Annotated in this window: 55 protein-coding genes and 1 tRNA gene (1 of these 56 cut by a window edge); 24 read left to right on the forward strand and 32 right to left on the reverse strand. The window is 61.3% G+C overall.

Translation table 11 applies throughout. The annotated features are described in order from the left end of the window. The coding region (locus WA237_RS12890) for a DUF7933 domain-containing protein (RefSeq protein ID WP_336098119.1) at nt 1-1,335 on the reverse strand (1,335 nt) is incomplete at its 3' end. A 717-nt stretch (nt 1,336-2,052) separates the two neighbouring features. On the opposite strand from WA237_RS12890, the gene WA237_RS12895 reads away from it, so the two are divergent. Both WA237_RS12895 and WA237_RS12900 read left to right on the forward strand, forming a co-directional pair. Next, the gene (locus tag WA237_RS12895) at nt 2,053-2,745 is read left to right on the forward strand and encodes an Abi-alpha family protein (protein WP_336098120.1); all 693 of its coding nucleotides are present in this window, start codon (nt 2,053-2,055) and stop codon (nt 2,743-2,745) included. 391 nt (nt 2,746-3,136) lie between these two features. Next, nucleotides 3,137-3,547: a GFA family protein gene (locus WA237_RS12900; RefSeq protein ID WP_336098121.1), complete on the forward strand. Its 411-nt coding sequence runs from the start codon at nt 3,137-3,139 to the stop codon at nt 3,545-3,547. 354 nt (nt 3,548-3,901) lie between these two features. On the opposite strand, the gene WA237_RS12905 is transcribed toward WA237_RS12900, so the two are convergent. From WA237_RS12905 to WA237_RS12915, 3 genes are all read right to left on the reverse strand, one after another. Next, the gene (locus WA237_RS12905) at nt 3,902-4,426 is read right to left on the reverse strand and encodes an AAA family ATPase (protein ID WP_336098122.1); all 525 of its coding nucleotides are present in this window, start codon (nt 4,424-4,426) and stop codon (nt 3,902-3,904) included. A 381-nt stretch (nt 4,427-4,807) separates the two neighbouring features. Further along, nucleotides 4,808-5,254, reverse strand: coding sequence for a GNAT family N-acetyltransferase (locus WA237_RS12910; protein ID WP_336098124.1), 447 nt, complete (start codon nt 5,252-5,254; stop codon nt 4,808-4,810). 14 nt (nt 5,255-5,268) lie between these two features. Further along, the gene (locus WA237_RS12915; protein ID WP_093926257.1) at nt 5,269-5,526 is read right to left on the reverse strand and encodes a YjhX family toxin; all 258 of its coding nucleotides are present in this window, start codon (nt 5,524-5,526) and stop codon (nt 5,269-5,271) included. Between the two features lie 411 nt (nt 5,527-5,937). On the opposite strand from WA237_RS12915, the gene WA237_RS12920 reads away from it, so the two are divergent. From WA237_RS12920 to WA237_RS12930, 3 genes are all read left to right on the forward strand, one after another. Beyond that, entirely contained in the window at nt 5,938-6,432 is a 495-nt protein-coding gene (locus WA237_RS12920) for a GNAT family N-acetyltransferase (RefSeq protein WP_336098128.1), read from the forward strand. A gap of 519 nt (nt 6,433-6,951) precedes the next feature. Next, nucleotides 6,952-7,983, forward strand: a complete 1,032-nt coding sequence (locus tag WA237_RS12925) for a helix-turn-helix domain-containing protein (protein WP_336098129.1) — start codon at nt 6,952-6,954, stop codon at nt 7,981-7,983. A 179-nt stretch (nt 7,984-8,162) separates the two neighbouring features. Continuing rightward, entirely contained in the window at nt 8,163-9,359 is a 1,197-nt protein-coding gene (locus tag WA237_RS12930; protein WP_336098130.1) for an acyl-CoA dehydrogenase family protein, read from the forward strand. Between the two features lie 345 nt (nt 9,360-9,704). Here the strand turns inward: WA237_RS12930 and sigJ are convergent, their stop codons facing one another. Continuing rightward, nucleotides 9,705-10,589 carry an RNA polymerase sigma factor SigJ gene (sigJ, locus tag WA237_RS12935; protein ID WP_336098131.1) on the reverse strand — a complete coding sequence of 295 codons (885 nt, stop codon included), beginning with the start codon at nt 10,587-10,589 and terminating at the stop codon, nt 9,705-9,707. Next, nucleotides 10,576-11,040 carry a carboxymuconolactone decarboxylase family protein gene (locus WA237_RS12940; RefSeq protein WP_336098132.1) on the reverse strand — a complete coding sequence of 155 codons (465 nt, stop codon included), beginning with the start codon at nt 11,038-11,040 and terminating at the stop codon, nt 10,576-10,578. Before WA237_RS12940 ends, sigJ begins: the two co-directional genes overlap by 14 nt. Nucleotides 11,041-11,335: 295 nt before the next feature. Here WA237_RS12940 and WA237_RS12945 point away from each other — a divergent pair, with 295 nt between their 5' ends. Then, nucleotides 11,336-12,328 (forward strand): hypothetical protein, encoded by a 993-nt coding sequence (locus WA237_RS12945; RefSeq protein WP_336098134.1) that lies wholly within the window; start codon nt 11,336-11,338, stop codon nt 12,326-12,328. Nucleotides 12,329-13,217: 889 nt separating this feature from the next. Here WA237_RS12945 and WA237_RS12950 read toward each other — a convergent pair. The 6 genes from WA237_RS12950 to WA237_RS12975 all read right to left on the reverse strand — a co-directional run bounded on the left by WA237_RS12950 (nt 13,218) and on the right by WA237_RS12975 (nt 18,887). Then, on the reverse strand, nt 13,218-14,351 hold the full coding sequence (locus WA237_RS12950) for an NAD(P)/FAD-dependent oxidoreductase (RefSeq protein ID WP_336098135.1): 1,134 nt from the start codon (nt 14,349-14,351) through the stop codon (nt 13,218-13,220). Next, nucleotides 14,344-15,834, reverse strand: coding sequence for a M81 family metallopeptidase (locus tag WA237_RS12955; protein ID WP_336098137.1), 1,491 nt, complete (start codon nt 15,832-15,834; stop codon nt 14,344-14,346). Before WA237_RS12955 ends, WA237_RS12950 begins: the two co-directional genes overlap by 8 nt. Before the next feature lie 45 nt (nt 15,835-15,879). Beyond that, nucleotides 15,880-16,635: an amino acid ABC transporter ATP-binding protein gene (locus WA237_RS12960; protein WP_336098139.1), complete on the reverse strand. Its 756-nt coding sequence runs from the start codon at nt 16,633-16,635 to the stop codon at nt 15,880-15,882. Continuing rightward, nucleotides 16,623-17,297, reverse strand: a complete 675-nt coding sequence (locus WA237_RS12965; RefSeq protein WP_336098140.1) for an ABC transporter permease — start codon at nt 17,295-17,297, stop codon at nt 16,623-16,625. The genes WA237_RS12960 and WA237_RS12965 overlap by 13 nt, the downstream gene beginning before the upstream one ends. Beyond that, nucleotides 17,290-18,015, reverse strand: a complete 726-nt coding sequence (locus WA237_RS12970; protein ID WP_336098141.1) for an ABC transporter permease — start codon at nt 18,013-18,015, stop codon at nt 17,290-17,292. The genes WA237_RS12965 and WA237_RS12970 overlap by 8 nt, the downstream gene beginning before the upstream one ends. A gap of 77 nt (nt 18,016-18,092) precedes the next feature. Further along, nucleotides 18,093-18,887 (reverse strand): transporter substrate-binding domain-containing protein, encoded by a 795-nt coding sequence (locus WA237_RS12975; RefSeq protein ID WP_336098142.1) that lies wholly within the window; start codon nt 18,885-18,887, stop codon nt 18,093-18,095. Nucleotides 18,888-19,070: 183 nt separating this feature from the next. Between WA237_RS12975 and WA237_RS12980 the strand changes: the two genes are divergently transcribed. After that, nucleotides 19,071-20,045 (forward strand): LysR family transcriptional regulator, encoded by a 975-nt coding sequence (locus tag WA237_RS12980; RefSeq protein ID WP_336098144.1) that lies wholly within the window; start codon nt 19,071-19,073, stop codon nt 20,043-20,045. A gap of 459 nt (nt 20,046-20,504) precedes the next feature. On the opposite strand, the gene rnk is transcribed toward WA237_RS12980, so the two are convergent. The 3 genes from rnk to WA237_RS12995 form a co-directional block, all read right to left on the reverse strand. After that, the gene (rnk, locus tag WA237_RS12985) at nt 20,505-20,912 is read right to left on the reverse strand and encodes a nucleoside diphosphate kinase regulator (RefSeq protein WP_336098145.1); all 408 of its coding nucleotides are present in this window, start codon (nt 20,910-20,912) and stop codon (nt 20,505-20,507) included. A 56-nt stretch (nt 20,913-20,968) separates the two neighbouring features. Continuing rightward, the gene (locus WA237_RS12990; RefSeq protein WP_336098147.1) at nt 20,969-21,418 is read right to left on the reverse strand and encodes a hypothetical protein; all 450 of its coding nucleotides are present in this window, start codon (nt 21,416-21,418) and stop codon (nt 20,969-20,971) included. A gap of 561 nt (nt 21,419-21,979) precedes the next feature. Then, a tRNA-Ile gene (locus WA237_RS12995) sits at nt 21,980-22,056 on the reverse strand. Between the two features lie 147 nt (nt 22,057-22,203). Between WA237_RS12995 and purM the strand changes: the two genes are divergently transcribed. The 4 genes from purM (at nt 22,204) to WA237_RS13015 (ending at nt 25,717) form a co-directional block, all read left to right on the forward strand. Further along, the gene (gene purM / locus WA237_RS13000; protein WP_009814687.1) at nt 22,204-23,250 is read left to right on the forward strand and encodes a phosphoribosylformylglycinamidine cyclo-ligase; all 1,047 of its coding nucleotides are present in this window, start codon (nt 22,204-22,206) and stop codon (nt 23,248-23,250) included. Next, nucleotides 23,247-23,840, forward strand: coding sequence for a phosphoribosylglycinamide formyltransferase (gene purN / locus WA237_RS13005; protein ID WP_336098149.1), 594 nt, complete (start codon nt 23,247-23,249; stop codon nt 23,838-23,840). The genes purM and purN overlap by 4 nt, the downstream gene beginning before the upstream one ends. 105 nt (nt 23,841-23,945) lie before the next feature. Beyond that, a complete protein-coding gene (gene rnd, locus WA237_RS13010) occupies nt 23,946-25,103 on the forward strand; it encodes a ribonuclease D (RefSeq protein WP_286905902.1) in 1,158 nt (385 codons plus the stop codon). A gap of 164 nt (nt 25,104-25,267) precedes the next feature. Then, complete coding sequence (locus WA237_RS13015) at nt 25,268-25,717, forward strand: DUF3592 domain-containing protein (RefSeq protein WP_336098152.1); 450 nt, start codon at nt 25,268-25,270, stop codon at nt 25,715-25,717. A 270-nt stretch (nt 25,718-25,987) separates the two neighbouring features. Here the strand turns inward: WA237_RS13015 and WA237_RS13020 are convergent, their stop codons facing one another. Beyond that, the gene (locus WA237_RS13020) at nt 25,988-27,241 is read right to left on the reverse strand and encodes a DUF2254 domain-containing protein (protein ID WP_336098153.1); all 1,254 of its coding nucleotides are present in this window, start codon (nt 27,239-27,241) and stop codon (nt 25,988-25,990) included. A gap of 98 nt (nt 27,242-27,339) precedes the next feature. After that, a complete protein-coding gene (locus WA237_RS13025; protein ID WP_336098154.1) occupies nt 27,340-27,867 on the reverse strand; it encodes a hypothetical protein in 528 nt (175 codons plus the stop codon). A gap of 134 nt (nt 27,868-28,001) precedes the next feature. Here WA237_RS13025 and WA237_RS13030 point away from each other — a divergent pair, with 134 nt between their 5' ends. Next, entirely contained in the window at nt 28,002-28,418 is a 417-nt protein-coding gene (locus WA237_RS13030; RefSeq protein WP_009814693.1) for a SufE family protein, read from the forward strand. Between the two features lie 20 nt (nt 28,419-28,438). Here the strand turns inward: WA237_RS13030 and queF are convergent, their stop codons facing one another. The 6 genes from queF to WA237_RS13060 form a co-directional block, all read right to left on the reverse strand. Then, nucleotides 28,439-28,903 (reverse strand): preQ(1) synthase, encoded by a 465-nt coding sequence (gene queF / locus WA237_RS13035; RefSeq protein ID WP_009814694.1) that lies wholly within the window; start codon nt 28,901-28,903, stop codon nt 28,439-28,441. A 159-nt stretch (nt 28,904-29,062) separates the two neighbouring features. Then, nucleotides 29,063-29,773, reverse strand: coding sequence for a 7-carboxy-7-deazaguanine synthase QueE (queE, locus tag WA237_RS13040; RefSeq protein WP_336098155.1), 711 nt, complete (start codon nt 29,771-29,773; stop codon nt 29,063-29,065). After that, a complete protein-coding gene (locus WA237_RS13045) occupies nt 29,770-30,123 on the reverse strand; it encodes a 6-pyruvoyl trahydropterin synthase family protein (RefSeq protein WP_216016433.1) in 354 nt (117 codons plus the stop codon). Before WA237_RS13045 ends, queE begins: the two co-directional genes overlap by 4 nt. Then, nucleotides 30,123-30,824, reverse strand: coding sequence for a 7-cyano-7-deazaguanine synthase QueC (gene queC / locus WA237_RS13050; RefSeq protein WP_336098157.1), 702 nt, complete (start codon nt 30,822-30,824; stop codon nt 30,123-30,125). The genes WA237_RS13045 and queC overlap by 1 nt, the downstream gene beginning before the upstream one ends. A gap of 258 nt (nt 30,825-31,082) precedes the next feature. Then, a complete protein-coding gene (locus WA237_RS13055) occupies nt 31,083-31,718 on the reverse strand; it encodes a DUF1638 domain-containing protein (RefSeq protein WP_336098158.1) in 636 nt (211 codons plus the stop codon). Nucleotides 31,719-31,807: 89 nt separating this feature from the next. Then, complete coding sequence (locus WA237_RS13060) at nt 31,808-32,512, reverse strand: corrinoid protein (RefSeq protein WP_009814699.1); 705 nt, start codon at nt 32,510-32,512, stop codon at nt 31,808-31,810. Nucleotides 32,513-32,720: 208 nt separating this feature from the next. Between WA237_RS13060 and WA237_RS13065 the strand changes: the two genes are divergently transcribed. After that, nucleotides 32,721-33,818, forward strand: a complete 1,098-nt coding sequence (locus tag WA237_RS13065; RefSeq protein ID WP_336098160.1) for a PA0069 family radical SAM protein — start codon at nt 32,721-32,723, stop codon at nt 33,816-33,818. Here the strand turns inward: WA237_RS13065 and bmt are convergent. The 3 genes from bmt to WA237_RS13080 all read right to left on the reverse strand — a co-directional run bounded on the left by bmt (nt 33,815) and on the right by WA237_RS13080 (nt 37,322). Continuing rightward, on the reverse strand, nt 33,815-34,828 hold the full coding sequence (gene bmt, locus WA237_RS13070; RefSeq protein WP_336098161.1) for a betaine--homocysteine S-methyltransferase: 1,014 nt from the start codon (nt 34,826-34,828) through the stop codon (nt 33,815-33,817). The genes WA237_RS13065 and bmt overlap by 4 nt on opposite strands. 39 nt (nt 34,829-34,867) lie before the next feature. Continuing rightward, on the reverse strand, nt 34,868-36,826 hold the full coding sequence (locus tag WA237_RS13075; RefSeq protein WP_336098163.1) for a phosphatidylglycerol lysyltransferase domain-containing protein: 1,959 nt from the start codon (nt 36,824-36,826) through the stop codon (nt 34,868-34,870). Between the two features lie 178 nt (nt 36,827-37,004). Next, on the reverse strand, nt 37,005-37,322 hold the full coding sequence (locus WA237_RS13080; RefSeq protein ID WP_009814704.1) for a DUF1476 domain-containing protein: 318 nt from the start codon (nt 37,320-37,322) through the stop codon (nt 37,005-37,007). 195 nt (nt 37,323-37,517) lie between these two features. Here WA237_RS13080 and purC point away from each other — a divergent pair, with 195 nt between their 5' ends. The 5 genes from purC to WA237_RS13105 all read left to right on the forward strand — a co-directional run bounded on the left by purC (nt 37,518) and on the right by WA237_RS13105 (nt 42,443). After that, a complete protein-coding gene (gene purC, locus WA237_RS13085) occupies nt 37,518-38,279 on the forward strand; it encodes a phosphoribosylaminoimidazolesuccinocarboxamide synthase (RefSeq protein WP_009814705.1) in 762 nt (253 codons plus the stop codon). A gap of 85 nt (nt 38,280-38,364) precedes the next feature. Continuing rightward, a complete protein-coding gene (gene purS, locus WA237_RS13090) occupies nt 38,365-38,595 on the forward strand; it encodes a phosphoribosylformylglycinamidine synthase subunit PurS (RefSeq protein WP_009814706.1) in 231 nt (76 codons plus the stop codon). Continuing rightward, nucleotides 38,595-39,263, forward strand: coding sequence for a phosphoribosylformylglycinamidine synthase subunit PurQ (gene purQ / locus WA237_RS13095; protein WP_009814707.1), 669 nt, complete (start codon nt 38,595-38,597; stop codon nt 39,261-39,263). Before purS ends, purQ begins: the two co-directional genes overlap by 1 nt. A gap of 77 nt (nt 39,264-39,340) precedes the next feature. Continuing rightward, a complete protein-coding gene (locus WA237_RS13100) occupies nt 39,341-41,101 on the forward strand; it encodes a sensor histidine kinase (protein ID WP_040618084.1) in 1,761 nt (586 codons plus the stop codon). Nucleotides 41,102-41,108: 7 nt separating this feature from the next. After that, nucleotides 41,109-42,443 (forward strand): sigma-54-dependent transcriptional regulator, encoded by a 1,335-nt coding sequence (locus WA237_RS13105; RefSeq protein ID WP_040618085.1) that lies wholly within the window; start codon nt 41,109-41,111, stop codon nt 42,441-42,443. 47 nt (nt 42,444-42,490) lie between these two features. On the opposite strand, the gene WA237_RS13110 is transcribed toward WA237_RS13105, so the two are convergent. The 5 genes from WA237_RS13110 to moaA form a co-directional block, all read right to left on the reverse strand. After that, nucleotides 42,491-43,420, reverse strand: coding sequence for a PHP domain-containing protein (locus tag WA237_RS13110; protein WP_336098170.1), 930 nt, complete (start codon nt 43,418-43,420; stop codon nt 42,491-42,493). A gap of 15 nt (nt 43,421-43,435) precedes the next feature. Continuing rightward, nucleotides 43,436-45,094, reverse strand: coding sequence for an amidohydrolase (locus tag WA237_RS13115; protein ID WP_336098172.1), 1,659 nt, complete (start codon nt 45,092-45,094; stop codon nt 43,436-43,438). 77 nt (nt 45,095-45,171) lie between these two features. Further along, on the reverse strand, nt 45,172-46,209 hold the full coding sequence (locus tag WA237_RS13120; protein WP_336098173.1) for a glycosyltransferase family 4 protein: 1,038 nt from the start codon (nt 46,207-46,209) through the stop codon (nt 45,172-45,174). After that, a complete protein-coding gene (locus WA237_RS13125) occupies nt 46,206-47,498 on the reverse strand; it encodes a 3-deoxy-D-manno-octulosonic acid transferase (RefSeq protein WP_336098174.1) in 1,293 nt (430 codons plus the stop codon). Before WA237_RS13125 ends, WA237_RS13120 begins: the two co-directional genes overlap by 4 nt. Beyond that, entirely contained in the window at nt 47,498-48,505 is a 1,008-nt protein-coding gene (gene moaA / locus WA237_RS13130) for a GTP 3',8-cyclase MoaA (RefSeq protein WP_336098175.1), read from the reverse strand. The genes WA237_RS13125 and moaA overlap by 1 nt, the downstream gene beginning before the upstream one ends. An 85-nt stretch (nt 48,506-48,590) precedes the next feature. On the opposite strand from moaA, the gene WA237_RS13135 reads away from it, so the two are divergent. Beyond that, complete coding sequence (locus WA237_RS13135) at nt 48,591-49,115, forward strand: hypothetical protein (RefSeq protein ID WP_336098176.1); 525 nt, start codon at nt 48,591-48,593, stop codon at nt 49,113-49,115. Between the two features lie 303 nt (nt 49,116-49,418). On the opposite strand, the gene WA237_RS13140 is transcribed toward WA237_RS13135, so the two are convergent. Continuing rightward, entirely contained in the window at nt 49,419-51,017 is a 1,599-nt protein-coding gene (locus WA237_RS13140; RefSeq protein WP_009814716.1) for a phosphoenolpyruvate carboxykinase, read from the reverse strand. Between the two features lie 358 nt (nt 51,018-51,375). Here WA237_RS13140 and WA237_RS13145 point away from each other — a divergent pair, with 358 nt between their 5' ends. The 5 genes in view from WA237_RS13145 to WA237_RS13165 are tightly spaced (at most 26 nt apart) and all read left to right on the forward strand, a layout consistent with a single transcriptional unit that may run on beyond the window. Then, nucleotides 51,376-52,080, forward strand: coding sequence for a response regulator transcription factor (locus WA237_RS13145; RefSeq protein WP_009814717.1), 705 nt, complete (start codon nt 51,376-51,378; stop codon nt 52,078-52,080). A 26-nt stretch (nt 52,081-52,106) separates the two neighbouring features. Further along, nucleotides 52,107-53,795, forward strand: coding sequence for a sensor histidine kinase (locus tag WA237_RS13150; protein ID WP_336098179.1), 1,689 nt, complete (start codon nt 52,107-52,109; stop codon nt 53,793-53,795). A gap of 6 nt (nt 53,796-53,801) precedes the next feature. Beyond that, nucleotides 53,802-54,266 carry an HPr kinase/phosphorylase gene (locus WA237_RS13155; protein ID WP_336098181.1) on the forward strand — a complete coding sequence of 155 codons (465 nt, stop codon included), beginning with the start codon at nt 53,802-53,804 and terminating at the stop codon, nt 54,264-54,266. After that, nucleotides 54,259-55,224: an RNase adapter RapZ gene (gene rapZ / locus WA237_RS13160; RefSeq protein WP_050754188.1), complete on the forward strand. Its 966-nt coding sequence runs from the start codon at nt 54,259-54,261 to the stop codon at nt 55,222-55,224. Before WA237_RS13155 ends, rapZ begins: the two co-directional genes overlap by 8 nt. Then, nucleotides 55,221-55,543, forward strand: the 5' portion of a protein-coding gene (locus tag WA237_RS13165) for a PTS sugar transporter subunit IIA (protein ID WP_009814721.1). Its footprint extends 79 nt past the window's final position; 323 of the gene's 402 nt are visible here — the first part of the coding sequence; its start codon is at nt 55,221-55,223; the stop codon falls past the right edge of the window. Before rapZ ends, WA237_RS13165 begins: the two co-directional genes overlap by 4 nt.

Raw genomic sequence — 55,543 nt, forward strand, 5'->3', positions numbered from 1 at the left:
TGTCGCGGTATAGCTGGTGCCGGATCCCGAAAGGGTTGCGGTGGCATTGGTCAGGGTGAGGTCACCCGCCACGAAATCCGTGCTTGGTTCCGAGAGGGTGATCGAGGCCGTGTAAGTGCCAGCGCTCGGGCCCGATAGCGCGCCGATCGTGATCGTCGGCGGTGTTCCATCAAAGACAGCTGTCACCTCATTGGAGGCGGTGTTGTCGTTGCCTGCAGCATCGGTAAAGCTGCCCGCTCCGACCGACAGCGCGATCTGGCCATCAGCCACAGGCGTTAATGTCGCGGTATAGCTGGTGCCGGATCCCGAAAGGGTTGCGGTGGCATTGGTCAGGGTGAGGTCACCCGCCACGAAATTCGTGCTTGGTTCCGAGAGGGTGATCGAGGCCGTGTAAGTGCCAGCGCTCGGGCCCGATAGCGCGCCGATTGTGATCGTCGGCGGGACGGCCGTGACGTTAATCGTGGTACTTGCTGTCCCGGAGTTTCCAAGACTAGACGTCAAATCACCAGAGGTGTTGTTATAGGAGCCGCCAGCAGAGGACGTTATATCTGCGGAAACAGTGCAGCTCGAACCGGCTCCAACTGCACCACCCGTATAGGTGATTGTGCCCGAGCCACTTGTGGCTGTGAGCGTCCCCCCTGTACAAGTCGTTGTTGCGTTGGCGGGTGTAGCCACAGTGACATTTGCAGGTAGGTTGTTTGTGAAGTTCAGGCCTGTAGCAGCATTGGAATTGGCCGTGCTGTCGATGGTAAAGGTCAAGGTGGAGGTGCCGCCTTCGGCAATGGTACCGGGTGCAAAAGCCGCTGTGAAACTCGGCGGGGTGTCAGCGCTAGCTATGTTGGAGCAATCACTGTCCAAGGCAGCTGCGTCGAAAGAGCCAGCGCCAAGCTGACGGCCGTTGGCAGCGTAAGTTGCGCCGATCGCCTGGTCGGTCGCGTTGGTATCGATATCATAGACATAAAAGGTAAAGTTTCCGAGTGCGGTAGGCTGCGTCTGAACCGTGCCGAAAAAATCATTTGCCAGAAAGCTATTTGCGGGCGCGTTGAACGTTGCACTTCCGAGTATCACACCGGCTGAGTCTGTTAGGTAGAATGCGATCCAGTCGACAGGACTGCCCATGAAATCCCCATCAGAGGAACCCGTGGGGCCTAAGGCGTTCGCAAGGAACATGGTCGAAGACCCACCCGCGCCGCAAGTTCCGTCCGATTGAAGCCGGAAGTTTGAAACGGTCACACTTTGAGCATAGCCAACGCCAGCGCAGGCAAGCATCCAAAATATCGAGCAGACAAAACCTAAGAAAAAGCGAAAACGAGCGATACCAATCAGCGTGACCATCCCAATCTCCTAAAAAAATGATTTCTTTCAAGGGGGTTGTTAGTACCATTCAGCGGCCCCTGTTTAGTCCATGGTTTCGATTGATTTGCTTAAATTTTAGACTGAAGCAAATCGATCACATTTTCCTTACTTGCTTGAACTGCGTGCCTAGAGTGTGATCTGGCTAGACTTTCTTGTCGGTGTGGAAACCGGCACTGGGGGCGAAGAGCCGAGGTTCGCCGCGGAGGTAAGAGCATCTTGGCCGCACCGCGGATGCGGACATTCGGCTTAGCTTTCCCGGCTGGATCCAAAAAACTGAGACTGCGGTCGGAAACCGGATCTTAGCTGCATGAACGAAGGTGCAACGCTAAACAGGCAAAAATCGGCCATTCAAGCCACAGCACCCCAAACCCATATGAAGCGCCGCGCACCAAGGTCGGCTATGCGCAGATAGTGACCTTTGCAAAGCCGCGATCGTCGAGGCCGGCGCAGGGAGCGATCGGCCCATTGCTGCCGTTCGTGAAAAACACGTCTAATGACCGCTCCCAGCCCGTTCTTGACATTCTCTCTGGCGCTGTGTTCCCGCATGTCTTTCGAGCTGAGGGGATGGAAAGCCGTCCTTCACGAGACGAAGGCTTCCAATAGAGCGAAAATGAGTGTAGGGGGCCGATATTCCCACTTTATCCAAGCCGGAAATATGTAAAATTGGTCAGGAAGTATTTTTGAATAGGTGCAGATTTGACTGGAACAGATCCCGACATAGGAAGGCAGGCTAAGGACATCGCCGAGGCGGCCGACACTTCCGTTGACGCTGTCAAGAAACTTGCCTCATTTCTTGATGGCACTTTCGGCAATGCTATTACGAACTCCATTGGTATTCTTGGCGACAAACTCGCGTATTACCGCCTGACGAAAGCTATTGAGTTGCAGGAGGCCGTAGAGCAAAAGCTGAAAGAGCGAGGTGTAGAAAAGCGATACGTGCCAGTAGCTTTCGGATTGCCAATCGTAGAGAAGGCAACAGTCGAAGAAGAGCCCGTCCTTCAAGAAAAATGGGCAAACTTGCTAACAAACGCGAGGGATGCGACTTACGACAAGCCTATACGGCGAAATTTTACTTCGATGCTCGCCGATATGGAGCCGGTTGACACTCAGATATTTGACCTCGTTGTGCGTGAATATTTGGCCATTGCGGAAAATAGGGAGAAAAGTCTCTTCTCACGGGAAAAGTTGTCGCAAAACACGGGGATTCCAGGGAACGTCGTGGAGAATGCCGTGCGCAACTTGATCCGTTTGGGGTTGTTAAAGCCCGGAGTCGTCACGGGCGGCATTTCGATGGGTGAACATCCGGTATCTTCTTACAAAGACACGGAACTATTTGGCGTCACTGGGTTGGGCTTAGATTTCTACTATGCCGTGAACGACGGCAAGTAGATTTGCTTTTCGGGCGGTTCCACAACATGCTGGCACTGCTTAAATGCCCGGTTTGGGCCGCTCGCGTTGCTTCAAGATTGCTGGCAATCCAATCTTTACACAGTCCACCTCCTGCGCAGTCCTGCCGTTGGGGTGCTGCGCAGCGAACGACCGCTTCCCGCCCTCACTTCGGAAAATCGCTGGTGCTGCGGCTGCACAGATCATGTCCTCTTCGGGCTGACTGACGTCATCCAGCGGCGATGACAAGGCGCTGTATCGCCGCAACGCCGACACCGCGGCGGCGCAAGGCTGCTATGTGCCTATTTTGACCTTGACCTAAGGCGCGGATACAAAAGGCAATCGATATTAGTGCGACTAGCTGCACGTGGCTTTCGTATCGAGAGGAGTACGAATGGATAACAATCCGACAACCGGACAATGCCTCTGCGGCGCGGTAAAATTCCGCATATCGGGAGTGTTTGAGAGCTTTTTCCTGTGTCACTGCTCCCGCTGCCGTAAGGACAGCGGTTCAGCCCATTCGGCAAATCTGTTTTCGTCTGCTGCCAAGATCACCTGGATTGCAGGTGAAGAACAGATCAGGACATTCCAGCTATCTCGGTCACGCCATGTGAAGAGCTTTTGCTCTCATTGCGGGTCAGCGCTTCCGGTTTCCCAGCCGGAAATTGGTTTGCTCGTGGTCCCGGCTGGGTCGCTCGATTGCCAGTTAGACATGCGACCGAACGCGCATATCTGTTGTTCCAGTCGCGCGAACTGGGATAACGACCTTGCCTCCATTGAAAGGATTGAAGGGCTTCCCGGCTGAACGGTCGAGCCGATGATGCAACTCTGAAAACAGCCGGACTTCAGATTGGCGAATGACAGCAAAGTCCGCACCCTCAGCGTGCTAAGGTGGTCGGCCGCTGCAACTGCGGCGAAGGTCTGTTCTTTCCATTGCTTTTGCAGCGTGGGATCGCCGCCAAGCTCGCAGGTTCTGTGACTTTGGAATGTCCGTTTCCGGGAAATCCTGCGAGATCTTTTGCCTTTGCGGCAGAGTGCCCGCTGCCCCTGGTTCGAATGTCTTGAAAGGGCTGTGAGCGGCCATTTGGTCGGTCGCGTAGTCTCTTGCAAGGTCAAGATTCGTGTTCCGCAGCGCCGCAAGTCGGCTTTGAGCCCAAACTTACTGAGCTACAAACCTCAAGCGGTCCATTTCCTTGGCGATCAGAAACGCGCATACGTCAACTGAGTCGTGGGCGGTATCCACGATCAAGCGATCGCACTGCCATGGCTCAAAGGTTCGTTTGGAAACCTCGTGCCAGTTGGGAACGACAAGCCCGTTGATGTCGCTGACACGCGTCTCGACTCGTTTTCGATGAAGCGCTTTATCGGAACAGATGACTTCGACGTTCAACAAGTGAGCCGCCCCGTTAGAAGCAGTCTTCGTCCATAGTTCTCGTGAAACTCCGACAGGATTGACTGTGTCGGCAATAACGTCGAGGCCAAGCAATAGGTTGTCTTCCGCGATTGCTGCGAGCGCCAAGTATCCTGCATCCTCTGCGGGATGAATACATAGGATGCTTCGTTTCAAAGCAGTTTCAACGGAATCTACACGAAGATGAACAGCCAGAGTAAGCGCCGCCAGTTTCCTTGCCAAGGTCGTTTTGCCGACACCGGGAAGTCCGGAAAGAGAAACTAAAATATTCATTCCGCGAACCTATCATGGAGGCGGCGCAACCCGCCAGTCGAACGGCAGCAAAGTCCGCTGTGCGAACCTTTATCTGTCGTGCGGCAAACGTTGGCAGTGAGCCCATTCTAACGAGCGAACTGCTCAAGCATAACGCAGCCGCAGAGAAATCGCCCGAGAAAGACTGGCCTTGCGCAGATATACGTGGCTCGCCAGAGAAAATGCGGATTGCTTTTTACCTCAACACCCTCCGCCGAAAGTTCGCATGGGTGTTGGGCGCACCCCAATTCGAGAAACTCAGTTCACACAGCACAATCGTCACGAACGGAACCGCTTGGGATCGCACGACGAAGGTTGGTTTGCCCGCCCCCACTCACGGGGGCGGGCAGTATTTTCGTAGGATTACGCGCCCGGCATCGCCATTTTGCGGCTAACCTGACCGGACGGCGCGTGCAATTCGTCGGCGACGAAATCGAACCCGTAGCGCTCATAGAAGGGCCGCCCGATTTTGTTGTCGCGGAAGACCTCTACGGACAGTGGGCCCTTGAGTGAGACCGCGTGGTCCACCAATGCCCGGCCATGGCCTTGCCCATGCAACGCCGGATCGAGAAACAGGCCGCCGATCTCATTGCCGATAAGTGCAATGAAGCCGGCAACGTTCCCACCCTTTTCCAGAACATAGGTTTCGGCGTTGGGCAGGTAGACGTCCCGCATCGCCTGATGCACCTCGGCGACGAAGTCTTTGGAAAGAAACGGATGGGCCAAGGCGTTCGCCCGCTGCCAGATGTCGATTACCGCCTCAACGTCCTCGGCGAGGTAGGGGCGGATGGTTCCAGTTGTATCATTCATTGTCTTTGATCCTTTTAGCGTTGGTTAAGTTGCGCGCGCACAGAGGTGATCCCCAGCCGCGTCACGCGGTAGGGGCGTCCGTTTTGCGAGCGGATGAAGCGGCGTCGTCTCAAACGCTGGAACAGGTCGAGCGGGCAGTCTGTCAGGACGTGTCCCTCGCGTGTGAAACAGGTGATTTCGCGGATCTTGCCCTTGTCGCACCGTTCATAGTGGATAGCTCCACCAAGGGCGAGTTCGTGCAAAACACGCTGTTCGTGCTTTGATATATTCAATGGATAGTCTCGATTTCATGAGAGCACAGAAACGGGATCACTCAGCAATGCGCGTAAGTGTCCTTGTTGTGTCAGTTGCTCCTGAGGCCTACCGGCTTGGAAAGGTCAGGAACGGGCGCGGGCCCGGGGCTCTTGCATAAAATCTCCATTGCATGAGGCCATTCGCTCCATGCTGATTGCGAGTTAGGGGGGCAGCGGCCTAAGAGCAAGTGAGGTTTTCTGTAAGAGCCTCAGTGTTTCGTCTGCGCCACAGTATATTCGCGGCTGGGCACTGCTGGGTCGGCGCAGGACGCTGCCTGCGTTGACATTCTCCGCCCTGTTCAGGTAGGACCGCCAACAGCCAAAGAAGGAGCTTTATGCGCAGAGGTTGAGCAACAACAATCTGACCCATGTCATTCGAAGTTATTTCGGATGACCTATTCTGTTGCGTATTTGCGCCCCATCTGGACCTTCTCCATGACCAATACATCTCTCGAAATCCGTCCCTACCGGGCGGAAGACAACGCCGCGCTGACCCGCATCTGGTTCGCGGCTTCCCGAATAGCCCATGCCTTTCTGGGCGAAGACAAATTGCGAGAGCAAAGCAAGCTCGTTTCGGATTACTACCTTCCTCAAGCCGAGACATGGGTGGCCTGTCTCAGCGATCAGCCTGTGGGCTTCATCGGCTTGATCGACAGGACCATTGGCGGCCTCTTTGTAAAGCCCCAAGCCCAGGGAATGGGTGCCGGTCGGGCGCTGATCTCACACGGGCTATCCTTGAAGCCACAACTATCGCTCGAGGTCTATACCTTGAACTCGAGAACCCGGTCCTTCTACGAGAAACTGGGCTTCAGAGAGGTCGGTCGGCGTCCTGTCGACGACGAAGGACTGCCTTTTGAGCAAATCTCCATGGTGCTCACTAAGTAAGTTATTCGGGGCTGCCACTCAGTGTGCTCCAGGCCTTCAGGATCTCCGCAGAACAGGACAAACTGCTGCACCTATTGCGTGGCATCACGGTAATCGCATAAAAACCGCGCTTTAGCGTCAGGTGGCTATGGCTGTCATGCTGGACGCTGGCGCGAAGCGCGGTAAACGAACGCTTGGTGTCGATCTTGACGGGGGATTGGCGTTCCCAGCGAGAACTGCGATCGCAACGAACGGCAGGAATGTCCGCTCAGCGGACCTTCACCCTTCGAGAATGCTGCGCCATGCGTGAACGATCGGTTTGGTGAAGCTGCGCTGCAGCACTCGACCAGGAAGCGAACGGAAGGTAAGGGCTGAGAGTGGCCATCTGATCGGTCACGCCCTGTCTTGTAAGATCCAGCTTCGTGTGCCGCATGACAGCTTTGAGCCCAGTTTTATTAATATTGCAACGAGCGCCAATGTTCGAAACGTCGACGCGCTCCAATCTTCACCAACGGATTGTTCGGTGATACCCATTGCTGCATGGGCACTGAAACCGCACCGACGCTCTATTCAACTGTATCGCGCCAATTCATCGCAGATTGGCTGGCCGCGTTGCACCCGCTTTACAGCGAGACAGAATACCGCGCTTTTCTAAAGCGAGCCGACTTGATGCCAGATCAGGTGCCATCGCAGGGGCGGGTGACGTTGGACCAGATCGTTTCTTTGTACCAACTTGCAGCGGTCGAAACGGGCGATGAAATGATGGGGCTTTGGTCGCGTCCGGTTCGTCCGCGCGCCTTGCAGCATCTTCTGACGTCGGTACGCGAAGCGACGACTTTGGCTTCTGCGCTTTTTCGGTTTTCGACGTTCTGGAATCTGCTGTTGGATGATTATCAATTCGCATTGATTGAAACGACAGGCGAATTGACGCTGCGGCTGGATCCCCAAGGTGATCAGACAGCCCAACGGTTTGGACATATGCTGATCCTCAAGCTCGCCCATGGCCTGCTGTCCTGGCTTGCAAGATACGAGGTGCCTGTCGCAGGGGTCGGTTTTGCTTTTGAGCGGCCTGCGTTTGACGAAGACTATGCCGTGGTCTTTCCTGCGGTGGTTCAGTTCGAAAAGACGGCGACCTCGATTTCCTTTCCGTCGGATGTCTTAGGGGCGGTTCAGGCGCGGAGTTCGGCAGATCTAAATCGTTTCTTGGAAAATGCCCCGCGCGATTGGATTTTCACACGGTCCCAGCAGCACACCCAGTCTTTGCGCGTTCGCACCTACCTGACTGAATCGGAGTGGTGTAATGCGAACCTTACGGGTGCCGCAAGCGCCATGCACATGACCCCACGCACTTTGATCCGCAAGTTAGACGCCGACGGCACCACCTTTCAGGCGATCAAGGATGCCTTGCGCCGCGATATTGCGATACGACATCTGCAAATGGGGCAGCACTCTGTCGAGGCAATTGCCCATGAGGTGGGGTTTTCGTCGGCTGCCAATTTTCATAAAGCGTTTCAGAGATGGACAGGAAACACGCCCAGTTCTTATCGGCGCGGGCCATCAGCAGGTGTCTGATTCTGTCACTTTTCGACAATAATATGTCATCTCACAAGATAGATGCGCGTTTGGTGTGGCGTTAATATACAAGTCAAGTACCTGTTCACCCTCATGCATCTTACCCTTTTGCGTTTCAGCCTCGCCTGCTCTTAAACGGCGGGATACGACAGTACGCGCCTCTCACAAGGATCAATCTTATGTCCGACAAACTCGACGCTATTCTTACCGCCGCCCGCGCGCACGCCACCGATGTCATTGCCCCCAATGTGGACGCATGGAACGCGGCAAAGGCGTGGCCCCGCGATGCATCAGACAAGGCGGGGGCTGCTGGACTTACGGGGCTTTATGCGTCCCCAGAGTGGGGGGGGCAGGGCCTACCCTTGTCAGAAGGCATTCAGGTTTATGAGCAGTTGGGTCTTGGTGACGGTGCCTATGCCTTTACCATTTCGATGCATAACATCTGCACTTTTGCCGGCTGTGGCTATGGCACCGATGCCTTCAAGAAAAAATGGGCGCATGACCTGACGTCGGGCCGCAAGCTTGCAAACTTTGCGCTGACTGAACCTCAATCTGGTTCGGACCCAATGAAGATGTACACACGCGCGACGATCAACGGTGACGGCACGTGGACAGTCAGCGGTGCAAAGGCCTGGGTCAGCTTGGCGACAGAGGCGGACATCTATTTCACCGTGGTCAAGACCAGCGACGCGCCCGGCCATAAGGACATGGCGATGATTGCCATTCCCGCCGATGCCCCCGGCATCAGCTTTGGCCCGCTTTATGACACCCCATCCTACAACTTTCTGCCCATGTCCGAGATGTATCTCGACAAGGTAGTTGTAAGCGAGGACAACATCATCCTCCCGATTGGTCAGGGGCTGCAAGGGTCGCTTATGGCAATCGATATTGCACGGGTTTCTATTGCGTCCGGTTGCTGTGGCTTGATGCAAGCCGCTCTTGATACTGCTTTGTCTTATTCCAAAAACCGCAAGATGTTCGGCGGCAAGAACCTTGATTTGGACGGAATCCAGTGGATGCTGGGCGAAGTGGCAACCGATCTTGAAGCCTCAAAGCTGCTTTACCGCAAAGCTGCCGAAGCGCTTGGCACGCCAGAGGGTCCTTTGATGGCCGCCCATGCCAAACGTTTTGTTCCCGATGCTGCCGTGAAGGCGGCCAATACATGCACCCAAGTTTTGGGCGGGATGGGGCTTTTGCAGCCTTACGGCTTGGATCGTCTTTCCCGACTTGCCCAAATGCTCCGAATTGTTGACGGCACAACGGAAGTCAGCCGCGTGGTGATCGGGCGCGCCTTGCAAAAGCGTGCAGCTAGTCTGCCAGATTTGCCGGTGCCCCGAGGGTTTGGCGAAACAGAAGAGGCTATTGCCGCTGAGTAAACGGTCCTAACCGATAGAGATTGGAAGCGGTCGCTCATAATTCAATTGTGAACGACTGTTTTGTCGAGATTGCTGCGCTATTCATCAAAGGTCTGCGTGAATGGCTCCTGCATAGCAAGACTTTTTTGAGTGATTTTGCACTGGTCAGAGGCAGACGTATGTCCCGCCTGTTCGCGAGGCACTCGTAGCCGCTGTTCATTATGTTGCGTACTCTGCCCGCAGCTCGATCACTTCGCCGCGACTGGTCTGTTTTGAGTCCCTCAACGAAATTGTATAGCGTTAAGAGAGATTCCCAGGGCTGCTCGACATACGCGAACTTACTCGGCGCCCGGGAAACCTCTGTGCCTAACCCCGCTCTCGAATATGTTCGAGTTTCTCAGGGTTCCTCACGATCCATACCGCCCGTATCCGGCCGCTCCGAATTGAGAGTGCGGTTGTCTGCAAGATGCCGTTTTCGACGGAGACAAAGCCGGGAGATCCGTTGATCCACCGAAGCGCGGGGCAAGGTCCGACTGGAGAAGATCGCTTTCTGGCGAGGCCGGCGAACAATCTGGCAGCGTTGCGCGGCCCCTTCAACACGTTGAGCGCCGCAGGGACCTTGCCACCCCCGTCGGTGTGAACCTCGATATCATCGGCGAATAGGGCGAGCAGGCGGTCCATGTCGCCCTGACGGCTCGCCTCCCAGAAGGCTGCGACAAGCGGATGGCTCAATGCTCGCGATGGCGGATCTGCTGGTTCGGCGCCGGCCAATTTGCGACGCGCGCGTGAAACGAGTTGCCGACAAGCGGTATCGCTCTTGCCCAGGAGCATAGCGATCTCGCCGAAGGAATAGTCGAAGGCGTCGCGGAGGATAAAAGCCGCTCGCATCTCAGGGGTCAGCCTGTCGAGCGTCAGGATCAGCGCGATACCGACATCCTCCGTTTCGACCCAATCACTTTCCGCGTCAGAGGAATGATCGGCGATTAACGGATCGGGCAGCCATGCCCCGACATAGGTTTCCTTGCGCGTCCGCGCGGAGCGCAGGTGGTCAAGGCACAGGCGCATCACGACCGTCGACAACCACCGGGTCGGGTGGTCAATGCGGGACAACGCAACGCCACGGAACTTGATCACCGCCTCTTGAAGAATATCATCCGTCTCAGCCACCGACCCGGTCATCCGATAGGCGAGCCCCGCCAAACGGCGGCGCTCTTCCTCGAAAATCTGACTATGGGGATCAGGCAGCCGCATCTTGATCCGGGCGTAGTGTATGAATGGTGCGAAAGCCAACCGCAAAGCGGTTCCATGAATTGATCATGGTAACAACAAAGGTCAACTCGACCCGTTCGCGCTCATTGAAGGATGCCGCCAAGTGTTGGTATTCAGCATCGGGTACACCTGTTTGCTCGATGCGCGTCAAAGCCTCGGCCCACGCCAGCGCAGCGCGCTCGCGATCATCAAAAGCGGGGCTTTCGCGCCACGCCGAAAGCACATCCAGCTTTTGCTGCGTCACGCCAGCTTGCCGCGCCACCGGGGCGTGCATGTCCAGGCAGAAGGCACAGCCGTTGATCTGCGACACACGCATCTTGACCAACTCGCGCAATGCTTGAGGGAGAGATAAGCGCCTCGTCGTCTCTTCGGCCGCCATCATCGCCTCCATCGTATCAGGTGCGGCTTTGATATAGTTCATGCGAGGGGTCATCACTGTCTCCTTTTCTCTGACCATACCTACAAGACGAAACAGGTCCGAAAATTGTGACACGCAGAAGGAATGTGGAGTCGCCGCGAACTTCTGCAGATTTGGCCTTCCGCTCTAATAGGAGCTCGCAGTCGCAGCCTATACTTGCGGCTGCGAGCTGCGATGCCGTTCCGTGATCCGGAATTGGATGTCGGCGCTGGGCTGTTTTGCGTCAAACTCAGTGCCTTTTGGCTAGACTTTGAAATGAAACCTGATCACCATCTGACGGTTGCCGTTCATGAGGGCTTCAAGGGGGTGAGTGAAAATGAATGTGGGTGTGTATCTTCTTTTTGCGGGCGCGTTTTTGACTGCACAAGCGCAAGCGGGATGTCCACAAGGACAAGAGGCTTTCACCTCGTGCCAGATTGAGGGCCGGAATACCGAAGTTTTCGTGTGCTTCGACGCACAGGTTGCAACTTATCGCTACGGGCCTATTGGTGGTGCCGTTGGATTGCAGTTGACCGAAACCATCGAGCGCGTCGATTTTGAGCCGTGGTCGGGGTCTGGTGTTTCGATTTTTGAGAGCGTCACCTTTTACAACGGAGACTACGCCTACAACATAGGCGGAGGCTTTGATCGTCCGTTTTCCGAAGAAGACATGCAGCAAGAGCCGCGGCGTTTCGGATGGGTTGAAGTGACCGAAAGTGGTGAACATGCCCTCAGCCTAGAGTGCATACCAGAGACAGTGAGCTATGGCTTCGGCGGCGGGATCCACGACATTAAATTGGCGGCGGGCCAATCGTGGGATTCCTTTTCGTTCACGTGGGTGTCCGATGACATTCAGCCAACGCCCACCTCTGTTTTGCAAGAGATCAGCTACGAAAGCGTCATTGAGTATTGCCTGCCTGTGAGCGAATTCAGTTTAGGGGGAGTGCACATGGGCGATAGCTTGAGCGCACTCGGCAAACTTGGATCACCAGAGACAATCGAAGACCCTGACGGACGCGGTGAGGCCATCGATCGCTTGTACCTCGTTGGGATGCATATCGACATTTTCCAAGACGCCGTGTTCGCGATGTCCACCACATCGCCTAGTTGGGAGATGCCATCGGGGTTGAGGGTTGGGATAACGCGCGGAGAAGTGATCCGGCTCTTGGGACGCGTGCCGAACGGCTACACGGCCACATCGCAGAGCTTCACGGCTCATGTCTGTTCGAACAATCCTGTCAGTGATCCCGAATGGACGATGGTGATCGACTTCGGACAAGACAAACGGGTGGACCGCATATATTTTGTGAGCCAGTCGCATTAAGGATCGCCCCCGCAAGGGCTTGCCGTGAGCCTTCTCGTAAGTTTGTAAAGGCCGGTTCGTCTGCCGCGCGTGTGCGCAGCCTTACGTCCTTTCGCCCAGAGTGACAGATGCTGCACATTGCACCAAGGCCGGCTTGCGAATATCGATAAAGGGCTGTTGCATCTTATTTGAATACCTTGCAACCAAACAGCTATGGATGGCGTGGAAAGTAAACTCATACGAAAACAGTACCACGCTCGCCAGGTCGGATCGGATCGGCACATCTGGGATGTGCACCGCCTAATTCGCGCTTCGCGTGACTTCGAGGTGGAATTGATCCCAACAAATTATATTAGCGAAGTGGACGAAAACTGGTGGTATGACCACAGTGATACTGTGCCAACACCGCGATCAATAGCTTCTCACCTTACCTCAATAATGGAGCTCGATCCATCGCATCCCATAATCATTTGCGCAGAAGGTCGGCTGATGGATGGTATGCATCGGGTTGTAAAAGCGATTGCGGAGGGCCGAACACATGTACCGGCAGTCCGATTTACTAACACCCCCGCTCCTGATTTCATAAACGTGGCTCTTGATGATTTGCCCTATCCGGACGAAGTGATTTGATTCTACGCAACATCAAACTGATTAAGCAGACGTATGACAGGCCCATGCGGCGGTAAGCTATGCTTGGCTCAGTTGATTTTCGCCTTCAAGGATGCTAGGCGAGCCATAAAAATGCTCGATCAAGCAATGTAGGGCAGGGAAGGAACGTTTCGCCGGCAAAGCCTTCCCATTCTTGCCAGCTGCACCAGAATTCTTGAAAACCTCTGTAAGAAATGGCGATGCTAAATAGCTAATCCAAGCGAGCAGGATTGCTTAACACCTGCCTATTAAGAAGTTGAGGTCAAAAGCGGTCCGGGCTGAACGCAGTCACATCAACGCCGGCTTGGCACAGATTATCGGGCAGAGGCGTGGCACGCAAAAGCGCGGCGGCAATCTGACCGACAGCCGGCGATGTCTGAATACCGGCGCCCCCCAGCCCCGCGAGCCAGAAAAACCCCTCAACCTCCTGGCTGGTTCCGATCACCGGCAAGCGGTCGGATGCGAAGGTCCGCAGCCCGGCCCAGCTATGGGCGATATGCCTGACATCGAGGCTCGTGACTTCGCCTATATAATGCGCCGCATAGGCGATATCCAACTCTTCGGGGCGCACATCATGCGCATCGACAGGTGTCTCATCCGCAGGGCTAACCATCAGTTTACCTGCGTCCGGCTTGAAGTAGAACAGCTCGTCAATCTCACAGACTTCAGACATGGCCCCGACATCATAACCGGGCGCTTCGACGTTGATCGCCGTGCGACGGTGCGGCGTCAGACCCAAGGGGCGGGCCCCGAACAGCTGCGCCACAGGATCGGCCCAGGCGCCAGCCGCATTGACGACGCATCGCGCGCGCAGCGCGCCCTGCGTCGTCTCGATCAGCCAATGCCCTCCCTCGCGCCGCGCCGCTGTCACTTGGCAGGACTGACGCACGACCGCGCCCTTGGCTTTCGCGCTGCGCAGATAACCCTGCAACAGGCTTTCGACCTCGACATCCCAGCAATCCGGATCGAAAAGCGCCGCCTTGAGCCAATTGGGATCAAGGATCGGACATTTCTCGAGCGCGCCGTCGATCTCGAGCAGTTCGACAGGAGATGCGGCTGCCGGACCGGCGGCCTGTTCCTGGTGAAAGAGCGCCATCAGCCGATCCGCCTTCTCCGCATCCGCCACGATCAGATTGCCGCGCGGACGCAATAGGTCGGCCTCGCTGAACCCTGTCGGCGGGGACATCATGAAAGTTGCGCTGGCACTCGTCAGCCGCCCGATCGGCTCTGAGTGAAAGCGACGGGTAAATTCCGCCGCCGATCGGCCCGTGGAATGATAGCCAACCGCCGCCTCCTGTTCGAGCAAGATGACAGACCGGGCGCCATCGAGAAAATGCAAAAGCGACGCGCCAACGATGCCGCCGCCGACAATGGCTATGTCATGAATCTCAGTCATTGATCTTATCCAGTGGAAAAATGGGACGCCGCAGCCGTGAATAGCTCCGCGCGGTGACATCAGGCGTACAGAGCCCCCCGGCGTCGGTGACGATGATCTGCGACGCGATCGGTGCAAAGGCCCCTTTGAAATGCTGCATGGATTTCACCGCCAACAAGGATTTCTCGATCGGCTCAATGCCGACCACCCGAAAGATATTGCGATCGAGCATCTGCATCCGGTCGGACACGATCATGATATCCAGCCCTTGAACCCGCAAACAAGCGCTCTCACCTGTCGAGCCGGGAAGTCCGGTAAACATCGGGCCTTCAAACTTGAACCGCCCATCGCTGATCGCCATGACGCGACCGGTGACCTCCAGAGGACCTCCACCGACACGCGGGTCAATCTTGCCGCCGATGGAAAGGGTCACATTTGCCCCGACACCGTGTTTCACCAGTTCTGCCACCGCATCCGGGTCGAGCAACGCGCCTGCCGCCGCATTTTGGACCCCTGCATCCAGCAAAGCGCTGATAAGCGCGGTGCAATCGCTATAGGCCCCTGATCCGGGATTGTCCGAATAGTCCGCGATCACGATGGGCTTGTCCGACGTTGCGGCCGACGTCACCAGTTCCATACACTCAGCCAAACCGATGGGCTTTTCCCACTGATCCCTATAGGCCCATATCTCATCACAGATCCGCTGCGCCGCGGTGGCGGCCTCAGTCTGTGCGCCCGCGTCATGCGTCACCAGGACCGAAGGTCCGGTGGCCCAGACATCCGCATCGGTAAACCCGGCATTGATTGCGACGTTCAAAATCCCCGCTGCTGCCCTCTCGCGCGCGGCACTCTCCAGCAGGCGGCACATCGGGCCGTTCTCGGTGGTGCGCCCATCGTCGCAGCCAACCAGCATCGGCGGCCTGCGAATGGCAATGCGGGGCTTGATCTCGCCAGCCATCGCAGCGTGCAACATCATGCAAGCCTCGACCCCGACTTCGCGCATGTCGACATGTGGGTATGTCCGGAACGACACGGCGATATTGGCCAATTCGGCTAGCTCGTCAAAAATGTTGGCATGCAGATCGAGCGTGATGGCCAGAGGCACATCATAGCCCACCACCCCACGAATTTCGCGTAGAAACTGGCTATCCCCATCCTGATCGGTCTCGGTCACCATCGCGCCATGCAGGGCGACGAAAATGCCATCAAAGGGACCGCCCTCGGCCAGTCTATGCAGGCATTCCCTGGTGATGACTTGGCGCGCTTCCTCTGTGACCACACCCCCCGGCTCGGCATGGGCAGCGGTGATATAGACCGGCTGCCAGCCCTCCGCGTCGGCCACCTCGATTGCGCCGCCCACCTCGGATCCGGTGCCCTGGAAATTCGCGGGGATCTCGTCACCTTGAAAGAAATGCGACGCACGAAAATCCTTCATCCCCGTGCGGGTCACGGTGAAAGTGTTGCTTTCGTTTATAAATTCTATAATCGCGACGCGATACGTCATTCTATGTCCTTTGATGCCATCATATGGGGGCGGGTCAACCCGGCGTCAGATCGGCGCCACCTGTTTCAAAAATTGGCGTGACCGCGCGTGCTGCGGATTGGCAAAGAAGTCTTCAGGCGGAGCGATCTCGACGATACGGCCCGTCTCCATGAAGACGATGCGATCCGCGATTTTGCGCGCGAACCCCATTTCATGTGTGACGCAGAGCACGGTCATGCCCGCATCCGTGAGCTCCGCCATCACATCCAACACCTCGCCAATAGATTCAGGGTCGAGCGCGGATGTCGGTTCATCGAACAACATGATCTTTGGCTTCATACACAGGCTGCGCGCGATTGCGGCGCGCTGCTGTTGCCCACCTGACAGGCGCGACGGGAATTTCTGCGCCTGATCCTGCATGCGCACGCGGCCTAGAAACTCCATGGCCATCTCGCGTGCCTCTGCCTTGGGCATCCCAAGGGTGTGAACCGGCGATAGCATGCAATTGTCGAGAACGCTGAGATGCGGATAGAGATTGAAATGCTGAAAACACATGCCGACCTGCGCCCGGATCCGGCGTAAGGCACCTTTGTCGTCATCGACCGTGATCCCCAGAACGGCAAGCCTCCCGGATTGCGGCACAACCAGATGGTTGATGCAGCGGATCAGCGTGGATTTCCCTGATCCGGAGGGACCACAGACCACGATCTTTTCGCCTTGGGCGACGCTCAGATCAATGTCGCGCAGGGCGTGATACGCGCCGAAACTCTTGTTCACCTTGGCAAAATGAACTGCTGGGATCTCTTGCATCATGCCATCCATGCGAACCGCCTTTCCACCCGGCGCAGGACCCATTCAATCGCCAGAACCAGCACCAGATAATGCAGGGCGGCGACGTAATAGACGCGCAGATCGAGGGTCTCGGAAAAAACAAAGCGCGCCTGCCCCATCAGATCGAACACCGTGATGATCGCCACCAATGATGTCGCCTTGAGCAATAGGATAAATTCATTACCGATCGCCGGCAGCGCCTTGGCAAAGGCAATCGGCAGCAAAACCTGACGAAACGCGGTCCAACGTGTGAGGTTGAGCGCGGCATTGGTCTCATGCACCGACGCCGGGATCGTCTGAAGACTGCCGCGAATGATCTCCGCCTGATAGGCGGCGGTGTTCAGCACCAGCGCCAACAGCCCACAATACCAGGCATCGCGGAAAATCCACCAAAGGCCGAGGGCACGCAGCTCGCTGTTGAACTGGCCAAGCCCATAATAGACCAGAAACAGCTGCACCAGCAGTGGCATCCCGCGAAACAGGTTCACATATCCCAACGCCAGCCATCCCAGAACCCCTGAGGATTTCGCCCGGGCCACCCCGATGGGTATCGCGAGAAAGAACCCGAAAAAGACTGCCAAAACGGTCAGCGACGCCGTGGTGACAATGCCGTCTAGCCAAAGCTCGCGAAAATTGAACCACAGATCAAACATCGCGTGCCTCCACCGGCGAGATCCCCGTCGAGGCCCGCCGCTCCAACGTCTTTTGTAGACGGGTCGACAGGGCAACCAGCAGGATGTAAATGCCGCCGATGACCAGGTAGAAAAAGAACGGCTCGCGCGTCGTGTTGATCGCCAACGTTGCTACATGCACCAGATCGCTCAGCGCGATGATGGACACCAGCGACGTGTCTTTGAGCAAGATCACCCATAGATTGCCAAAACCGGGCAGGGCATGGCGCCACAGTTGCGGCAGCAGGATCTTGCGAAATGTCTGGAAACGCGACAGGCCCAACGCCTGCGCGGCCTCGGTCTGCCCCTTGCCTATCGCTTTCAACGAGCCCCGCACCACCTCGCTGCCATAGGCGCTGATCACAAGGCTGAGCGCGATCAGACCGGCAAGAAAGGGCGACATCGCCAGATGGCTTCCCGGCATGATCAAATCGGCCACCCAGTTCACCACCGCCTGCGACTGATAATAAAGGATCAGCAGCGTGAGGATTTCCGGCAGCGTCTTGAAAATGGTCGTATACCCATGTGCTACGACACGCACGGGCCGCCGCTTCGATGTCTTGGCCCAGTGGATGACGAAGGACAGAAAAATCGCGACGGGAAATGTCGCCAGCGACAGGGCGAGCGTGACGCCCAGCCCATGAAGCAACTCATCACCCCAGCCCGTATCCCCAAAGGCAAGCAGCGCCAGCCAATCCATAGTGCCATGCCTCATCTATTTCGGGTTCAGGTTTGGGCGGCGCCAAGGCGCGCCCACACCTGACATTTGCCCAAGAGTTACTGACCGAACAGCTCGCTCACGGCGATCGGCTTGTCACGGATCTCAAAGTCAAAATACTTCGCGCGGATCTCATCATAGGTGCCGTTCTCGATAATCGAGGCCAGCGCCGTATTCACCCGATCGCGCAGCTCCGTCTCATCCTTGCGAAAGGCCATGCCGGCGCCAATCGTCCCGTCGAGCAGAAAATCCTGACCGACGAACTCACAACAATCGACCCCATCGGCCATCCAGTCGCCCAGCGCGAACTTCGATTCGAGCACCAGGTCCAGGCGGCCGCTCTCCATATCCAGAAACGCTTCCCCCAGCTTGGGGTAGAGCTTGATATCATTGTCGGGAAAATACTGATTTAGTACCTTGCTGGCGACACCGCCCGCCTGGGTGCCCAGAACCATCCCGCTCAGCGTCTCGGGCGTGGCATCTTCAAGCCCTAGATCCTTGAGCGCCGCAAAGCGCATCGTGTTGAAATAATAAGGGTCGGAAAAAGCGACCTCTTCCATCCGGGCTTCGGTGATGGCCATCGAGGCGATGAGCACGTCGAACTTGCCGGAATTCAGCGCCGGGATAATGCCGCCCCAATCATGGGTGCTCCATTCACAGGTCGTCTCCAGCTCGGCACAGATCGCATTGCCGATATCAATGTCAAAACCATGGAGCTCGCCGCTCTCGGAAACCGAATTGAACGGCGCATAGGCCCCCTCGGTCCCCAGGCGGAGTGTATCAGCCTGCACCATACCAGCGCCAATTCCGAACGCCGCGACCACAAACGCGGAATTTTTTAGAAGTGCAAACATTGTCATCTCTCCCTCGGGCCATGTCCCAGACCCATTGTTTGTTTTGCCACCGCCCTGCAGAGGCATTATTATTATGCAGGCGCCTCATCCAGCGGGCAGCCGCATATGAGGCAAGCATAAAAATGATTTACCCCGATATTTCAAAGCAAAAGAACTATTTGCCCCATGAGAGAAACTAATACCATGCCCCAAGGCCGAACCACGCGCGGCCAACTCGCCAACCTGCGGGCCCTCCGTGCGTTCGAGGCGGCCGCCTGTCACCTGAGCTTTACCCTCGCCGCCAAAGAGCTGTCGGTCAGCCAGGGCGCGATCAGCCATCAGATCAAACTGCTCGAGGACCGGCTCGGCAAAAATCTGTTCATCCGGAGCGGCAAGGGCGTGTCGTTGACGCTAGAAGGAAAACTCCTGCGTGATGTCTGTCAGCGCAGCTTTGACGAGATTGGCGAGACGTTGTCACTGATCGGCCAGAAACGAGACGCCCAGGTTCTACGCGTCCGTAGTGGACCTTTCTTCGCGATGAAGGTGATTGCCCCCAGAATTTCGGAATTTCTCAGCGCCAATCCAGGCATTCAGCTTCACCTGAACAACCTTGATCCTGACTCGGCCTCCTTGGGAAGCGAAGACGTGTTGATCAAATACTGCCTGCACCCTCCGGCAAATTCGGCCTCTGTCGAAATCCTTAAGGAAAATCTGGTGCTGATCTGCAATCCCGATCTGTTGGCCAGCGGCGACGATCTGGCCCGCATCATTGCGCGGCCGGACGTCGCGCGCCTGCACTACCGGGACATGAACGATTGGCAGAGCTGGTTGGAAACCTTCGGATATGACGGACCCGCCACCTCGCAAAATCTGATCTTTGACGATCAGCATACAATCCTCGAAGCCGTCCGATCCGGTCAAGGGATCGGCATGGCAGAGCGCTCACTGATCAGGGGGGATGTCGCGCGTGGCCGCATCGCGATCCTGTCGGATCTCTGTCTGCGTCCCAAGACCTCGTACAAGTTTATTTACAAGACAGATCGCGCAGCGTCGCATCCGGTCATCGGGCTGTTCCAGAGGTGGCTAGAGCAACAGGTCGAAATCATCCAGCGCGAAAGCGCCCCGCTTCGTGCCACCACGACTTTGCAAAGTTCGCTTTCTTCGCAGAGCCGATCTTAGTGCGCAGCGCAGCCGGCAAAAACGACTTTCGTGTCTCGCCGTGCTCGATCGCGTAAGTAGACCGTGGCCTGTTGTCGGGGTGATCATGAGGGCCGGCTTCCGCGACATTTGGCGCATGTGAGAGCGGAGGCCCCCTGCAGCGGAATGGGCGTGCTGCACCGGCGGCATTTGACTGTGGGGCAATGCAAAGGGCGAGCAAAGGGTTGACGACAGCTTGGGCAACGCCCCGCTGCTGCACGCGGGACTGCGGCGGCACAGGACGGGCATTTGGAGGGAAGGTGGAGGGACATAACATATCTCCGGGCTGAACAAGGTGTGCCGATACATCGGCGGCATCAATCCCGGGCGGCGCGGCATGCCGTCTAAAACATGGAACCGCACCCCCCGGGCCGCGCATGGTTTTTGCTGCACCTTATGTTTTTGCGTTCCATCTCCGATACCTTGTCTGGTGTCCTACCTTCACTGGCACACTTTAAGGATCTTCAGTTCGCGTCGATGCCCGTTACGAGTTTCCCAATGGAACATTGCACCTTCTGCCAACCCGATCAGAGCAATGCCGATGGGGGTCATGACGGATATGCGGCCATTGGAAATGTCGGCATCCTGGGGGAGCACTAGGGTGACGCTATGGTCCTTGCCGGCGGACTCGTCGCGGTAAGTGAACTGACGCCCGAGATCGACGACGTCAGGCCGAAGCCGGGATGGAGTGACAATGCGCGCGCGGCCTAGTTCCTCAATTAATTGTTCGGCGAGCTCTGGATCCCGTCGCACGAACTTTTCAGAAAGGGATTCAAGCTCTGTGAGCCGCTTGCTGCTGATGACAATCTTGGGACGGCGGGGACGGCGGGGTTGGGAGGGAACAGGCATAGGGTATCTTCTCTGAGGTGATTCAATTATTTATGGAGAGCTGTACAGGTGCTGCTTCAAGTTTTTCGCACGTCCAACACCACGAGGGTGCCAATCCAGCCGTCCTCGCGCAGCAAGGGCATTTTTTGCATCTTGTGCATGCCCAGCATCGTTGCTCCCAGAAATGAAGTCAGAGGAATGCACCCTTCTTTCTCGATTGGAGCTAGTGCCAGTATACCTTCGCAGGTTTTTCCGTCGCTGGTCATGAAAGTGAGATGCTTACCTACAGTGACGAGGTTAGACGGCGCTGGTTCCGGTGCGGGCCGAGCAAGACGCAGCTTGTGGCGTAAAAAGCCTTCGATCAGCGCCGGGTTTGGGCATTCCGCCGTGAGGCCTAGGTTCAATAGGCGTTCAACCCCGATCCGATCGGCGCGGGTCAGCTGGAAGCGGCCCTTCAGAGAAGGACACTTGAACGTAGGTCGATAGGCATCGCCGGTAGGCTGATGGGCGGAATTGGTGCTGTGCATGATCATCCCCCGGAAAGGATCGCAGTCTCAAGAATGTATTTGAGAGGCCCCGGGGGTCGAAGATGCGCCTAAACGCACGCCACCCGGGGACGGGGGCGGTTCAGAAGCAGAAACCGAAAGTGATTTTCATGCGTAACCATACTTTAAACCTACCGTGTAGCACCGGGCTGTCAATCCTCGTATGTGCTGTAGGACTGAGAGGAGCAACTTGAAGCTCAAATCAACTCGTACTGCGTGGTTACAAACTGACCCTTAGCGGCTTCTTCTAGTATGGGCATAGAGGCGATAATGAAGAGACACCGCAAAGTGAAGCCGGGATCAACACCTCAGCCAAGTCATGACGCTTCTGATCGGAATGTCTAGCGCCGGGTGGGGTTACTTCCTTTGCACAGTAAAACCTCAAAGACTCTCGACGTGTATGAGAGATCAGCATGGACATTAGGCCCGCTACAGGTAATTTGCGTGGTACACCTGCTTCTTAAGTTATTGATTTCCCTAAGGCGCATCTGCCACGCTGCGGTACACTTGGTGCATTGATTTTATTGAGTTTTTGGCGGTTTTTGGTAGGCCCGGAGGGACTTGAACCCCCAACCAAAGCGTTATGAGCGCTCTGCTCTAACCAGTTGAGCTACAGGCCCGCCTGGGGCGTTTGGTAGGCTGGCGGGGGCGGGGCGTCAAGATGGCATTGGCGCGTCACAGGGCGTGGGGGCGCAGCGCCTTGTTGATATTGGCCGCGCATTGGTCTATCGCCCTGCCAACACGGATAAACGCAGCGGGGCGCGGCCATGCAATCAGGAAAGAACGGGATCACCTATGCGGATGCAGGGGTGGATATCGACGCGGGCAATGCGCTCGTGGATCGGATCAAACCCGCAGCCAAGCGGACCGCGCGGCCCGGCGTGATGTCGGGGCTCGGCGGCTTTGGCGCGCTGTTTGACCTCAAGGGCGCGGGCTATGTCGATCCAGTGCTGGTGGCGGCGACCGATGGGGTGGGCACCAAGCTGCGCATCGCGATCGACACCGGCCATGTTGATGGCGTCGGCATCGACCTTGTCGCCATGTGCGTCAATGACCTCGTGTGCCAAGGCGCGGAGCCGCTGTTTTTCCTCGATTATTTCGCCACTGGCCGTCTCGAGACGGAGCAGGCCGCGCGGATCATCGAAGGCATTGCCGAGGGCTGTGTCCGGTCGGGCTGTGCGCTGATCGGCGGCGAGACGGCAGAGATGCCGGGCATGTATCCCGATGGCGATTTCGATCTGGCGGGTTTTGCCGTGGGCGCGATGGAGCGTGGCACGGATCTGCCGGCGGGTGTGGTCGAGGGCGATGTGCTGCTGGGGCTGGCCTCGGACGGGGTGCACTCCAACGGCTATAGCCTCGTGCGCAAGCTGGTTGAGATCTCGGGCCTTGGCTGGGAGGCGGATTGCCCCTGGGCCGAGGGCAGCCTTGGCGAGGTGCTGCTGACGCCGACGCGGCTCTATGTGCGTCAGGCGCTCGAGGCGGTGCGGGCCGGTGGCGTGCATGCGCTGGCGCATATCACCGGGGGCGGTCTCACCGAGAACCTGCCGCGCGTCCTGCCCGAGGGGCTGGGGGCGGAGATCGACCTTGGCGCTTGGGAGCTGCCGGGGGTGTTCGCCTGGGCGGCGGAAACCGGCGGCATGGAAGAGGCCGAGCTTCTCAAGACCTTCAACTGCGGCATCGGCATGATCCTGTCGGTCGAGGCGGACCGGGCCGAGGCGCTGAGCGCGCTGCTCAGCGAGGCGGGCGAGACCGTTTACCGCATCGGCCAAGTGGTGCCGGGGCAGGGCGTCGCCTATTCGGGCAGTCTCAAGTGAAGAAACGCGTCGCCATCCTGATCTCGGGGGGCGGGTCGAACATGGTCTCGCTCGTCGACAGTATGGGCGAGGATCACCCGGCCATGCCGGTGCTGGTTCTGGCCAATGGCGCCGAGGCGGGCGGGCTCGAGAAGGCCCGGGCGCGCGGCGTCGAGACGGCGGTGGTCGATCACCGGCCCCACAAGGGCGACCGGGCCAGCTTTGAGGAGGCGCTGCACGCGCGGATCTGTGAAGCGCAGCCCGATATTCTCTGTCTGGCGGGGTTCATGCGGGTGTTGACCGAAGGGTTCGTGCGCCGCTGGGACGGGCGGATGATCAATATTCACCCGTCTCTTTTGCCGAAATACACCGGGCTCAACACCCATGCGCGGGCGCTGGCGGCGGGCGACACCGAGGCCGGCTGCAGCGTGCATGAGGTCACTGCCGAGCTCGACGCCGGGCCGCTTTTGGGGCAGGCGCGGGTGCCGGTCGAGCCGGGTGACACGCCCGAGACCCTCGCGGCGCGGGTTCTGGCACAGGAACATATCCTCTATCCGCAGGTGCTGCGCCGCTTTGCCGCCGGCGACAAGACCCCGGTATTTTTGCCATGATCGGGACGATCCGGGCGGGGCGGGCCAAGGTTATTTGAATTCCGCTGCATTTCCACTATACGGGGCCACCGCCGCCGCGATGGCGCCCTCAACATTCGAGCCGATATGATCACCATCACCACCACCGACGCCCTTGCCGACTATTGCCAAGAGGCGCGCAAACATCCCTATGTCACCGTCGATACAGAGTTCCTGCGCGAGCGGACCTATTACAGCAAGCTCTGCCTCGTGCAGCTTGCCATGCCCGGCGAAGATGACGAGGGGGCGGTGCTGGTCGACCCGCTGGCCGAGGGGTTGTCGCTCGAACCGCTTTACGAGCTGTTTCGCGATGAAAACGTGGTCAAAGTGTTCCACGCGGCGCGTCAAGACCTCGAGATTTTCTATGTCGATGCCGGTCTGATCCCGCAGCCTCTGTTTGACACGCAGGTGGCGGCGATGGTCTGCGGCTTTGGCGAGCAGGTGGGCTATGAGACGCTGGTGCGGCGGATCGCCAAGGAGCAGCTCGACAAATCCTCGCGCTTTACCGATTGGTCGCGCCGTCCGCTGAGCGAGGCGCAGAAGAAATACGCACTGGGCGATGTGACCCATCTGCGGCGCATTTACGAATATCTCGCCGCCGAGCTGGAAAAATCCGGCCGTGATGCCTGGGTCAAGGAAGAGCTTGGCACGCTGATGGACCCGGCGACCTATATCACCCGGCCCGAGGATGCGTGGCAGCGGATCAAGACGCGCAACAATTCCGGGCGTTACCTCGCCATCGTGCGCGAATTGGCGCGGTTCCGCGAGGCCCATGCCCAAGAGCGCAACATCCCGCGCAACCGGGTCTATAAGGATGATGCGCTGCTCGAGATCGCGGCGACGAAACCGGCGAGCTATGACGATCTTGGCCGGTCGCGGCTCTTGCTGCGCGAGGCGCGCAAGGGGGCGATTGCCGATGGCATTATCGCGGCTGTGAAGCGCGGGCTCGAGATGGATCCGAAGGATCAGCCGCAGAAGGCGGGGCTCGACGACAAGCTGCAGGTGAACCCGGCGGTGGCGGATATGCTGCGGGTGCTGCTCAAGGGCAAATCCGAGGAATATGGTGTGGCGGCCAAGCTCATCGCCACGGCGTCGGATCTCGACGCGATTGCGGGCGGTCGGCGCGATGGCGCGGCGCTCAAGGGCTGGCGGGCGCAGGTGTTCGGGCAGGATGCGCTCAAGCTCTGCGAGGGCAAGATCGCGCTGCGCGTCAAGGGTCAGAATATTGAGGCGGTTGAGCTCTGAGCCGAGGGGCGCTGAACGCTTGTGCGCAGATGGCGAAGGTCGGACTTGAGGCCATTTTGACCGATGATGCTTATTGATCAAATGTCCGCTTCTGTGTTGCGATAGCCATAAAAAGGCCAAACTCTCAACTATAAGCGTTTTGAAATAATGCTTCGCGAGTTGGAATGAACAACGACCTGGATACGCTCTTAAAGCTCTTGATGGCGGTTGGCAGCCTCGTTTTTTTTTGTGGTGGCATATGGGCCTCTCGCGACTGGTTCCTGATCCTATTGCGCAAAGGATCAGCCACAGGCCGCGTCATCGACACTCGGTTCATTCGAAAGCAGGGCTCCGACTCGGATGGCGAAGCTTATGTCCTCGTATCCTTCGAAACACCTGATCAAAGGATGCTACGATTTGAGCAAGCTGCGCCTAGTGGCTTTTTCACAGTTCATTCTGCGCAAACTGTGCAATCGCTCAAAGGGCGCATCGTAGAAGTATATTATGATCAAAAGAAGCCAAAGCGGGCGAGTATTACCCCAATACGCGACGGCTTTTGGGGTATTCTCATGTCCCTTTTAGGGCTTCTCATCTTCCTGGCGATCACCGTTGCTTGGGGCGAAATAAACTTCTAGCGCCTGACCCAATAGCGGGTTTGGCTGCTGGATGACCTACGGGCCCATCAGAGGCTCATAGGCGACGGGCCGGTGAACAGCTCCGAAGGGGCCTGGCCATCGTCAGCCCCTGCCTTGGGCTGGCGATTTGGCTGATGCAGGCGCGAGGCGTGTTCTGTTGGATGTGCGTGGCCGGCATTAAGCACATCGTCACGAGGTTCGGTCGCCATCCCAGGGGCTGACGCTGGCCTGCGTGAACGCTGCACTGTCCGAGGTGCAATGCGTCGCCCGTCAGAAGGCGCGGCGCAGGCTCTGGCGTTCGGCCTCGAGGGGCAGGGCCTTGTCGCAATAGGCGAGCACCAGTTCATCCAGATCACGCGCCGCAGCGGCAAGGGAGGCGTCGGGCAGGGAGGCCAGCCGCGACAGGGCCTCGCGCAGGTGGCGGGCGACTTCGATCTGGCCCGCGCCATCGCGAGCGGTGGCGGCAAAGGCCGATTGCAGGATATGGGCGGGCGTCGGCGCCTTGACAAAGACCCGAGGGGCGGTGGCCGTGTCCGGATCGCCCGTGGCATGGCCATAGTCCCAGAGCAGCATTTCCAGCCGTGTCACCGCCTCGATCGCGGTGCCGGGATCGTTGACCCCGGGTGAGAGCGCACGCGACGACATTTCCGACAGGACGGTGAGGCCGAAATCCGGGTCTTGTTCATAGGTGCGGATGTCGCCGATGACGAAATGCTGTGCGAGCTGGGTGAGCTCGGCCTCAGTGGCGCTGCCCGAGAGCTGGGCGAGGGGCTGACCGCGCAGCACGGTCTGGCCGGGGAAGAGCGACACATAGAGAAAGCTGCCCTCGGAGATGTCCTCGAGACAGGTGTTGAGCCCTTCGACATCAATCAGCTGCAGATAGCCCGAGGCGGGCGCGGTAAGCGGTGTCAGCTGCTCGGGCAGCACCGTGTCCTCGCGCAGCAGGGCCGCGCCGAGCGCGGGCCGCCGGGCAAAACGGGTGAGCCCGTCGCGGGTCAGATCGAAGACGTTGCGCATGTTGTGATCCATGCTGCCGAGGTGGCTCAGATGGTCGATCCAGCGCAGCATGGCGGCGATTACCATCACCACCACGAGCACGGTGACCGCCATGGTGATAAAGGCCGAAGTGTCGGCATAGAGCCCGGCCTGGATCAGGATGATCGTGGTCAGCGCATACACAAAGGCCCCGATGAACACCGCCAGCACGGTTTGCGTGGTGGTGTCGTCGAGCAAGAGCCGGTGAATGCGCGGCGTGGCGCTGGCGGCGGCGGCGCGATGGGCGCTCACCATCACGTTGAGCGAAAAGGTCGAGACCGCGAGCATCGACGACGCGAGGATCGTCAGCACCGTCATCACGCCTTCGGGCGCGACGTCGGGCGCGAAATCGAGATCGATCCAGCGTTCGAGCACCGGCTCTATCGCCGCCACCAGAAGCGACAGCAACGCGTAGCACAGCACGCGCAGCCAGAGCTTGCGGTAGTAACGCTTGAGCAGCGCCAGCGGCATTTTCAGAAACGCACCCATTCGGTCACCTCATCACGCAATGCGGCCAGTTTGGCCAGCAGTGGCTTGAGCTGTCAATGGTAGGGTGTCGCGCCGAAAAGTCGCGAAATATCAAGCGATCAGCGGCGCGAGCTGTGGGAATTGGTCTGCGAGATCACGCGGATTTCCCGCACCCCTTGCAGGTCTTGATCCGAGACAAAGCGCCCGGCGCTGACCTTGCGGCTATGGGGCGTGCCTTGGGCGCGGTTGACCGGCTGATAAGCCTCGAGCCGATAGGTCAGTACGCCATTGATCGGCGCGTCATCCTTGCCATTGGCCGAGGTCAGCCGCACGTCATGCGCGCCCTGACGGAGCGGCAGGCCGGTGACCCGGATGATGGCGCCACCGGAGGCGCGTTCGACGCTGAGCCCGGTGACCTGATGAACCAGCGTGCCCTCATAGACCTCATCGCCGCGTTTGCGGCGGAAGATGCTGTTGCGCTCTTCGGGGATGAGCGGGTTGGCATTGGGGCTCTGGGCGCTGGTCGGTGTGGCGCGGGCCGTGCTCTTGCCGAACCAGTTGCCGGGGTTGAGCTTGGAGTCGCGCAGGCCGCCGCAGCCCGCCAGCGTCAGGGTGGTAACCATCAGGATGGAAAGCAGAATGCGCATGTGAAACCTTTGCCCCAAATTCCCCGCAGGGTGATTGGGGGCACAGTATGACGCGAGGGCCGCGCGTGCAAGCGGGGGCTGGACCTTTGAGCGCCCCGCCATTACCTCAGGGACGATCAGAATGGGGAAAACCGATGGCGCAACCGGCCTTTGAAAACATCGTGGAAGATTTCGAGTTTCTCGAGGATTGGGAAGACCGCTACCGCTATGTGATCGAGCAGGGCAAGGCGATGGAACCGCTCGATGACGCGCTCAAGGTGCCGGCGACCAAGGTCGATGGTTGTGCCAGTCAGGTCTGGCTGCATCCGCGGATCGAGGGCGGTGTCTTTGCCTTTGACGGCGAGAGCGACGCGATGATCGTGCGCGGGCTCATTGCGGTGCTGCGGGCGCTCTATAATGATCTGCCGGTGGGCGAGGTGCCGCAGGTCGATGCGGCGGGCGAATTGGCCCGGCTTGGCCTCAATGATCACCTGTCGGCGCAGCGCTCGAACGGATTGCGGGCGATGATCACCCGCATCCGCGAGGTGGCAGCGGCCGCAGCCGCCGCCTGAGCCGAGCCTTAACCTTAGCCTTAGCCGCGCCCGCGATAGGGTGGCACGCCCTGATCGGGGATCCAGACGCTGTCGGGCATCGGTCCGGTCTGCCAGAACACATCAATGGGAATGCCGCCGCGCGGATACCAATAGCCGCCGATGCGCAGCCATTGCGGCGCGAGGAATTCGGCCAGCCGGCGCCCGATGGAGACGGTGCAATCCTCGTGGAACGCGCCGTGATTGCGGAAGGCCCCAAGGAAAAGCTTGAGCGATTTGCTCTCCACCAGCCACTCGCCCGGGACGTAATCAATGACCAGATGGGCAAAATCGGGCTGGCCGGTCATCGGGCAGAGCGAGGTGAACTCGGGCGCGGTGAAGCGCACGTTATAGGCGGTGTCGGCTTGGGGGTTTTGCACGCGTTCGAGTTCGGCCTCATCGGGATTGGCGGGCAGAACTGTGGCGCCGCCAAGCTGTTTGAGGTCGGAATAGATCGTGTCGCTCATGGTTGCTTTGTCCTGTATTGGTCTGGATCCGCCCCGGAAATTGGGGCGTCGGTAGTACGACGGTATTCGGTCGGTGCGTGTTCCGTGAGTGGTGGTGGTCTTCGTGAGTGGTGGTGGTTGGTCGTGAGTGGTGGAGTTACGCCGGGAACGGGCGTTGGGTCAGACGCCGCGTTGATTGCCCCAGATGAAGACATGGAGCTGCGGCAGGATGCGCACCGAGAACCAGCCGTCGCGCATGGTGCGTTCGGTGAGCAGGCGAAGCCGGTCGGCCATGGCCGGCAGGTCGACAGGCTGGGCCGGGTCGATCTCGGGATTGCCCGGTTGCAGGAACAATGGCAGCCCCGGAAAACGCGCCTGCACCGTCTTGGCCCAGTTGTAATCCTCGTCGTCGAAAATCACGATCTTGAGGATGGTGCGCCCGGCATTGGCCCCGGCGCGCAGGCAGGCATCGAAAGCCTCCCAATCGGGACGCTCGCCGCTCGACGGGGGTTTCGGCGACAGCACCAGCGTGTCGAGCACGTTGAACCAGCCGCGCGCGATCGAGCCTTGGGTTTCGCAGGCGAAGCGGTAGCCCTGGGCGCGGCCCAGCGCGATGAGCGGGCCGAAATCCTGAATGGCCGGGTTACCGCCAGAGAGCGACACGGTGAGCGGCTGGCCGTCCGAGAGGCGCTGAATCTCGTCCCAGATGTCGAAAGTGGTCATCGGGGTCCAGTTGCTGCGGTGTTCGCTGTCGACCGCATGGGGCGTGTCGCACCAGCTGCAGCGGTAATCGCAGCCGCCCGCCCGGACAAAGACCGTGGGTTCGCCGATGAGGATGCCTTCGCCCTGAATGGTGGGGCCGAAGATCTCGGAGATGCGCAGGCTGCTCATGGTCGGTACTCCGCCCAGGAGCGGGGGGTCTCGCTCACCCGGACGGCCACGGTTTCGGGCCATTGCCCGGCGCAATAGTCGAAGAAATGCCGCGCCAGCGCCTCGGCGGTGCTCGGCCCCTCGAGCACATCGTTGAGATGGCGGTGATCAAACCGCGTGTCGATATAGGATTTGAGCGCGGCGAGATCGTGATAATCGCGCACGAAACCGTTGGCGTCGAGCTCGGGCGCGGCCAGTTCGACCGCGACCACGTAGTTATGGCCATGCAGCCGCGCGCATTGGTGATGCTCGGGCAGATGGGCGAGCTGATGCGAGGCGGAGAAATGGAATTCCTTGCAGATCCGGTACATCAGCAGGCCGCCTTTCGGGAGATGGCGATCTCCCAGAAATCGGGGTCGGCATAGGCGGTCGGATCGGCGACGCCGGCGAGGTGAAAGGCCTCGCGCCGCTCGACACAGGTGCCGCAGCGCCCGCAATGCATGTCGCCGCCCTTGTAGCAGGACCAGGTGTCGGCAAAGGGGGTGTGATGGCGCGCGCCCTCGGTGACGATGGCCGATTTCGGCGCGTCGATGAAGGGCGTGTAGAGAAACACATCCGCATAGCCGTCGAGCGCGTGGTTCTGCATCGCCTGAAAGCTCTTGGCAAAGCCGGGGCGGCAATCGGGGTAGATGAAATGATCGCCGCCATGGACGGCGGTGGCGACGGCTTCGTCCCCCTGTGCCGTGGCGAGGCCAAAGGCGACGCTCAGCATGATGGCGTTGCGATTGGGCACGACCGTGGCGGCCATCGAGGCCTCGGTGTAATGGCCGTCGGGCACCGGCACATCGTCGGTGAGCGCCGAGCCGGTCAGCACCGCGCCGATGCCGCGCATGTCGATGAGGTGAAACGGCACGCCGAGCCGGTCGGCCGCGCGGGCGGCGAAATCGAGCTCTTTGCGATGGCGCTGGCCATAGTCAAAGGAGACCAACCGCGTGAGTGTTTGCTCTGCCGCGACCTTGTGGGCGAGGGAAACGGAATCCAATCCGCCTGAGCAGATGACAAGTGTCTTCATATCTGGGGCCCTTGTTTTGATGACCGGGTAGGCTGCGACCGGTGGCAGGCTAGGTAGTGCAAGGCGGGGGTTGGATCAAGCTATCCGCGTGTGACGTTACGTTAATGTTATGAAACCGGTTCAAATTCGGTGCGAAATGTCTCGATTTACGGGTGTTTCGCGCGTTTTGGACGCGGGTCAGGGGGCGCTGCCCCCAAGGCCTGCGGCCTTTCCCCCGGGATATTTGCGGCTAGAAGATGCGGATCAGGGGGCCGGGTCTCAGGCGCGGGCGGCGAGGGCGGTGGCGAGATCGCCATAGCCGGTGTGGCGGTGTTCAAAGGCGAGGCCGAGCCGATCGGCGCAGGCGCGGGCCTTGTCGACGAGCGCCGGATCGGTGATCTGCGATTGATAGACCAGCTTGGTGTAATTGCCGAAGATCATGTCGCGCAGTTCCGGATGCCGGTCGAGCCCCATCGGCCGCCAGACGAAAGCGTCGAATTGTTTGACCAGAAAATCGGTGAGGAAGAAGGCCGTCATGTCGGCGTCGCCCTGCACGGCAAAGCGGTCATTGCCCTCGAAGAAGGAATAGCAATGCGGGCCTTCGACCATTTCGACGCCGAGCTCGGCGCATTTGGCCTGCAGCTGGCCGCCGGTGCCGCAATCGGCATAGACCACGAAGATCTCGTCATAGCTGTCGCGATGCTCGGCCACGGCCTCGGTCACCGCTTCGGTGATCTTCTCGGGGTAGAGGTGCAGCTTGGCGGGCAGGCATTGCAGATCCATGTGATCCCAGCCATTGCCCCGTTTCAGCGCGAGGATCTCATGCGCCAGCGCCCCGCAGGCGATGAGCAGCAGGCGGCCCGTCTGCCGGGGCGGCAGGCCGGTCTCAGTTAGCTGGCGGTCGTCGAGGGTCATGCGCGGTCTCCCATAAGGAATGTAGGATCTCGGGCCGGGACGAAAAAGCCCCGCCGGGGGCGGGGCTTTGATCTTTCAGCGGATGGCGATCAGGCCGTGGCGCCCTGGTTGTGCTTGCGGCCGACCAGAGTTTTGGCGGTTTCCACTGCGACGGCAGCGTCCCGGCAATAGGCGTCGGCGCCGATGGCCTTGCCAAACTCCTCGTTGAGCGGCGCGCCGCCCACCAGCACGATGTAATCATCGCGCAGACCCTGTTCGACCAGCGTGTCGATCACGACCTTCATATAGGGCATGGTGGTGGTCAGCAGGGCCGACATGCCAAGGATGTCGGGTTTCTCGTTTTCGAGCGCTTCGAGATAGTTTTCGACCGGGTTGTTGATGCCCAGATCGACCACTTCGAAGCCGGCGCCTTCCATCATCATCGACACAAGGTTCTTGCCGATGTCGTGGATGTCGCCTTTGACGGTGCCGATGACCATCTTGCCGACGCGCGGCGCACCGGTTTCGGCCAAGAGCGGCTTGAGGATGGCCATGCCGCCCTTCATCGCGTTGGCGGCGAGCAGCACTTCGGGCACGAAGAGGATGCCGTCGCGGAAATCCTTGCCCACGATGGTCATGCCGCCGACGAGCGCCTTGGTCAGCACGTCATAGGGGGCCCAGCCACGTCCGAGCAGAATATTGACGCCTTCTTCGATCTCTTCCTTGAGACCGTCGTAGAGGTCGTCGAACATCTGTTGGACAAGCTCTTCATCATCGAGTTCGGAGAGGATGATGTCGTCTTCTTCGTCGGACATGGCTCATGTTCCTGATTCTGAGGCGCTGCAGGCGCGGTGGTGTTCCGGCAAGCTTTCGGCGTTTTACGTCACGTCGACTTGGCGTTTTCCGACATATGCGCGAATGCTTCCGACCTGTCACGCAAGAAGCGGGCCGATTTCGGCGCAAAATTTGCATGAAGAAGATGTGCGCCTTGCATGTGTTCGCTGTTTGTTCCAAAATCGCACAATGGTGGATGACAGCATTGATCCCGAGCTGCGCCGGCGGGGCCGTGGTGCGTGCAGCAATGTCGTGGGGCGGTTCGAGCGGCTCGACCGGCGGTTCGAGGATGATGGCTGGGATCGCGCGCCGGAGGAGCGGGTGCTGCGCACCGAGCTGAGCCGGGAGGTGCCGCGCCGGATCATCAGCTATAACCGCTCGCCCGATCTGCCCTTTGACCGGTCGATCAACCCCTATCGGGGCTGCGAGCATGGCTGTGTCTATTGTTTCGCGCGGCCGAGCCATGCCTATCTCGGCCTGTCGCCGGGGCTCGATTTCGAGACCAAGCTGGTGGCGCGGCCCGGCGCGGCGGAGGCCTTGGTGCGGGAATTGCGGGCGCGGCGCTATGAGGTGGCCCCGATCGCCATTGGCACCAATACCGATCCTTATCAGCCCATTGAGGCGGGGGAGCGGGTGATGCGCGCCTGTCTCGAGGTGCTGGCGGGCTGTGATCATCCGGTGGCGATTGTCACCAAGGGCACGCTGATCGAGCGCGATATCGACCTGCTGGCGCCGATGGCGGCAAGGGGGCTGTGTCGCGTCGGTATTTCGGTCACCACGCTCGATGCGGATCTGTCGCGGCGGATGGAGCCGCGGGCACCGGCGCCGAAGCGGCGGCTGGAGATCATTCGCCGCCTGTCAGAGGCGGGGATTCCGGTACGGGTCATGGCCGCGCCCATGGTGCCGGGGCTGAGCGATCACGAGTTGGAGGCTATCTTGCGCGAGGGCCGCGCGGCGGGGGCCACTTCGGCGAGCTGGATCATGCTGCGGCTGCCGCGCGAGGTGTCGCCGCTTTTCCAGGAATGGTTGCAGACCCATGCGCCGGGCCGGGCGGCGCGGGTCATGGGGCGCGTCCGTGAGATGCATGGCGGCAAGGAATATGACGCGAATTGGGGGCAGCGGATGCGCGGCACCGGCCCCTATGCCGAGATGGTGGCGGCGCGGTTTCGCAACGCGATCCGGCGGCTCGGTCTCGATGCGCGGCAGCCGGATCTGCGCTGTGATCTGTTTCGCCCGCCGGGGAAGGCGGGCGATCAAGGTGATCTTTTCGACCGGCGGGACGCTTAGCCGCGACGGCGGCCGCGACGGGGGCGGGCCGGGGGCGTGTCGTCGCCGGTGCCATCGGCCTCGGAGGAGAAGCCGCCCAGCGCCTCGGCGATCTGTTCGAGCGTCGGGATATCGCCGCGCGGCCGGGTTTCCAGCGCTTCGCGCATTTTCGACAGATGTTCGGGCATGGTGCCGCAGCAGCCGCCGATGATCTTGGCCCCGGCGTCGCGGGCGAGGCAGGCATATTCGGCCATCAGTTCGGGCGTGCCATCATAATGGATATGGCCATCGACATATTTCGGGATGCCGGCGTTGCCCTTGGCAATGATCGGACGTTCCGAGCCTTGGGTCACAAAACCCAGCACGGTGCGCATGAGATCGGAGGCGCCGACGCCGCAATTCGCCCCATAGGCCAGCGGTGCGGGATCGAGTTTCTCGACCATCTCGGCCATGTCGGCGGAGGTGAAGCCCATCATCGTGCGCCCGGCGGTGTCAAAGCTCATCGTGCCGCACCAGGGCATATCCGCGAGTTTGAAGGCCTCGGCGGCGGCGCGGTATTCTTCGGGCGCAGAGATGGTCTCGAGCCAGAGCACATCGGCGCCGCCCTCTTTGAGACCGTCGGCCTGTTCATGGAACATCTCGACCGCGATCTCATGGGTGAGCGCGCCCATCGGGGCCATGATTTCGCCGGTGGGGCCGACCGAGCCTGCGACGATCACGCGGCGGTCGGTCTTGTCGGCCACCTCGCGGCCCAGTTCGGCGGCGACGCGGCTCAGCTCGCGCACACGCTTTTCAGCGCCGTGCAGCTTGAGCCGGGCAGCGGTGCCGCCAAAGCTGTTGGTGAGGAAGAGGTCGCTGCCCGCGTCGACCGCCATCTGATAGAGGCGGGTGATCTTTTCGGGATGTTCGACATTCCACATTTCGGGCGCGTCGCCGGATTGCAGCCCCATGTTGAAGAGGTTGGTGCCGGTGGCGCCATCGGCCAGAAGCCAGTCGCGCGAGTTCAGGAAGTCCGAGAATACCGTGGTCATGTGCCTGTCCGTGGGGTGCGGGAAAATCGCGCTTTTGTGTCACGAACCGGGGCCGGGGGCAATTGCAAAAGCCTCATGATCATGGTGAGCCGGAGCGGGGGATGGCGGCGTTGAGGCCCGATCCGGGTGGCGGATGGCGCGGGCCAGATCAGCCAGCGCAAAGAGCAGCGCCGCACGCGACGGGGCCAGCGCATAGCGCGGGGCGCGGGTCGGGGCAAAGCTCTGCTTAAAGCGGGTGAGGCCGGGATTGGCGGTGAGCCGGGCGGTGATCCGCGAGGCGAAGTCAGGGCCGGGCGTGATCGGCAGGGCGGCGAGCGAGAGCTGTGGGTGGGCTCCGGCGCGGGCCTCGGTGAGGGCGGCCATGACCAAAAGATGCATCGTGCCCTGTGGCAGATCGGGCAGGTGACGCATCAGATCGAGGCAGAGCCCGGTGTCGCACTGGTGCCAGCTCATGAAGGCCACGGGGCGACCGTTGGAGAGGGCCACATAGAGGCGTTGTGACGCGAGAAGGCGCGGGCAGAACCGGCCCATGGTGATACCGCGCGCCGGGCCATTGGTGGCCTGCCAAGCGGCGTCGATCTCTGCCAGCGCGGTGAGGTCGGGGCGAAGCGCGCGGATCACACTGATGCCGGCCTTTTCGGCCTGACGCAGCTTGCGCCGGAGCTGACGGAGGCGGGGCTGATCTATGTCGAATGTCGCGGGATCAAGCAGCGCCTCGTCGCAGATGTGCAGCGCGGCGTGACCCTTGGCCCGGAGCCGGGCGGCGTGGCGCGGGCCGATCTTGTAGGCGGCGGCGACGCGGCCTTGGGCGCGGGCGAGATCGGAGAGCGTGGCGAGGGCCGGGGCGGCGGGGCCGGTCAGGGGATCGAGCCAGAGGATGAGGCTCTGCGGCAGGCGCAGCACGGCGGCGCGTGTCTGACCGCTATGTAATACCTGCGCCGCGTTATGCGGGCAAAGCCCGTGTTCGGGCTGGGCCCGGTCGGCGGCGATGTCACCGGGGCGCAGGGGCGCGAGGCGCGGGTGCATCTGGGGCGGTGGCCTGCGGCAGGGCGCGGGCCACAGGAGGAGGCCGAGCGCCAGAATGGCGGGCAGCGCATAATAGATCAGCCGGAAGCCCAGAAGCGCCGCCAGCAGGTCGGGCGCGGGCAGGGCGGGCAGCAGCGCCACGAGGACCAGCTCAAAGGGGCCGACGCCGCCCGGCGCGCCGCTGGCAATCCCGGCGGCGAGAGCGAGGAGGAAGACGGGAAAGAGATCTGTTAGCGGCAGGGCGGCCGGGTCCTGCAGGAGGAGGGCCAGCGTGACGCAGGCGGCCAGCGTGTCGAGACCGGTCCAGAGCAGGATCGCGCCCAGATGGCGCAGGCTTGGCCAGCGAAGGGTCTGGCCAAAGACGCGTAGGCAGGGGCGAAAGAAGGTCCAGAGGGCAAAGCCTGTGGTGAGCAGGAGGAGCCCCGCGCCCAGGGCACGGCTCGCCGGGATGGCGGGGAGTGGGGCGACCAGTAGGGCAAGCCCGGTGATCCCGGCCAGCCCGAAGAAGAAGGACAGTGCCACGGCTAGGGACAGTTTCCCGGCCATGAGTGGCGTGAGGCCCTTGAGCAGTTTCCACCGCACCAGCCCGCCGGTGAGCGTGCCGAGCCCCAGTGTTTGCGACAGGGCAATGGCCGCCGCCCCGGCGCGGCCCGCGTTGCGTGGCGCGATGCCGGTGCGCAGATGCTGGTGCAGGACGATGTCGTACCGCGCCAGTGCCCAGAAGCTCAGCCCGGTGGTGCCGAGCGCGGCGAGCCATTGCAGCGGCGAAATACTGGCAAAGGCCAGGGGCATGGCCTGGCGCGTCTCGGCATCGATGCGGCCCATCAAAAGCCAGAGGCAAAGCAGCGCACCGCCCCAAGGCAGCAGGAGCGAACAGAGCTGTCGCAGCCGTTGAAGTGACGGGCGCAGGGTTTGTGCGGGCCGCGCGCCGTCGCGGGCTCTCCAATGCCCAGATTTCCGCTGTAATGTCACGCGACCCTCCCGTCTCACCCCGTCATTCCCGGGGAGGAGGGTGCCGCAGGGGCGCTTAGGGAGCCGTTAACAGATAAAATTGCCCCGAAAGAAAGCGAAACCGGCGCGCGGGTGGACCCGCCGCCGGTTTCTGAGATGTCAGCAAATGCCGGTCGCGTCTAAACGCGTCAGACGGGGCTCAGTTCGTCTCTTTCATGAGCTGGGCCTTGGCCTCGATCATCAGCGCCGCCATTTTCTCGCGGATCGTGTCGGGATCGGCCTTGTCGCCGAGATCGCCTGCGACCTTGCGCACCACGTCCTCGTGACCGGCCTCTTCGAAATCGGCCTTGACCACCTCGCGCGCATAGGCGTCGGCATCGTCGCCGGTCTTGCCCATCAGCTCGGCCGCCCAGAGACCCAGAAGCTTGTTGCGGCGCGCCTCGGCGCGGAACTGCATTTCCTGATCATGCGCGTATTTGGTCTCAAACGCTTTCTCGCGGTCGTCAAATGTGGTCACCGGGTATCCCTTTCCGTGATCGGGTTAACTAGTCTTAAGATATGGCGGGCCGGGGGCGTTCTGACAAGACCTGTTGCCCGTCGAGCAGCGATGGGCGCGGGCCAAACCCCACGCCACCTTGCGGCAGGCGGGGGGTTGGACTATGAGGACGCATATACACAACGGGGATTCCCCCGACTGAGTGATGGAGTGCAAATGGCACGGCGCAAGAAAATCTACGAAGGCAAGGCCAAAACCCTGTATGAAGGGCCCGAGCCGGGCACCATCGTGCAATACTTCAAGGATGACGCCACGGCCTTTAACGCGGAAAAGAAGGATGTGATCGAGGGCAAGGGCGTTCTCAACAACATCCTCAGCGAATACTTCATGACCGGGCTCAACAACATTGGTGTGCCCACCCATTTCATCAAGCGGCTCAACATGCGCGAACAGCTCGTTCGGGCCTGTGAGATCGTGCCGCTGGAAGTGATCGTGCGCAACTATGCCGCGGGCACCATGGCGAAACGGCTCGGCATGGACGAGGGCACGCAGCTGCCGCGTCCGATCGTCGAATATTGCCTCAAGGACGACAAGCTCGGCGATCCGCTGGTCACCGAGGAACATATTGCAGCCTTTGGCTGGGCCAGCCAGCAGGACATGGATGATATCCTCAGCCTCGCGCTGCGGGTCAATGATTTCCTCGCCGGTGTCATGTATGGCGTGGGCATCAAGCTCATCGACTTCAAGATCGAGATCGGCCGGGTCTATGATGGCGATTTCATGCGCCTCATCGTGGCCGATGAAATCAGCCCCGACAGCTGCCGCCTGTGGGACATCGAGACGGGGCAGAAGCTCGACAAGGACGTGTTCCGGCGCGACCTCGGCAGCCTGACCGATGCCTATACGGAAGTGGCGAAACGCCTTGGCGTGCTGCCCAAGGGCGCGACGCCCATGGCCAAGCCGACGCTGATCAATTGAGGCGCGGCCCCGAGAGGGGCGCGCAAGGACGACCATCCGGGTGCCGCCGGGCGCCCATAGCTAACTTTCTTGGGGGTGTGAGCCGATGAAGGCACGCGTGCATGTCATGTTGAAAAACGGGGTTCTCGATCCGCAGGGCGAGGCCGTGCGCCACGCGCTTGGCGCTTTGGGCTTTGACGGTGTCGAAGGCGTCCGTCAGGGCAAGGTGATCGAGCTCGATCTCGCCGATGGCACGAGCGAGGCACAGGTCAAGGACATGTGCGAGAAGCTTCTCGCCAACACGGTGATCGAAAGCTACAGCGTGGAGATGATCTGATGCACGCAGCGGTCGTTGTCTTCCCCGGTTCGAACTGCGACCGCGATCTGGCGGTGGCCTTCGAGCGCGCCGGTGCCAAGGTCAGCATGGTCTGGCACAAGGACACCGATATGCCCAAGGGCGTCGACATCATCGGCGTGCCGGGGGGCTTTTCCTTTGGCGATTATCTGCGTTGCGGGGCGATTGCCGCCAATTCGCCGATCTGCCGCTCGGTCGTGGCCCATGCCGAGCGTGGCGGCTATGTTCTCGGCGTTTGCAACGGCTTTCAGATCCTGACCGAAACCGGCCTGCTGCCGGGGGTTCTGCTGCGCAATGCCGGGTTGAAGTACATCTGCAAACCCGTTGATCTCAAGGTGGAAACCAGCGACAGCGCCTTTACCACGGGCTATGCCGCGGGCAGCACCATGACCGTGCCGATTGCCCATCATGACGGCAATTACTTTGCCGATGACGAGACGCTGGCGCGGCTCAAGGGTGAGGACCGCGTGGCGTTCCGCTATGCCGAAAACCCGAACGGGTCGCGCGACGATATCGCTGGCATCCTGTCGGACAACCGGCGCGTTCTCGGCATGATGCCGCACCCCGAGCGGATGGCGGAAAAGTCCCATGGCGGCACCGATGGCGCGGCCATGTTCACCGGGTTGGTGGACCAGCTTGCCACCGCCTGAGGCGGCGCTCCGCGCATCGCCACGGCAGGGCCGAAAAGGCCCTGCAACCCCCATGATTTTGCGCTAGAATTGTGGGTATGAGCACATCCGATACCCCGGCCATTCGCAGACGTGCGCGGACCACCAGTTGGACCGTGCGCATTCTGCTTATCCTGATGACATCGCTGGCGATTGCCACGGTGATCGTCACCAACAAGCTGCTCACCGACCGGTTTACCGAAACCACCCGCAACCGGGCCGAGCTGCGGCTTGTGCTCTATTCCGGCAACCTGCTGAGCGAATTGCGGCAAAACGCCATCGTGCCACAGCTTCTGGCGCGGGATCCGACGCTCATCGGGGCGCTCAATTCCGGCGATTACACGCAATCGACGCAGCGGTTGATTTCCTTTCTAGGCGAGATCGGCGCCGCCTCTTTGACGCTGCTCGACAAGGATGGGCGCAATGTCGCCTCGACCGACCGAAATTCGCTCGGGGCGAGCCACAAGCAGGCGCCGTATTTCATTGATGCGATCCGGTCGAAAGACACTGTTTTCAAGGTGTTGCGCCGCGAAACGGGCAAGTATGACTTTTTCTATTCACGCCGCATCGAAAGCCAGAGCAACCTCGTCGGGGTGATCGTCGTCGAGGTCGATCTGGCCAAGTTCGAACGGGCCTGGGCGGGGATTTCCGACGCGGTTCTGGTGTCCGACAGCGAGGGCCGGATCATCCTGTCGACCGAGCCGCGCTGGCGTGGTCTGCTGGAGAGCGAGGCGCTTGCACGGCAGACCCCCATCGGCGCGATCGAGCGGGCCATTCAGGCCACCTCGGATTGGACGGCGCTGCCGGCCGATGCCTATCTCAAGGGCGAGGCGGTGATGCGGGTCGAAGGGCGCGTGGCCTTTCGCGGCTGGCGGATCGCCAGTTTCACCAATTACGAGGGCGTGCGCGAAAAGGTAAACGGGGTGCTGGCGCTCGAGATCATGGGATTCGCAATCCTGCTGGCGCTGGCCTTCTATTTCCTCAATCGCAAGACGGCGGTGCGGGCTGCGCTGTTTCAGCGGGAATCGGCAGAGCTTCGCGCATTGAACGCGCGGCTACAGCGGGAAATCGCCGAGCGGGAGCGGGTGCAAGAGACCCTCGCCGTGGCCGAACAGACGCTGGCGCAGAGCTCGAAACTCGCCGCGTTGGGCGAGATGTCGGCGGCGGTGAGCCATGAGCTCAACCAGCCTCTGGCGGCGATGAAGACCTATCTCGCGGGGGCGCGGCTCTTGCTCAACCGGAACCGGCCTGACGAGGCGCTGTCCTCCTTTCAGCGGATCGACGATCTCATCGAGCGGATGGGGGCGATCACCCGCCAGCTCAAATCCTATGCGCGCCACGGCGGCGATCAGTTTGTGCCCGTAAACTTGGGGGATTCGCTCAATTCCGCCCTTGGTTTGATGGAGCCGCAGCTGCGTCAGCACCATGTCCGCATCACCCGCACCTTGCCTGATCGGCCCGTCATGGTGATGGGCGACCGGGTGCGGATCGAGCAGGTGATGATCAACCTGTTGCGCAATGCGCTCGACGCGACGCGGGGCGTGGAAGAGGCGCAGATCGACCTTCTGCTCGCTGCGGGCGAGACCGCCACGCTCACGGTGCGCGACAATGGTCACGGGCTCAGCGATATCGATAACCTCTTTGAGCCCTTCTACACCACCAAGGCGCCGGGCGACGGCGTCGGGCTTGGTCTTGCCATTTCTTCGGGTATCGTCAACGACCTCGGGGGACGCCTTACCGCCCGCAATGCGGCGGACGGGGGGGCTGTATTTGAAGTTCAATTACCTATCTTGCCGGAAGAAACCCGAGCAGCGGAGTAGAAAGAATATGTCCAAAGCCATGAAAATCGCCATTGTCGATGATGAGAAGGACATGCGCCAATCGATCAGCCAATGGCTCGCCCTGTCAGGCTATGACACGGAGACCTTTGCCAGCGCCGAAGATGCGCTCAAGAAACTCGGCCCCGATTATCCCGGGATCGTGGTGAGCGATATCAAGATGCCCGGCATGGACGGGATGCAATTCCTCAAGAAGCTGATGGGGGCGGACAGCACGCTGCCGGTGATCATGATCACCGGCCATGGCGATGTGCCCATGGCGGTGGAGGCGATGCGCGTGGGGGCGTTCGATTTTCTCGAGAAGCCCTTCAACCCGGATCGGATGAACGAGCTTGCCAAGAAGGCCACCAATGCGCGGCGGATGACGCTCGATGCGCGGGCGCTGCGCCGTGAGCTGAGCGATGGCGGCCAGCTCATGAAAAAGCTCATCGGGTCGAGCCCGGTGATGGAGCGGCTCAAGGAAGATATCCTCGATCTCGGTCAGGCCGATGGCCATGTGTTGATTGATGGCGAAACCGGCACCGGCAAGACGCTGGTGGCGCATGCGCTGCATGCGGTCGGCGCGCGGGCGGGCAAGAAATTCGTGCTCGTCTCCTGCGCGGCCTTTGAGGAAGAGGCGCTGATGAAGCGGCTCTTTGGCCCGATGAACCCCGAGGACAGCCGTCTTCCGGCGGTGGAAGAGGCGCGCGGCGGCACGCTCGTTCTCGAAGATATCGAGGCGCTGAGCGAGACGGCGCAGGCGCGGCTTTTGACCTTTATCAACGACGAGGGCACGCCGCCCGAGACGCGGATCGTGGCCATTTCGAACCTGCAGGACGAGGGGCGCACCTCTGAGGATGCGCTGCGCTCGGATCTCTTTTACAGGCTGGCGGCGCTGCGCATCACCGTGCCGCCGCTGCGCCAGCGGGGCGAGGATATCCTGACGCTCTTCACCCGGTTTACCGAAGAATTCTCGGATGATTACGGCTGTGACGCGCCGCAGGTGAGTGCGCAGGAGGCGGCGCAGCTCTTGCAGGCGCCTTGGCCGGGCAATGTGCGACAGCTCTTTAACGTGGCCGAACGCGCGGTGCTGCAATCGCGCCGGGGCAGTGGCACGATCGTGTCGCTCCTGATGTCGGATCATCAGGAAATGCAGCCCGTGATGACCACCGAAGGCAAGCCTCTCAAGGAATATGTCGAGGCGTTCGAGCGGATGCTCATCGACAACACGATGCGCCGCCACAAGGGCAGCATCGCGAGCGTCATGGACGAGCTCTGCCTGCCGCGCCGGACCCTGAACGAGAAGATGGCCAAGTACGGGCTGCAGCGGTCGGATTACCTGTGATCGGCGCGCGTTAGAGCGCAAAATAGGCTGCGGGCCCGGGCCCGCGCCTAGAGATCCTCGAACCAGATCGGGTTGGCCCAGGCCCGGCGGCCTGCGGCATCGACCACGGTGACCCGTATCCAGGGGCTGGCCGCGAACCGGTCGAGCGGCATGCGCGCGCGGGTCATCGATGCGCCATGCACCGCCCCTGCGGCCGAGCCCTGGCCCGCGACGACGAGCGTGCTCACCGCCGTGCTTTCGACGATGACATGGTCGTCCTCGAACCGGATGTCGTGGAGTTCTGGCCCTTGGCTCGAATAAAAGGCGCCGGTTTTGAGCGCGGAAAGAAGCGCCTCGGGGCTGTTCTCCTCGGCCTTGACCATGACCCAGCCGCCAAAGAAATCCGGCCCCGCGAAATGCGCGTCATCGGTGGCGCAGAGCGTCAGGCGGCGGCCTTCGGAGAGCAGCAGATCGAGCGTGTGAAACCCGTCGGGCCGGTCGCATTCCACGGCGCAGCCATGGTTGTAGATCTCGACGGCATGGGCCTCGGTGATGCTGCGCGCATCATTGAGGGTCATGCCCGACCATTGCGGATGGGCGATGGCCACAAAGGCCCCGGCGGCGCGGGCACGGGCGGCAATCTCTGGCCCGGTTTCCTGATCCTCGACGGTGAAGAAATGCGGCGCGTTAGGGCGCGCGAAATCACTGGGCAAACCCACTGCGAGCACATGCCAGATCTCACCATTTTCCATCGCGCCCGAATGCAGCTCGGCCCCAAGGATGGTGGTGAACTCATCGCGGCGATAGCCGGTGGTGTCGGTAATCGGATAGTCATAAAGCCCGACGAAGTGATCGGTCAGGGCCAGAAAATCATAGCCCTCGGCGCGGTAACGGCGGCAGACCTCTTCGGGCGGCAACACGCCGTCGGAGCGGTCGGAATGGGTGTGCAGATTGCCGCGCCAGAAGCGCCCGGGATTGCTAAAGGCCGCCAGCGTCATGTGATGCTCCTATGATCAGGCTTGATAGGTGATATGGCCGCCGCAGATCGTGGTGATCGGGCTGGCCTGACCCAATGTGTCGGGCGCCATATCATCCAGATTGCGTGACAGGATCACGACATCACCCAGCATACCGGGCGCGAGTTGGCCTTTCTGGGTTTCGTTGAACTCGACCCAGGCCGCGTCGCGCGTGTAGCTCGCCAGCGCCTCGTCGAGCGTCTGCGCTTGGTTGTCGCCCCAATCCTCGGAAAGATCGCGCGGGGCAACCGCGCCTTGGATCGTCGGCATGACGGGGACGGGAACCACCGGCCAGTCGGTCGAAAAGATCAGATGCGCGCCGCTGTCGCGCATGTTGCGCCAGCCAAAGGCGCGGGGGCGTTGGTGCGCATGCAGGATTTCGCCCGGCGCATAGGGCGGAAAGAAGCCGCCGCGCGGCGAATGCAGGGGCTGCATCGAGGCCACGACGCCGAGCGCGGCAAAGCGCGGCAAATCGTCGGGGTGGAGCGATTCCACATGTTCGATCCGGTGGCGGCTGTCGCGCGGGCCATTGGCCTTTTGCGCCGCCTCATAGGCGTCGAGCACTTGCCGCACCGCGCCGCACCCGACGCAATGCACCGAGACCTGAAGCCCCATCGCATCGGCGCGGGTCACCAACTCGTTCATATGGTCGGGCGCGAAAATTTGCTCGCCGATGCTATCGCTGCCGGGGTAGGGCTCGCACATGAGCGCGGTGCCGCTGTCGAGCACCCCATCGGCAAAGAGCTTGACCCGCCGCGACCAGAGCCAGTCGGAGGCATAGCGCCCCATCTCCTGCGCCTCGGAGAGCCGGTCGAGCGGATCGGTGTTGAGCATATGCATCGGCACTTCGCCGCGCAGGATGTAATGGCCCTCGTCGAGCAATTCCTGCAGCAATTCAAGCTGATAGAGGTTGCCATCCATATTGTGAAAACTGGTGATGCCATTTTCGGCCAGATGGTTGAGCCCGCGCAAAAGCGCCGCCTTGTCAGTGGCGCGGGCGATGGCATCGGGGGTCACCTCTGGGTTGCGCCCGGTGGTCAGGCCGAGATATTCGCGCCCGCCGGTGGGCATATGGGCCAGAAGCGGCATGAAGGCCGGGAACTCGAAAAGCGCGCCGGTGGCGGTGCCATCAGCGGCCATTTCGACGGTGGCGCCTTGCGGCATATCGGCCCCGTGCAAGAGACCGGCGAGGGTCAGCGCGGGGGTGTTGGCCCAGACGGTGTGATGGTCGGCGGCCATGATTGCCATGGGCCGGTCGGGCAGGATCGCATCGAGCGCCTGACGGGTGATCGGCGCGCCGCCCAAGAGGCCATATTCCGCGCCCACGGCCAGCAACACCTTGGCATCGCTATCTGTTTCGGCCCGTTGCCGAAGGAGCCGCGCCGCGTCCTCGGCATGCGAGATGCCCGCGAGATTGAGCAGCTCAAGCTCGACCGCGCCGGAAAAGAGGTGGATATGGCTTTCGATAAAGCCCGGCAGGACCGTGCCGCCCTGGGCGTCGACGATCTCTGTGTCCGGCCCGGCGAGGCCGCGAATGTCGCTCTCACTGCCGACGGCGGTGATCCGGCCCTCGGTGATGGCGAGGGCCGAGGCCGTGGGGCGGGCCGGGTCGAATGTCTTAAGATGCCCGTTGAGGATGATCAGATCGGCGGCCATGGCGCGTCTCCCTTCGTGCCTGTGTCATGCGTCGTTGAGGCGCAGTCTGGGGGCAAAAGGGCGCGGGCTGCAAGAGCTCAGATCGCGGCGTGCTCGGCCCGCATCTGGTCGAGCACGCGGGCGATGCCGTCGGCCTCGGTCTCGATCGAGAAATGCGCGGTTGCGGCGTCGCGGGCGGCGCGGGACATGGCGGCGTGGCGGGCCGGATCGGAGAGCAGGGCAGAGATGGCTTGGGCCGCGTCCGCGGGGGCGTCGCTGGTGATCAGCCCGGTGCTGCTCTGGCCTGCGAAGCTGCGGTAATAGCCGGCGTCGGTGGCCACGAAAGGCACGCCGCTGGCCATGCCTTCGAGCGGGGCCATGCCATAGCCCTCATAGCGCGGCAGCTGCACCACGAGCGACAGCGCGCGCATCAAGGCGGGCAGCTCGGCGGCGGCGACCTCGCCGGGAAAAAGCAAGCGATCCGAGAGGCCTGCGGCGCGAACTTGCGCCTTGAGCCCGTCGAGAAAGGCCTCATGCTTGCCGCCTGCGCGGCCGATGACCAAGGCGGTCAACCCGGGGTGATCCGGCAGCAGGCGCAGCATGGCCTCGACGAAACGGTCGGTGCCTTTTTCGGGGCGGATGCGGCCGATATTGGCGAGGCCTTGCTGTCCCGGGTAGCCGGTTTCAGCCCAAGCCGCCGCGCGGTCGGGTGCGGGGGTGAAGCGGGCGCAATCGACCCCATGCGGCACCACGGCGCGGACATGGGGGACATAGGTCGCAGCGGCCTCAGTTGTCGCGATCACCGCGTCCATCCGCGAGATCAGCCAGCGGGGAAAGGCCGAATGGCGGCGCTGCGCGGCCGAGGTGAACAGGATCCGGACGGGCAGGCGGAGGAGGTCGCGGGCGAGGAGGGCGGTGCGCATCTCGGTGTTGCGGCGGACGTGCCAGAGGGTGAGGTCGGGGCCGCGGGAGAGGCGGAGGGCTTCGGATCTGGAAATCGGGTCGGGGCAGCCGGGCAGCGGGTGGCCTGCGAGGCGCAGGTCGTAGCGGTCGGAAAGCGCCCGTGTGACGCCGGCTGCGGTGGCCGAGACGCCGGTGAAATTGCGGTTGAAATTGGTGACGATCAGATCGGTCATCGGCGGCGGCCCGTGGCGAGAAGCGACAAGAGAGCCGCGCCGATTTCGTCCAGAATCTGCGTCTGGGATTGCGCGAAGGCGCGGGCGTTTTCACGCATAGTATCAAGGGCTTCGGCGTCACTCATCAGGTCGAGAACCGCCTCGGAGAGCGCGCCCGCATCCGCCACTTCGAGCGCCCCACCATGGGTGTCGAAAGCGGCATAGGCTTCGGTGAAATTGGCATAGAGCGGGCCATGCAACACGGCGGCCCCGGCGGCGGCGGGCTCATAGGGGTTGTGGCCGCCCACGGGGGTCAGAGAGCCGCCGAGAAAGACGATGGGAGAGAGCGCATACCAGAGCCCCGTCTCGCCCATCGTGTCGGCGAGATAGACCTGTGTTTTGGCCGAAATCGGCATGTCGGTAGAACGTCGGCTCCACGTCGGTATTACGACAGTGCCCTTTTCGAGGATCTCGCGCGCCCGTTCAGGGTGGCGCGGCACCAGGATCAAGAGCGCATCGGGCCGCGATTTGAGGATCTCGGCATGGGCGGCGAGGACGGTCTCTTCTTCGCCGGGATGGGTCGAGCTCGCGACCCAGAGGGGCCGCGTGCCGATCACCCCGCGCAGCCGCGTGAGCACCGCCGCATCATAGGGCAGCGCCCCGGCGGCGGCCTTGAGATTGCCGCCCGCGCGGGCGCGGCGCAGGCCGAGATCATGGAAATGATCGGCGGTGCGCTGGTCCTGACAATGGATGATCGAGAAATGCGACAGCAGATAGCGCGCGGTGCGCCCGAACCGTTTCCAGCCGCGCGCCGAGCGGTCGGAGATCCGGGCATTGATCAGCGCCAGCGGCACGTCATGGGCATAGGCCATTTCGATCATATGCGGCCAAAGCTCGCTCTCGACAAAGACGCCGAGATCGGGATGCCAATGGGCGAGGAAGCGGCGCAGCGCCTCGCGGGTGTCGAGCGGCGCAAACTGATGCTGGGTCCGTTTCGGCAGGCGGCGGGCCAGCACATCGGCCGAGGTGGCGGTGCCCGAGGTGATCAGGAAGCGCAGGTTGGGATCGCTCTGCCCGAGATGGTCGATGAGCCGCAGGACCGAGACGCTTTCGCCGACCGAGGCCGCGTGAAACCAGATCAGCCGCCCGGCGGGGCGGGGCAGGGCGGTGCGGCCAAGCCGTTCCGAGATGCGGGCGGGATCGGCGCCATTGGCGGCCAGCTTGCGCTGAACGCGACGCCAGGCCAGCGGCGCCAGGGCGCGGGTCAAGGTGGAATAGAGCCCGAGTAGCGCCGGGCGTCGTCTGGGCATCAGCCGCCCGTGTGGCTCATGTGGCGCGACATGCGGCCCGCCACATCCTGCCGGGAGTAATCGAAATCATGGCCCTTGGGCTTGAGCGCGATGGCGCGGCGAATGGCCTCTTCGAGCGGCGCATCATCGCGGGGATGGTTGCGCAGGGGCGCGCGCAGATCGGCCATGTCTTCCTGACCGAGGCACATGTAGAGCTCGCCCGTGCAGGTGAGCCGCACGCGGTTGCAGCTTTCGCAGAAATTATGGGTGAGCGGCGTGATGAAGCCGATCTTTTGCCCGGTCTCTTCGAGCCGCACATAGCGGGCGGGGCCGCCGGTGCGCTCGGGCAGATCGGTGAGCGTGTAACGTTCGCGCAGACGGGCGCGCAGATCCGAGAGCTTCCAATATTGGTCGAGCCGGTCTTCGTTGCCGATATCGCCCATCGGCATCACCTCGATAAAGGTGATGTCCATGTCGCGGTCCTGGCACCATTCGGTGAGGGTAAAGAGTTCGTCCTCGTTAAAGCCCTTGAGCGCCACGGTGTTGATCTTGACCCGCAGCCCGGCCTTTTGCGCGGCGTCGATGCCCTTGAGCACCTGCGGCAGGCGGCCCCAGCGGGTGATGTCGGCGAATTTCTTCTCGTCGAGCGTGTCGAGCGAGATATTCACCCGGCGCACCCCCGCCGCATAGAGATCATTGGCAAAGCGGAAGAGCTGCGAGCCATTGGTGGTCAGCGTCAGTTCCTTGAGCGCGCCACTGTCGAGATGGCGGGTCATCGAGCGGAAGAACGTCATGATGTCGCGGCGCACCAGCGGTTCGCCCCCGGTGATGCGCAGCTTTTCGACGCCGAGGCGCACGAAGGTCGAGCACATGCGATCCAGCTCTTCCAGTGTCAGAAGTTCCTTCTTGGGCAGGAAATTCATGTTCTCGGACATGCAGTAGACGCAGCGAAAATCGCAGCGGTCGGTGACCGAGACGCGCAGGTAAGAGATGGCGCGCTGGAAGGGATCTATAAGCGGTGCTGTCATGGGGGGAACCTAAGTGTCGGGGGGCGTCGGGGCAAGGGGCAAGTTGACCGTTGCCGGAACGGGGGGCGCGCCCTAGATTTGGGGTATGAAACAGGTTTTTCCATATCTTATGTGTCTGGGCCTTGGGGCCTGTGGTGTCATTCCGGGGCTGGAGCAGCGCGAGCGGGCCGGCTCTGGTGCCGGGTCGGCGGCGGTGGAGCCCTCTGCGGCCTCTGCTGCGGCAGAGGCGGGGGCCGGGTCGGGAGCAGGGTCGGAGGCGATCAAGCCCTCGGCGCTGACCGGGGGCGCGGCGACGCCCGCGGCGCTCGACACGACGACGGCTGCGGAAAAGGCCGAAGCCGCCCAGCCGGATGCGGGCGGTGCCAAGCTCGGCACGACGATCGCCTCGCTTGGCGATGTGGCGGAGCCGGGGTTCTGGCTCAAGACGCCTTTGGTCAAGACGGCGGGCAAGGGCCGTGTCGAGTATCCGGCGAATGGAAAATCGGCGCAGGTCGATCTCATCCCCATTCCGGGCGAGGCGGGGGCGGGCAGCCGCATCTCGCTCTCGGCGATGCGGCTTTTGGGGGCGGATCTCACCGATCTGCCGGAGCTGGTGGTCTACGGGCCGTAAGGCGATTTAGCGCAAGACAGAGGATCGGAGAGCGGGCAGGGCCCGTCCGCGGGGGGGCGTCGTGAGCTATTGCGGGGCAGTTTATCTGGCCGCCATCTCTGACCTAAGGATAATTCGTGACGGTGCAGAAGCGCCCGCCCGGGGGGCGGACGGGCGCTGGCCGGGCCGCTGCGCGGCTGTTCCGGCCTTAGGGTGCGAAGGGCGCTGGTCGGGCCGCTTTGCGGCTGTTCCGGACTTAGGGGTGACAGACAAGAAAAGGCCCGCCGGTGGGGCGGGCCTTTGTCCTCTGCGCGGCAGTGGGGCTTAGCCCAGTGCGGCGGCTTTCACATCTTCATCGATATGCGGCAGGTATTGCTCGAAATTCTGGGCGAACATTTCGACCAGTTTTGCGGCCTGCGCATCATAGGCCTCGGGGTTGCCCCAAGTGCGGCGCGGGTCGAGCAGAACCTCGGGCACGCCGGGCGCATCCACGGGCACGTCAAAGCCGAAATTCGGGTCCTTGCGGAACTTGACCTTGGAGAGCGAGCCGTCGAGCGCGGCGGTGAGCAGGGCGCGGGTGGCCTTGATCGGCATCCGCGAGCCGGTGCCATAGGCGCCGCCGGTCCAGCCGGTGTTGACCAGCCAGCAGGTCGCGCCATGCTTGGCGATCTTTTCGCGCAGGAGGTTGCCATAGACCTCGGGGCGGCGCGGCATGAAGGGCGCGCCGAAGCAGGTCGAGAAGGTGGGCTCGGGCTCGGTGATGCCGCGCTCGGTCCCAGCGACCTTGGAGGTGAAGCCCGACAGGAAGTGATACATCGCCTGTGCCGGGGTCAGCCGGGCGATCGGAGGCAGCACGCCGAACGCATCACAGGTCAGCATGATGATGTTCTTGGGGTGGCCGCCGATCGCCGTTTCCGACGCGTTCGAGATATAGTCGAGCGGGTAGGCGCAGCGCATGTTGGCGGTCAGGCTGTCATCGTCGAAATCAAGCTCCTTGGTCTCTTCGTCAAAGACCATGTTCTCGATCACCGTGGCGAATTTCGACGTGGTGGCGTAGATCTCGGGCTCGGCCTCGGGGTTGAGGTTGATCGTCTTGGCATAGCAGCCGCCTTCAAAGTTGAAGGTGCCACGATCCGACCAGCCATGTTCGTCGTCGCCGATGAGAATGCGACCGGGATCGGCCGAGAGCGTCGTCTTGCCGGTGCCCGACAGGCCAAAGAACACGGCGGTGTCGACCGGGTTGCCCTTGGCGTGGTTGGCCGAGCAATGCATCGGCATGATGCCTTTTTCGGGCAGCAGGTAGTTGAGCAGCGAGAAGACCGATTTCTTGTTCTCGCCGGCATATTCGGTGCCGCCGATGAGGATCATCTTGCGGTCGAAATTCATCGCGATGACGGTGTCCGAGCGGCAATCGTGTTTTTTCGGGTCGGCCTTGAAGCTCGGGCAGTTGATCACGGTGAAATCCGCGACGAAATGATCCAGCGCCTCGCGTTCGGGGCGGCGCAGCAGGTGACGGATGAAGAGCCCGTGCCAGGCCAGTTCGGTCACCATGCGGACCTTGATCGAATGCGCCGGATCGGCGCCGCCGGTGAGATCCTGCACGTAGTAACGGCCGCCCTGCATATGGGCGATCATGTCCTCGTAGAGCGCGTCAAACCCCTCGGGGGTCATTTCGGCGTTGTTGTCCCACCAGATCGTGTCGGCGACGCTGTCGGTCTTGACGACATGTTTGTCCTTGGGCGAGCGGCCGGTGAATTTGCCGGTGGTGACGAGAAACGCCCCGCCACGGCCAAGCGTGCCTTCGCCGTTCTTCACCGCGGCCTCGACCAGCGCCGGTTCGATCAGGTTGTAAAAAACTTCTCCCAGCCCGGTGATCCCTTGATCTTCGAGGCTGAATTTCGGGTTCACCCGTCCGAATGTCATCGACTTAATTCTCCAGTCTGTGGGGCCGGCCCGAGGGGCGGCAGAAGACACCGGGCGGGGCGGGGAGTCGTGTCCTGCCGGCCCGATGGCGGCGTCTTAGCATGGGGATTTGTGGAAAGAACAGGGGCGGATTCCTGAGTTAGCGCAACCAATTGGACGTTAGCGCAACCAGCGGCGGAGCCCCGCCATTCAGGGTTTTTTCGCAGGCAGGTGAGTCAATTTAGTCATTCGCAAGGTAATTCTGCGTCAAATGAGTCGCAGTCAGGGCATGATTCGCAAAAACGGATTGATCGCGCAGGAAAAAACAGACCATAATGGAGAAAAAAATCAGGCAAAACGAGCAGTAAGGAAATTACGCATGTCGAAAATCGCCTTGGTGGACGATGACAGGAACATCCTGACATCGGTGTCGATGACACTCGAAGCAGAGGGTTTCGAGGTCGAGACTTATAATGACGGCCAACAGGCCTTTGATGCGTTCAGCAAGAAACTGCCCGATATGGCAGTTCTGGACATCAAGATGCCGCGGATGGATGGGATGGATCTGTTGCAGCGTCTGCGCCAGAAATCCTCGATGCCGGTGATCTTTCTCACCTCGAAAGATGACGAGATCGACGAGGTTCTCGGCCTGCGCATGGGGGCCGATGATTACGTGAAAAAGCCGTTTTCCCAACGGCTTCTGGTGGAGCGCATTCGCGCGCTTCTGCGCCGTCAAGAGGCGGTGGATGGCACGATCAGCCCGGCCGAGGCCGAGGAGGGCAAGGTCATCGAGCGCGGCGAGCTGCGGATGGATCCGCTGCGTCACGCCGTGTCCTGGAAAGGCCAGGATGTGTCGCTGACCGTCACCGAATTCCTGCTCTTGCAGGCGCTGGCGCAACGCCCCGGTTTCGTCAAATCGCGCGATCAGCTGATGGATGTGGCCTATGATGATCAGGTCTATGTGGATGACCGCACCATCGACAGCCATATCAAGCGGCTGCGCAAGAAGCTCCGCAATGTCGACAGCGATTTCTCGGCAATCGAGACGCTTTATGGTATCGGATACCGGTACAATGAAGAGTAATCGCAGCGCTGGTCGGGGGAGCTACAGTGCGTGACACGGTAAACGAGCGCGGCGGCGACATTGTCCTCGGGGATGATTTCGTCGCGCCGGTGGGCGTGGCCGAGGATGAGCTGCAGGCGCGGCGCGCCCGGCGCGGTTTCTTCTCGCTGCGGTCCTCGCCCCTGACCCGCAAGATCATCACCTTCAACCTGATCGCGCTCAACGTGCTGGTTGCGGGGATCCTCTATCTCAACTCGTCGCGCGACGGGCTCGCGGTGCAGCGGGTGAGCGGGCTGGTGACCGAAGGCGAGCTTGTCGCCGATGTCTTTGAGGCGCATCTGCCCAAGGGGGCACCGGTGAGCCTGGCCTCGGGCGACGGGATCGATGTGGCCGAGGTGCTCGCCGGGCTTAGTCTGCGCGACAATTCGGATATCTATGTTTTTGACGCCAATGCGGTGCAGCTTGGCCATCTGGCGGGGCGCGATGACCCCGCAGGTGAGGGTGATAGCGGCCAGCGTACGGTGATCACCGACGCGCTGAGCTGGGTCTGGGGCGGTCTGTCGCGCCCGTTCCGCAGCCTGTCAAATGAGGCGCCCGCGCCGGATACGGCGGAGCTGCTGAGCGGCATGGTGCCGGCAGCGCTGACGAACGGCACCGATGTGAAAGCGGCGAAATCCTCGGAAGGCACGGTCTATTCGGTGGTCACGCCGATCCTGCACCAGGGCCAGGCGGTCGGCGTCGTGGCCATTGCCAGCGCCTCGGGCGAGATCGACAGCCTTGTGCGGTCGGAGCGCGAGCGCGTGCTGCAGATGTTTATTATTGCGACGCTGGTGTCGATCGGGCTCAGCCTGATCCTGGCGTCGACCATCGCCCATCCTCTGGCCGATCTGGCCGCCGCTGCCGAAATCGGCGGGGCGCGCAATCGCGGCAAGAACAATGGATCACGCATCCGCATTCCTGATCTGACCTCGCGCCCCGATGAGATCGGCCGGCTGAGCGGCGCGCTGCGCGGCATGGTCGGTGCGCTCTACAACCGGATCGACGGCAATGAACAATTTGCCGCCGATGTGGCGCATGAGATCAAGAACCCGCTCGCTTCGCTGCGCTCGGCCGTGGGCACGCTGCGGGTCGCCAAACGTGACGATCAGCGCGAGAAACTGCTCGATGTGATCGACCATGATGTGCGCCGTCTCGACCGGTTGGTGAGCGATATTTCCAACGCTTCGCGGCTCGACAGTGAGCTGGTGAAGGAAGAGGAAGAGGCGTTCGATCTGCTCAATATGCTGGGCAATCTGGGCGAATATCTTGGCCAGGAGGCCAAGGGCAAAGGCATCGATTTCATCACCGATTTTCCCGAACATCCCATTGTGATCAACGGGTTGGAGGCGCGTCTTGCGCAGGTCTTCGTCAATCTGATCACCAATGCGGTGAGCTTTTGCGAGACCGGCGATGCGATCCGCGTCTGGGCGCGGACCCGCGAGAACCGGGTTCTGGTGGTGGTCGAGGATACCGGCCCCGGCATTCCCGAACAATCGCTGACCAAGATTTTCCAGCGCTTCTATTCGCACCGCTCGGAAAAGGATTTCGGCAACAATTCCGGTCTTGGCCTCGCCATTTCCAAGCAGATTGTCGAAGCCCATGGCGGCGTGATCTGGGCCGAGAACATCCGTCCCACAGAGGCCGATATCACCTCTGATCCGCTGGGCGCGCGCTTTGTCGTCGGCCTGCCGGTCTAACCGCGCATGCCCGGCGAGACCCGTGCGCCGGACGCGCGGCGCGCGGCCGTGAAGCCGGGGGAGAGCATTCACGCGAGCTGTGTCGCGCTTGGCGGCCGCGCCCTGTTGATCCGGGGCGCGTCCGGCGCGGGCAAGAGCGCTCTGGCGCTCGAGCTGATCAGCCGGGGGGCGGCGCTTGTCTCCGACGATCAGACCATCCTCTGCCGCGACGGTGATCAAATCATCGCCAGCGCCCCGCCGAGCATCAAGGGCCGGATCGAGGCGCGGGGCGTGGGGCTCTTGCATGCGCCCGAGGCCGGGCCGAGCGAAGTGGCCGCATTGGTCGATCTGTCGCAGGTTGAGTGCGCGCGATTGCCGCCCGCGCGCGAGACCGATATTCTGGGCGTGACGCTGCCGGTGATCCACCGCAGCGACATGACCTGTTTTCCCGCCGCCCTGATCCTATATCTGACGCATGGACGATATGCCTGACACATCCGCGCCCAATGGCCCGCCGCCCGGCGAGTTTTCCGAGCTGACCCCGCTGGTTTTGGTGACGGGGCCGAGCGGTGCCGGCCGCACCACGGCGATCCATGTGCTCGAAGACATGGGCTATGAGGCGATTGACAACCTGCCGCTGACGCTCTTGCCCAAGCTCTTGCAGGGCGGCGGGCCGGAGCGTCCGCTGGCGCTTGGCATCGATGTGCGCAACCGCGATTTCACCACCCAGGCGCTGATCGAGACGATTGACGGGATCGCGCGGCTGACCGGCATGCCGATGCAGCTTCTGTATCTCGATGCGCGGCCCGAGGTGCTCATGCGGCGCTATTCCGAGACGCGGCGGCGGCATCCGCTGGCGGCGCGGGAAGGGGCGGAGCTGGGCATCGCGCGCGAGCTTGATCTGCTGGGGCCGATCCGGGCGCGGGCGGATGTGCTGATCGACACGTCCGAGCTCAGCCCGCATGATCTGCGCGCCGAGGTGGAGCGCTGGTTCGCGGTGCGCAGCGGGCCGGATCTGTCGATCTCGGTGCAGAGCTTTTCCTATAAGCGCGGGCTGCCGCGCGGCGCCGATCTGGTGCTCGATTGCCGGTTCCTGTCGAACCCGCATTGGGAGCCGTCGCTGCGGGCGCTGGATGGGCGCGACAAGGCGGTGCAGGCCCATGTCGAGGCCGATCCGCGGTTCGAGGGATTTCGCGAGCGGACCCTGTCGATGATCCGCTTTTTGTTGCCGGCCTATGAGGCGGAGGGCAAATCTTATCTCACGCTTGCCTTTGGCTGCACGGGCGGGCAGCATCGCTCGGTGGCGCTGGCAGAAACTTTGGCGGCGACCCTTGCGGATGAGGGCTGGCCGGTGTCAATAAGGCACAGGGAATTGGAACGGAAAGCGCGCGCATCGTCTGCCGAGACGGGGGCCGCACCGCACCGGGACGGAAGGATCGAGACGCAGTGATCGGGATCGTGATCGTGGCGCATGGTGGATTGGCGTGTGAGTATCTCGCCGCAATAGAACACGTGGTCGGAGACCAGCCGGGCATTCGTGCCATTGCCATTGAGCGCGACCATGACCGCGCCGCCAAACAAGCCGAAATTTGCGAAGCCGCCGATGCGGTGGACACCGGCGAAGGGGTGGTCATCGTGACCGATATGTTTGGCGGATCGCCGTCGAACCTATCGCTCATGGCCTGCCGTCCGGACAATCGCCGCATTCTTTACGGGGCCAATCTGCCGATGTTGATCAAATTGGCGAAGTCTCGCCACAAGTCGGTGCC

Origin of the sequence: Roseovarius sp. CH_XMU1461, from assembly GCF_037027165.1 — a bacterium.
Lineage (GTDB): Bacteria > Pseudomonadota > Alphaproteobacteria > Rhodobacterales > Rhodobacteraceae > Roseovarius > Roseovarius nubinhibens.

What these genes read in the sequence shown, in the direction of transcription:
- WA237_RS12900 (WP_336098121.1), top strand. Translation starts at nt 3,137, where the DNA reads ATGGATAACAATCCGACAACCGGACAATGCCTCTGCGGCGCGGTAAAA.
- WA237_RS12905 (WP_336098122.1), bottom strand. Translation starts at nt 4,426, where the DNA reads ATGAATATTTTAGTTTCTCTTTCCGGACTTCCCGGTGTCGGCAAAACG.
- WA237_RS12910 (WP_336098124.1), bottom strand. Translation starts at nt 5,254, where the DNA reads ATGAATGATACAACTGGAACCATCCGCCCCTACCTCGCCGAGGACGTT.
- WA237_RS12920 (WP_336098128.1), top strand. Translation starts at nt 5,938, where the DNA reads ATGACCTATTCTGTTGCGTATTTGCGCCCCATCTGGACCTTCTCCATG.
- WA237_RS12925 (WP_336098129.1), top strand. Translation starts at nt 6,952, where the DNA reads ATGGGCACTGAAACCGCACCGACGCTCTATTCAACTGTATCGCGCCAA.
- WA237_RS12930 (WP_336098130.1), top strand. Translation starts at nt 8,163, where the DNA reads ATGTCCGACAAACTCGACGCTATTCTTACCGCCGCCCGCGCGCACGCC.
- sigJ (WP_336098131.1), bottom strand. Translation starts at nt 10,589, where the DNA reads ATGCGGCTGCCTGATCCCCATAGTCAGATTTTCGAGGAAGAGCGCCGC.
- WA237_RS12940 (WP_336098132.1), bottom strand. Translation starts at nt 11,040, where the DNA reads ATGACCCCTCGCATGAACTATATCAAAGCCGCACCTGATACGATGGAG.
- WA237_RS12950 (WP_336098135.1), bottom strand. Translation starts at nt 14,351, where the DNA reads ATGACTGAGATTCATGACATAGCCATTGTCGGCGGCGGCATCGTTGGC.
- WA237_RS12955 (WP_336098137.1), bottom strand. Translation starts at nt 15,834, where the DNA reads ATGACGTATCGCGTCGCGATTATAGAATTTATAAACGAAAGCAACACT.
- WA237_RS12960 (WP_336098139.1), bottom strand. Translation starts at nt 16,635, where the DNA reads ATGGATGGCATGATGCAAGAGATCCCAGCAGTTCATTTTGCCAAGGTG.
- WA237_RS12965 (WP_336098140.1), bottom strand. Translation starts at nt 17,297, where the DNA reads ATGTTTGATCTGTGGTTCAATTTTCGCGAGCTTTGGCTAGACGGCATT.
- WA237_RS12970 (WP_336098141.1), bottom strand. Translation starts at nt 18,015, where the DNA reads ATGGATTGGCTGGCGCTGCTTGCCTTTGGGGATACGGGCTGGGGTGAT.
- WA237_RS12975 (WP_336098142.1), bottom strand. Translation starts at nt 18,887, where the DNA reads ATGTTTGCACTTCTAAAAAATTCCGCGTTTGTGGTCGCGGCGTTCGGA.
- WA237_RS12980 (WP_336098144.1), top strand. Translation starts at nt 19,071, where the DNA reads ATGCCCCAAGGCCGAACCACGCGCGGCCAACTCGCCAACCTGCGGGCC.
- rnk (WP_336098145.1), bottom strand. Translation starts at nt 20,912, where the DNA reads ATGCCTGTTCCCTCCCAACCCCGCCGTCCCCGCCGTCCCAAGATTGTC.
- WA237_RS12990 (WP_336098147.1), bottom strand. Translation starts at nt 21,418, where the DNA reads ATGCACAGCACCAATTCCGCCCATCAGCCTACCGGCGATGCCTATCGA.
- purM (WP_009814687.1), top strand. Translation starts at nt 22,204, where the DNA reads ATGCAATCAGGAAAGAACGGGATCACCTATGCGGATGCAGGGGTGGAT.
- rnd (WP_286905902.1), top strand. Translation starts at nt 23,946, where the DNA reads ATGATCACCATCACCACCACCGACGCCCTTGCCGACTATTGCCAAGAG.
- WA237_RS13015 (WP_336098152.1), top strand. Translation starts at nt 25,268, where the DNA reads ATGAACAACGACCTGGATACGCTCTTAAAGCTCTTGATGGCGGTTGGC.
- WA237_RS13020 (WP_336098153.1), bottom strand. Translation starts at nt 27,241, where the DNA reads ATGGGTGCGTTTCTGAAAATGCCGCTGGCGCTGCTCAAGCGTTACTAC.
- WA237_RS13025 (WP_336098154.1), bottom strand. Translation starts at nt 27,867, where the DNA reads ATGCGCATTCTGCTTTCCATCCTGATGGTTACCACCCTGACGCTGGCG.
- WA237_RS13030 (WP_009814693.1), top strand. Translation starts at nt 28,002, where the DNA reads ATGGCGCAACCGGCCTTTGAAAACATCGTGGAAGATTTCGAGTTTCTC.
- queF (WP_009814694.1), bottom strand. Translation starts at nt 28,903, where the DNA reads ATGAGCGACACGATCTATTCCGACCTCAAACAGCTTGGCGGCGCCACA.
- queE (WP_336098155.1), bottom strand. Translation starts at nt 29,773, where the DNA reads ATGAGCAGCCTGCGCATCTCCGAGATCTTCGGCCCCACCATTCAGGGC.
- WA237_RS13045 (WP_216016433.1), bottom strand. Translation starts at nt 30,123, where the DNA reads ATGTACCGGATCTGCAAGGAATTCCATTTCTCCGCCTCGCATCAGCTC.
- queC (WP_336098157.1), bottom strand. Translation starts at nt 30,824, where the DNA reads ATGAAGACACTTGTCATCTGCTCAGGCGGATTGGATTCCGTTTCCCTC.
- WA237_RS13055 (WP_336098158.1), bottom strand. Translation starts at nt 31,718, where the DNA reads ATGACCCTCGACGACCGCCAGCTAACTGAGACCGGCCTGCCGCCCCGG.
- WA237_RS13060 (WP_009814699.1), bottom strand. Translation starts at nt 32,512, where the DNA reads ATGTCCGACGAAGAAGACGACATCATCCTCTCCGAACTCGATGATGAA.
- WA237_RS13065 (WP_336098160.1), top strand. Translation starts at nt 32,721, where the DNA reads ATGGTGGATGACAGCATTGATCCCGAGCTGCGCCGGCGGGGCCGTGGT.
- bmt (WP_336098161.1), bottom strand. Translation starts at nt 34,828, where the DNA reads ATGACCACGGTATTCTCGGACTTCCTGAACTCGCGCGACTGGCTTCTG.
- purC (WP_009814705.1), top strand. Translation starts at nt 37,518, where the DNA reads ATGGCACGGCGCAAGAAAATCTACGAAGGCAAGGCCAAAACCCTGTAT.
- purS (WP_009814706.1), top strand. Translation starts at nt 38,365, where the DNA reads ATGAAGGCACGCGTGCATGTCATGTTGAAAAACGGGGTTCTCGATCCG.
- purQ (WP_009814707.1), top strand. Translation starts at nt 38,595, where the DNA reads ATGCACGCAGCGGTCGTTGTCTTCCCCGGTTCGAACTGCGACCGCGAT.
- WA237_RS13100 (WP_040618084.1), top strand. Translation starts at nt 39,341, where the DNA reads ATGAGCACATCCGATACCCCGGCCATTCGCAGACGTGCGCGGACCACC.
- WA237_RS13105 (WP_040618085.1), top strand. Translation starts at nt 41,109, where the DNA reads ATGTCCAAAGCCATGAAAATCGCCATTGTCGATGATGAGAAGGACATG.
- WA237_RS13110 (WP_336098170.1), bottom strand. Translation starts at nt 43,420, where the DNA reads ATGACGCTGGCGGCCTTTAGCAATCCCGGGCGCTTCTGGCGCGGCAAT.
- WA237_RS13115 (WP_336098172.1), bottom strand. Translation starts at nt 45,094, where the DNA reads ATGGCCGCCGATCTGATCATCCTCAACGGGCATCTTAAGACATTCGAC.
- WA237_RS13120 (WP_336098173.1), bottom strand. Translation starts at nt 46,209, where the DNA reads ATGACCGATCTGATCGTCACCAATTTCAACCGCAATTTCACCGGCGTC.
- WA237_RS13125 (WP_336098174.1), bottom strand. Translation starts at nt 47,498, where the DNA reads ATGCCCAGACGACGCCCGGCGCTACTCGGGCTCTATTCCACCTTGACC.
- moaA (WP_336098175.1), bottom strand. Translation starts at nt 48,505, where the DNA reads ATGACAGCACCGCTTATAGATCCCTTCCAGCGCGCCATCTCTTACCTG.
- WA237_RS13135 (WP_336098176.1), top strand. Translation starts at nt 48,591, where the DNA reads ATGAAACAGGTTTTTCCATATCTTATGTGTCTGGGCCTTGGGGCCTGT.
- WA237_RS13140 (WP_009814716.1), bottom strand. Translation starts at nt 51,017, where the DNA reads ATGACATTCGGACGGGTGAACCCGAAATTCAGCCTCGAAGATCAAGGG.
- WA237_RS13145 (WP_009814717.1), top strand. Translation starts at nt 51,376, where the DNA reads ATGTCGAAAATCGCCTTGGTGGACGATGACAGGAACATCCTGACATCG.
- WA237_RS13155 (WP_336098181.1), top strand. Translation starts at nt 53,802, where the DNA reads ATGCCCGGCGAGACCCGTGCGCCGGACGCGCGGCGCGCGGCCGTGAAG.
- rapZ (WP_050754188.1), top strand. Translation starts at nt 54,259, where the DNA reads ATGCCTGACACATCCGCGCCCAATGGCCCGCCGCCCGGCGAGTTTTCC.